This window comes from Mesorhizobium sp. M5C.F.Ca.ET.164.01.1.1, from assembly GCF_004792125.1.
Taxonomy (GTDB): Bacteria; Pseudomonadota; Alphaproteobacteria; order Rhizobiales; family Rhizobiaceae; genus Mesorhizobium; species Mesorhizobium wenxiniae.
Map to the genome: position 1 here is coordinate 400,937 of NZ_SRTG01000001.1, position 57,550 is coordinate 458,486.

At 63.0% G+C, this 57,550-nt stretch carries 52 protein-coding genes (2 of these 52 cut by a window edge); 24 read left to right on the top strand and 28 right to left on the bottom strand.

Going from position 1 to position 57,550, the window contains the following annotated elements:
- From aroA to rpsA, 3 genes are all read left to right on the top strand, one after another.
- On the top strand, positions 1–651 hold the final stretch of the coding sequence (aroA, locus tag EN807_RS01865; protein WP_135933667.1) for a 3-phosphoshikimate 1-carboxyvinyltransferase. 708 nt of this gene lie to the left of the window's left edge; 651 of the gene's 1,359 nt are visible here — the last part of the coding sequence; its start codon lies beyond the left edge, outside the window; its stop codon occupies positions 649–651.
- Between the two features lie 183 nt (positions 652–834).
- The gene (gene cmk, locus EN807_RS01870; protein ID WP_127212160.1) at positions 835–1,485 is read left to right on the top strand and encodes a (d)CMP kinase; all 651 of its coding nucleotides are present in this window, start codon (positions 835–837) and stop codon (positions 1,483–1,485) included.
- A gap of 207 nt (positions 1,486–1,692) precedes the next feature.
- A complete protein-coding gene (rpsA, locus tag EN807_RS01875) occupies positions 1,693–3,390 on the top strand; it encodes a 30S ribosomal protein S1 (protein ID WP_065006057.1) in 1,698 nt (565 codons plus the stop codon).
- Between the two features lie 126 nt (positions 3,391–3,516).
- Here the strand turns inward: rpsA and EN807_RS01880 are convergent, their stop codons facing one another.
- From EN807_RS01880 to EN807_RS01890, 3 genes are all read right to left on the bottom strand, one after another.
- Positions 3,517–4,224: an SDR family NAD(P)-dependent oxidoreductase gene (locus tag EN807_RS01880; RefSeq protein WP_135933668.1), complete on the bottom strand. Its 708-nt coding sequence runs from the start codon at positions 4,222–4,224 to the stop codon at positions 3,517–3,519.
- A gap of 160 nt (positions 4,225–4,384) precedes the next feature.
- Complete coding sequence (locus EN807_RS01885) at positions 4,385–5,965, bottom strand: 5-guanidino-2-oxopentanoate decarboxylase (protein ID WP_135933669.1); 1,581 nt, start codon at positions 5,963–5,965, stop codon at positions 4,385–4,387.
- Positions 5,962–6,810, bottom strand: coding sequence for an arginine deiminase family protein (locus EN807_RS01890; protein WP_135935749.1), 849 nt, complete (start codon positions 6,808–6,810; stop codon positions 5,962–5,964). The genes EN807_RS01885 and EN807_RS01890 overlap by 4 nt, the downstream gene beginning before the upstream one ends.
- A gap of 219 nt (positions 6,811–7,029) precedes the next feature.
- Between EN807_RS01890 and EN807_RS01895 the strand changes: the two genes are divergently transcribed.
- The 7 genes from EN807_RS01895 (at position 7,030) to EN807_RS01925 (ending at position 13,278) form a co-directional block, all read left to right on the top strand.
- Positions 7,030–7,842: an ABC transporter ATP-binding protein gene (locus tag EN807_RS01895; protein ID WP_127315862.1), complete on the top strand. Its 813-nt coding sequence runs from the start codon at positions 7,030–7,032 to the stop codon at positions 7,840–7,842.
- Between the two features lie 55 nt (positions 7,843–7,897).
- Positions 7,898–8,692, top strand: a complete 795-nt coding sequence (locus EN807_RS01900; protein WP_135935750.1) for a transporter substrate-binding domain-containing protein — start codon at positions 7,898–7,900, stop codon at positions 8,690–8,692.
- 143 nt (positions 8,693–8,835) lie between these two features.
- Complete coding sequence (locus EN807_RS01905; RefSeq protein ID WP_348640239.1) at positions 8,836–9,549, top strand: ABC transporter permease; 714 nt, start codon at positions 8,836–8,838, stop codon at positions 9,547–9,549.
- Positions 9,549–10,361, top strand: a complete 813-nt coding sequence (locus EN807_RS01910; protein ID WP_127315836.1) for an ABC transporter permease — start codon at positions 9,549–9,551, stop codon at positions 10,359–10,361. The genes EN807_RS01905 and EN807_RS01910 overlap by 1 nt, the downstream gene beginning before the upstream one ends.
- A 36-nt stretch (positions 10,362–10,397) precedes the next feature.
- A complete protein-coding gene (locus tag EN807_RS01915) occupies positions 10,398–11,399 on the top strand; it encodes an Ldh family oxidoreductase (RefSeq protein WP_127315835.1) in 1,002 nt (333 codons plus the stop codon).
- Between the two features lie 331 nt (positions 11,400–11,730).
- Positions 11,731–12,183, top strand: coding sequence for a DoxX family protein (locus tag EN807_RS01920; protein WP_135933671.1), 453 nt, complete (start codon positions 11,731–11,733; stop codon positions 12,181–12,183).
- A 120-nt stretch (positions 12,184–12,303) separates the two neighbouring features.
- Complete coding sequence (locus EN807_RS01925) at positions 12,304–13,278, top strand: complex I NDUFA9 subunit family protein (protein ID WP_135933672.1); 975 nt, start codon at positions 12,304–12,306, stop codon at positions 13,276–13,278.
- A 15-nt stretch (positions 13,279–13,293) separates the two neighbouring features.
- On the opposite strand, the gene EN807_RS01930 is transcribed toward EN807_RS01925, so the two are convergent.
- On the bottom strand, positions 13,294–14,664 hold the full coding sequence (locus EN807_RS01930) for a cytochrome P450 (RefSeq protein WP_135933673.1): 1,371 nt from the start codon (positions 14,662–14,664) through the stop codon (positions 13,294–13,296).
- 325 nt (positions 14,665–14,989) lie between these two features.
- On the opposite strand from EN807_RS01930, the gene gyrB reads away from it, so the two are divergent.
- Both gyrB and EN807_RS01940 read left to right on the top strand, forming a co-directional pair.
- The gene (gene gyrB, locus EN807_RS01935) at positions 14,990–17,461 is read left to right on the top strand and encodes a DNA topoisomerase (ATP-hydrolyzing) subunit B (protein ID WP_135933674.1); all 2,472 of its coding nucleotides are present in this window, start codon (positions 14,990–14,992) and stop codon (positions 17,459–17,461) included.
- A gap of 249 nt (positions 17,462–17,710) precedes the next feature.
- Positions 17,711–18,628, top strand: a complete 918-nt coding sequence (locus EN807_RS01940) for a hypothetical protein (RefSeq protein ID WP_135933675.1) — start codon at positions 17,711–17,713, stop codon at positions 18,626–18,628.
- A 105-nt stretch (positions 18,629–18,733) separates the two neighbouring features.
- On the opposite strand, the gene EN807_RS01945 is transcribed toward EN807_RS01940, so the two are convergent.
- The 11 genes from EN807_RS01945 to EN807_RS01995 all read right to left on the bottom strand — a co-directional run bounded on the left by EN807_RS01945 (position 18,734) and on the right by EN807_RS01995 (position 32,554).
- On the bottom strand, positions 18,734–20,242 hold the full coding sequence (locus tag EN807_RS01945) for a hypothetical protein (RefSeq protein ID WP_135933676.1): 1,509 nt from the start codon (positions 20,240–20,242) through the stop codon (positions 18,734–18,736).
- A gap of 165 nt (positions 20,243–20,407) precedes the next feature.
- On the bottom strand, positions 20,408–21,805 hold the full coding sequence (locus tag EN807_RS01950; RefSeq protein ID WP_135933677.1) for an NAD(P)(+) transhydrogenase (Re/Si-specific) subunit beta: 1,398 nt from the start codon (positions 21,803–21,805) through the stop codon (positions 20,408–20,410).
- Positions 21,806–21,811: 6 nt separating this feature from the next.
- Entirely contained in the window at positions 21,812–22,237 is a 426-nt protein-coding gene (locus tag EN807_RS01955; RefSeq protein ID WP_135933678.1) for an NAD(P) transhydrogenase subunit alpha, read from the bottom strand.
- Positions 22,237–23,508, bottom strand: a complete 1,272-nt coding sequence (locus EN807_RS01960) for a Re/Si-specific NAD(P)(+) transhydrogenase subunit alpha (RefSeq protein WP_135933679.1) — start codon at positions 23,506–23,508, stop codon at positions 22,237–22,239. The genes EN807_RS01955 and EN807_RS01960 overlap by 1 nt, the downstream gene beginning before the upstream one ends.
- Before the next feature lie 84 nt (positions 23,509–23,592).
- The gene (locus EN807_RS01965) at positions 23,593–23,817 is read right to left on the bottom strand and encodes an aa3-type cytochrome c oxidase subunit IV (RefSeq protein WP_127315826.1); all 225 of its coding nucleotides are present in this window, start codon (positions 23,815–23,817) and stop codon (positions 23,593–23,595) included.
- A 187-nt stretch (positions 23,818–24,004) separates the two neighbouring features.
- Positions 24,005–24,154, bottom strand: a complete 150-nt coding sequence (locus EN807_RS01970; protein WP_065006071.1) for a DUF3096 domain-containing protein — start codon at positions 24,152–24,154, stop codon at positions 24,005–24,007.
- Between the two features lie 192 nt (positions 24,155–24,346).
- Positions 24,347–25,030 (bottom strand): hypothetical protein, encoded by a 684-nt coding sequence (locus EN807_RS01975; protein WP_246684000.1) that lies wholly within the window; start codon positions 25,028–25,030, stop codon positions 24,347–24,349.
- Between the two features lie 243 nt (positions 25,031–25,273).
- Positions 25,274–27,586 (bottom strand): EAL domain-containing protein, encoded by a 2,313-nt coding sequence (locus tag EN807_RS01980; RefSeq protein ID WP_135933681.1) that lies wholly within the window; start codon positions 27,584–27,586, stop codon positions 25,274–25,276.
- 135 nt (positions 27,587–27,721) lie between these two features.
- Positions 27,722–31,201: an indolepyruvate ferredoxin oxidoreductase family protein gene (locus EN807_RS01985; RefSeq protein ID WP_135933682.1), complete on the bottom strand. Its 3,480-nt coding sequence runs from the start codon at positions 31,199–31,201 to the stop codon at positions 27,722–27,724.
- 221 nt (positions 31,202–31,422) lie between these two features.
- Entirely contained in the window at positions 31,423–31,953 is a 531-nt protein-coding gene (locus tag EN807_RS01990; RefSeq protein WP_189522321.1) for a hypothetical protein, read from the bottom strand.
- The gene (locus tag EN807_RS01995) at positions 31,946–32,554 is read right to left on the bottom strand and encodes a CGNR zinc finger domain-containing protein (protein ID WP_135933683.1); all 609 of its coding nucleotides are present in this window, start codon (positions 32,552–32,554) and stop codon (positions 31,946–31,948) included. The genes EN807_RS01990 and EN807_RS01995 overlap by 8 nt, the downstream gene beginning before the upstream one ends.
- A gap of 150 nt (positions 32,555–32,704) precedes the next feature.
- Here EN807_RS01995 and EN807_RS02000 point away from each other — a divergent pair, with 150 nt between their 5' ends.
- From EN807_RS02000 to EN807_RS02015, 4 genes are all read left to right on the top strand, one after another.
- A complete protein-coding gene (locus EN807_RS02000; RefSeq protein WP_135933684.1) occupies positions 32,705–33,610 on the top strand; it encodes a branched-chain amino acid ABC transporter permease in 906 nt (301 codons plus the stop codon).
- Between the two features lie 319 nt (positions 33,611–33,929).
- Positions 33,930–34,514, top strand: coding sequence for a TRAP transporter small permease subunit (locus tag EN807_RS02005; RefSeq protein WP_127315820.1), 585 nt, complete (start codon positions 33,930–33,932; stop codon positions 34,512–34,514).
- On the top strand, positions 34,511–36,298 hold the full coding sequence (locus EN807_RS02010) for a TRAP transporter large permease subunit (RefSeq protein WP_189522322.1): 1,788 nt from the start codon (positions 34,511–34,513) through the stop codon (positions 36,296–36,298). Before EN807_RS02005 ends, EN807_RS02010 begins: the two co-directional genes overlap by 4 nt.
- 19 nt (positions 36,299–36,317) lie before the next feature.
- Positions 36,318–37,340, top strand: coding sequence for a zinc-dependent alcohol dehydrogenase family protein (locus EN807_RS02015; RefSeq protein ID WP_135933685.1), 1,023 nt, complete (start codon positions 36,318–36,320; stop codon positions 37,338–37,340).
- A 62-nt stretch (positions 37,341–37,402) separates the two neighbouring features.
- On the opposite strand, the gene EN807_RS02020 is transcribed toward EN807_RS02015, so the two are convergent.
- The gene (locus EN807_RS02020) at positions 37,403–38,512 is read right to left on the bottom strand and encodes a TRAP transporter substrate-binding protein (protein ID WP_127318478.1); all 1,110 of its coding nucleotides are present in this window, start codon (positions 38,510–38,512) and stop codon (positions 37,403–37,405) included.
- Positions 38,513–38,800: 288 nt separating this feature from the next.
- Here EN807_RS02020 and EN807_RS02025 point away from each other — a divergent pair, with 288 nt between their 5' ends.
- Positions 38,801–39,574, top strand: coding sequence for a gamma-glutamyl-gamma-aminobutyrate hydrolase family protein (locus EN807_RS02025; RefSeq protein ID WP_135933686.1), 774 nt, complete (start codon positions 38,801–38,803; stop codon positions 39,572–39,574).
- Positions 39,575–39,595: 21 nt separating this feature from the next.
- Here the strand turns inward: EN807_RS02025 and EN807_RS02030 are convergent, their stop codons facing one another.
- The 5 genes from EN807_RS02030 to EN807_RS02050 all read right to left on the bottom strand — a co-directional run bounded on the left by EN807_RS02030 (position 39,596) and on the right by EN807_RS02050 (position 43,654).
- Positions 39,596–39,994, bottom strand: coding sequence for a hypothetical protein (locus tag EN807_RS02030; protein WP_127318474.1), 399 nt, complete (start codon positions 39,992–39,994; stop codon positions 39,596–39,598).
- Between the two features lie 82 nt (positions 39,995–40,076).
- Positions 40,077–41,060: a 2-hydroxyacid dehydrogenase gene (locus tag EN807_RS02035; RefSeq protein ID WP_135933687.1), complete on the bottom strand. Its 984-nt coding sequence runs from the start codon at positions 41,058–41,060 to the stop codon at positions 40,077–40,079.
- Positions 41,057–42,079, bottom strand: a complete 1,023-nt coding sequence (locus EN807_RS02040; protein WP_127318480.1) for a LacI family DNA-binding transcriptional regulator — start codon at positions 42,077–42,079, stop codon at positions 41,057–41,059. Before EN807_RS02040 ends, EN807_RS02035 begins: the two co-directional genes overlap by 4 nt.
- 123 nt (positions 42,080–42,202) lie before the next feature.
- The gene (locus EN807_RS02045) at positions 42,203–43,087 is read right to left on the bottom strand and encodes a DMT family transporter (protein WP_189522323.1); all 885 of its coding nucleotides are present in this window, start codon (positions 43,085–43,087) and stop codon (positions 42,203–42,205) included.
- 159 nt (positions 43,088–43,246) lie between these two features.
- Positions 43,247–43,654 (bottom strand): DUF2000 family protein, encoded by a 408-nt coding sequence (locus EN807_RS02050; protein WP_065006085.1) that lies wholly within the window; start codon positions 43,652–43,654, stop codon positions 43,247–43,249.
- A 35-nt stretch (positions 43,655–43,689) separates the two neighbouring features.
- Between EN807_RS02050 and EN807_RS02055 the strand changes: the two genes are divergently transcribed.
- Positions 43,690–44,568: an AraC family transcriptional regulator gene (locus EN807_RS02055; RefSeq protein ID WP_135933689.1), complete on the top strand. Its 879-nt coding sequence runs from the start codon at positions 43,690–43,692 to the stop codon at positions 44,566–44,568.
- Between the two features lie 16 nt (positions 44,569–44,584).
- Here the strand turns inward: EN807_RS02055 and EN807_RS02060 are convergent, their stop codons facing one another.
- Together EN807_RS02060 and EN807_RS02065 are read right to left on the bottom strand one after the other, a co-directional pair.
- Positions 44,585–45,055: a MarR family winged helix-turn-helix transcriptional regulator gene (locus EN807_RS02060; RefSeq protein ID WP_036267548.1), complete on the bottom strand. Its 471-nt coding sequence runs from the start codon at positions 45,053–45,055 to the stop codon at positions 44,585–44,587.
- Between the two features lie 219 nt (positions 45,056–45,274).
- Complete coding sequence (locus tag EN807_RS02065; protein WP_135933690.1) at positions 45,275–46,000, bottom strand: intradiol ring-cleavage dioxygenase; 726 nt, start codon at positions 45,998–46,000, stop codon at positions 45,275–45,277.
- Positions 46,001–46,197: 197 nt separating this feature from the next.
- Here EN807_RS02065 and EN807_RS02070 point away from each other — a divergent pair, with 197 nt between their 5' ends.
- Together EN807_RS02070 and EN807_RS02075 are read left to right on the top strand one after the other, a co-directional pair.
- Positions 46,198–47,259: a GTP-binding protein gene (locus EN807_RS02070; protein WP_135933691.1), complete on the top strand. Its 1,062-nt coding sequence runs from the start codon at positions 46,198–46,200 to the stop codon at positions 47,257–47,259.
- 261 nt (positions 47,260–47,520) lie between these two features.
- A complete protein-coding gene (locus EN807_RS02075) occupies positions 47,521–48,495 on the top strand; it encodes a WD40 repeat domain-containing protein (RefSeq protein WP_135933692.1) in 975 nt (324 codons plus the stop codon).
- Between the two features lie 11 nt (positions 48,496–48,506).
- Here the strand turns inward: EN807_RS02075 and EN807_RS02080 are convergent, their stop codons facing one another.
- Positions 48,507–48,959, bottom strand: coding sequence for a hypothetical protein (locus EN807_RS02080; protein WP_135933693.1), 453 nt, complete (start codon positions 48,957–48,959; stop codon positions 48,507–48,509).
- A gap of 168 nt (positions 48,960–49,127) precedes the next feature.
- Between EN807_RS02080 and EN807_RS02085 the strand changes: the two genes are divergently transcribed.
- From EN807_RS02085 to EN807_RS02095, 3 genes are all read left to right on the top strand, one after another.
- On the top strand, positions 49,128–50,510 hold the full coding sequence (locus EN807_RS02085) for an aspartate aminotransferase family protein (protein WP_135933694.1): 1,383 nt from the start codon (positions 49,128–49,130) through the stop codon (positions 50,508–50,510).
- A 49-nt stretch (positions 50,511–50,559) separates the two neighbouring features.
- The gene (locus tag EN807_RS02090; protein ID WP_135933695.1) at positions 50,560–51,945 is read left to right on the top strand and encodes a glutamine synthetase family protein; all 1,386 of its coding nucleotides are present in this window, start codon (positions 50,560–50,562) and stop codon (positions 51,943–51,945) included.
- 70 nt (positions 51,946–52,015) lie between these two features.
- Complete coding sequence (locus tag EN807_RS02095) at positions 52,016–52,756, top strand: UdgX family uracil-DNA binding protein (RefSeq protein WP_281405187.1); 741 nt, start codon at positions 52,016–52,018, stop codon at positions 52,754–52,756.
- A 2-nt stretch (positions 52,757–52,758) separates the two neighbouring features.
- Here EN807_RS02095 and EN807_RS02100 read toward each other — a convergent pair whose 3' ends face one another.
- The 4 genes from EN807_RS02100 to EN807_RS02115 all read right to left on the bottom strand — a co-directional run bounded on the left by EN807_RS02100 (position 52,759) and on the right by EN807_RS02115 (position 57,128).
- Complete coding sequence (locus EN807_RS02100) at positions 52,759–54,024, bottom strand: glycerate kinase (RefSeq protein WP_135933697.1); 1,266 nt, start codon at positions 54,022–54,024, stop codon at positions 52,759–52,761.
- Positions 54,021–54,524 (bottom strand): heme-degrading domain-containing protein, encoded by a 504-nt coding sequence (locus EN807_RS02105; RefSeq protein WP_029347573.1) that lies wholly within the window; start codon positions 54,522–54,524, stop codon positions 54,021–54,023. The genes EN807_RS02100 and EN807_RS02105 overlap by 4 nt, the downstream gene beginning before the upstream one ends.
- 70 nt (positions 54,525–54,594) lie before the next feature.
- The gene (guaD, locus tag EN807_RS02110; protein ID WP_135933698.1) at positions 54,595–55,908 is read right to left on the bottom strand and encodes a guanine deaminase; all 1,314 of its coding nucleotides are present in this window, start codon (positions 55,906–55,908) and stop codon (positions 54,595–54,597) included.
- Positions 55,909–55,910: 2 nt separating this feature from the next.
- Positions 55,911–57,128 (bottom strand): urate hydroxylase PuuD, encoded by a 1,218-nt coding sequence (locus tag EN807_RS02115; protein ID WP_135933699.1) that lies wholly within the window; start codon positions 57,126–57,128, stop codon positions 55,911–55,913.
- 139 nt (positions 57,129–57,267) lie between these two features.
- Between EN807_RS02115 and EN807_RS02120 the strand changes: the two genes are divergently transcribed.
- Positions 57,268–57,550, top strand: partial view of a LysR family transcriptional regulator gene (locus tag EN807_RS02120; protein WP_135933700.1) — the beginning only. Its footprint extends 638 nt past the window's final position; 283 of the gene's 921 nt are visible here — the first part of the coding sequence; it begins with the start codon at positions 57,268–57,270; its stop codon lies beyond the right edge, outside the window.

Genomic DNA, 57,550 nt, shown 5'->3' on the forward strand with positions numbered 1-57,550 from the left:
GGACAAACCATCGCGGTGCCGGGCGATCCCTCCTCGGCCGGCTTCCCGCTGGTCGCGGCGCTGATCGTGCCGGGCTCCGACATCACGATCGAAAACGTGCTGATGAACCCAACCCGCACCGGTCTTCTTTTGACGTTGCAGGAAATGGGCGCCCGGATCGACATTGTCGACCCGCGCAATGAAGGCGGGGAAGATGTCGCCGATCTGCGGGTGCGCTATTCCGAGCTGAAGGGGGTCGCCGTGCCGCCCGAACGGGCGCCGACGATGATCGACGAATATCCGGTGCTTGCTGTCGCCGCCAGCTTCGCCGAGGGCGAGACGCTGATGCAGGGACTGGAAGAGCTGCGGGTGAAAGAATCCGACCGGCTGTCGGCAGTGGCCGATGGACTGAAGCTCAACGGCGTCGACTGTACCGAGGGCGAGGCCTCGCTTGCCGTGCACGGAAGGCCGGGAGGCAAGGGACTGGGCCAGCATCCCAATGGACAGGGCACCATCGTGCAGACTCATCTCGACCACCGCATCGCCATGAGCTTTCTGGTGATGGGGCTTGCGACGGAAAAGCCTGTGACCATCGATGATCAAACGATGATAGCGACAAGTTTTCCGGAATTCATGGGCCTGATGAAGGGGCTGGGCGCGGAGATTGAGTGACATGGCAGTCGCAAACCTTGGACATCAGAGCGCCGCAGCGATGCTGAATTCTGGTTGGCAGCACTCTTTGGCTGATGCCACGGCATGGATCCCAGGGTCTTCGCTCCGCTACGTGTTCGCTGCGCCCTGGGATGACGAAGGCGCGAGGGCTTGTTGCCGGGCGGACAAAGCGTTGAGCCGTCAATGACACACGTCTTCACCATCGCCATCGACGGACCCGCCGGCGCCGGCAAAGGCACGCTGGCGCGAAGGCTGGCCGACCACTACCGGCTGAACCTGCTCGACACCGGCCTCACCTATCGCGCTGTGGCCCATGCGCTGCTTCGGCTCGGTCTGCCGCTCGACAATGTGTCGGCCGCCGAAACCGCTGCCCGCCAGGTCGACCTGGCCAAGCTCGACCGGTCGGTGCTGTCGGCGCATGCGGTCGGCGAGGCGGCTTCGAAAGTGGCGGTGTTCCCTTCGGTGCGGCGCGTACTGGTCGAAAAGCAGCGCGAATTCGCCAAGGCGCCGCCGGGCGCCGTCCTCGACGGCCGCGACATCGGCACCGTCGTCTGTCCCGACGCCGACATCAAGCTCTATGTGACGGCCAGCGCCGAAGTGCGGGCAGAGCGGCGGCTGGCCGAGATCGAGAGCATCGGCGGCACCGCCAATTTCAACGAAATCCTCGCCGATATCCTGCGGCGCGACGAGCGCGACATGGGTCGCGCCGACTCGCCGCTGAAGCCTGCCGCCGACGCGCACTTGCTCGACACGTCGGAAATGGCTATAGAAGCCGCGTTCCTGGCGGCCAGGGCGATCATCGACGACGTTCTGGCCAAGAGAAACAAAGCCTGAGCTGGGTTTTCCTCCCGCTGCCGATTGTCGGCGGCGAAAAGAAACCTATATCGGGTGCACGAACCAGCCTGCCAGCATTTTTCATGCGCCGGAATTGCCGCTTAGGCGGCCAAGGGCTTTTCTGAAGCCCGGAACGCCGGCAGGCCAACGCAACGCAAACCCACGGCGCCCGTCCCGCTTGAGATGCGGGGCATTCCAGGAGAAACTATGTCAGTTGCAAACCCCACTCGCGATGATTTCGCGAGCCTGCTCGAAGAATCATTTTCCGCCGGCCATTCCGGCGAAGGCCAGGTCGTCAAGGGCACGATCACCGCGATCGAAAAGGACATGGCCATCATCGATGTCGGCCTCAAGGTCGAAGGCCGCGTGCCGCTGAAGGAATTCGGCGTCAAGGGCAAGGACTCGACGCTCAAGGTCGGGGACTCGGTCGAGGTCTATGTCGAGCGCATCGAGAACGCGCTTGGCGAAGCGATGCTTTCCCGTGAAAAGGCCCGCCGCGAAGAGAGCTGGGTCCGTCTCGAAGAGAAGTTCACCAAGGGTGAGCGCGTCGAAGGCGTCATCTTCAACCAGGTCAAGGGCGGCTTCACCGTCGATCTCGACGGCGCCGTGGCCTTCCTGCCGCGCAGCCAGGTCGACATCCGCCCGATCCGCGACGTCTCCCCGCTGATGCACAATCCGCAGCCCTTCGAGATTCTCAAGATGGATCGCCGCCGCGGCAACATCGTGGTGTCGCGCCGTACCGTGCTCGAGGAAAGCCGCGCCGAACAGCGTTCGGAAATCGTGCAGAACCTCGAAGAGGGCCAGGTGGTCGAAGGCGTCGTCAAGAACATCACCGACTATGGTGCGTTCGTCGACCTCGGCGGCATCGACGGCCTGCTGCATGTCACCGACATGGCATGGCGCCGCGTCAACCATCCGACCGAGATCCTCAACATCGGCCAGACGGTCAAGGTGCAGATCATCCGCATCAACCAGGAAACCCACCGCATCTCGCTCGGCATGAAGCAGCTCGAGAGCGATCCGTGGTCCGAGATCGGAACGAAATTCCCGATCGGCAAGAAGATCAAGGGCACCGTCACCAACATCACCGACTACGGCGCATTCGTCGAGCTGGAGCCGGGCATCGAGGGCCTCATCCACGTTTCGGAAATGTCGTGGACGAAGAAGAACGTGCATCCCGGCAAGATCCTGTCGACGACGCAGGAAGTCGATGTGGTGGTGCTCGAGGTCGATCCGGCCAAGCGCCGCATTTCGCTCGGCCTCAAGCAGACGCTCGAGAACCCGTGGCAGGCTTTCGCCAGCAGCCATCCGGTCGGCAGCCAGGTCGAGGGCGAGGTCAAGAACAAGACCGAATTCGGCCTGTTCATCGGCCTCGAAGGCGATGTCGACGGCATGGTCCATCTTTCCGACCTCGACTGGACCCGTCCGGGCGAGCAGGTGATCGAGGAGTACAATCGCGGCGACATGGTCAAGGCGCAGGTGCTCGACGTCGACATCGACAAGGAGCGCATCTCGCTCGGCATCAAGCAGTTGGCCAAGGACACGGCCGGCGAGGCGGCGACTTCAGGCGAACTGCGCAAGAACGCGGTCGTCACCTGCGAGGTCACCGGCGTCAAGGATGGCGGTCTGGAAGTGCGGCTCGTCGAGAGCGGCATCGAGACCTTCATCAAGCGCTCCGACCTCAGCCGCGACCGCGACGAGCAGCGCCCAGAGCGCTTCACGGTCGGCCAGAAGGTCGACGCCCGCGTCATCGCCTTCGACAAGAAGACCCGCAAGCTGCAGGTCTCGATCAAGGCGCTGGAAATCGCCGAAGAGAAGGAAGCGGTCGCCCAGTACGGCTCGACTGACTCCGGCGCTTCGCTGGGCGACATCCTGGGTGCCGCGCTGAAGAAGCAGGGCAGCTAAGTCCACTAACGTCGCGCCTCGCGCGACCTGTTAAAAACCCCGCCGGAGCGACCCGGCGGGGTTTTTGTTTGGCCATGGCCAGAGCATTGGACCAATTTTGGAAATCCGCACACATACAAAGAGAGATCAGACCCTGCCGTAAAGTGGCACCAGCGTGCCGCTCATCGCCAGATTGGCCGGCGAAGCGAGATAGGCAATGGCCTCCGCGGCCGCTTCGAGGCTGACCCATTTACCGAAATCGGCTGCCGGCATGTCAGCCCGGGTGGCCGGCGTGTCGAGCGTCGAGGGCGCGACCGCGTTGACCAGGATTCCCTTGCCCTTGAGTTCTTCCGCCATCGCCACCGTCATTGCCGCGACCGCCGCCTTGCTGGCGGCGTAGGCGACCATGCCGGAACCGCGCCGCAGGTCGAGTCCGGCGCGCGCCGTGACATTGACGAGGCGCCCTGACACGGAAGATTCCAGCATCGAGCGGATCGCCGCGCGGCAGCACAGGAAGGTGGTACGGGCGTTGGTATCCATCATTTCGGCAAAGGACGCGGGCTCGATCTTCTCGACCGGCGCAGCGGTGAAGCCGCCGGCCAGATGGATGGATGCCCACAAATCGGTAACGCTGGCATAGAACGCATCGACCTTGGCGGGATCGGCGAGATCGACATTGTGCGCCAGCCTGACGCGCTCATGTGCCGGGAAGGGAAAATGCGCGGGCGCGGCAGCATGGGCATTGGGCACATGGCAGACCGCACCCTGCTCCAGCAGTTTGCCGACAACCGCGCCACCGAGCGCTCCGGTGCCGCCGGTCACCACAACATGCCTGCCGTCCAGTGTATCCGTCATCTTCGACCGCTCCAGTCACTCATATGCCGCGCCGCCGCCGAAGGTCGCGCCTTTCGCGTGTTCACTCAACCGAAATCTCGATGACACAGTGTCGTTTACGCGCCTCAAGCCGGCGGCCATCCGACGAGGATCGCATCCCAAGCAGACGCTGCCACAGCACTCAATCGACAGGGATCTCGATGACATAGGGCAGTCCGGTCGCCCGCGCGCGCTGGAGTGCGTCCGCCAGATGACCGATGCCGGCGAGCCGCTCGGCGGCAATGCCATAGGCCTCGGCCAGCTTGCAGAAATCAGGCGGCGCCGGCGAGACGCCGACCGGCTCGACGCCGACATCGAGCATCGAGGTTTCGATTTCGCGATAGCCGCGATTGTTCCAGACGACGAAGATCACCGGCGCCGAGGCGTCAAGCGCGGCGCCCAGTTCCGGCAGCGTGAACTGGAAACCACCGTCGCCGGTGAGACAAACGACCGGCGCATCAGGCACGGCAAGGGCCGCACCGATCGCCGCCGGCGGACCATAGCCGAGCGCGCCGAAGCCGGTGGCGGCGTTGAACCAGCTGCCCGGTCGATCGTGATCGTAATAGAGGTTGGCGGCATAGACCGGCTGGGTCGAATCGCCGACGATAATCGAGCCCGGCAACGCATCGCGGATCGCCTCGACGGCTCGTGTTTGCGCCTGGAGGCTCGGGCTGATTTCGGCGAAGGCCGCTTGCCTCGTTGCAGCGGCGCGAGCCGGACCGTCGTCCGATGGCGGCTGGCCCTTGCCGATTTCGGCAAGCAGCGCCTCGAGTGCTACGCCGCAATCGGCCTGGATCGAAATCCGGGCCGGCCGGCGGGCAAGCTGGTCGGCGCCGATGTCGATGCGGATCAGATTGGTCGGCAGGACAAAGCCGCCGTCGCTATACCCATCATAGTCGGTCGGGCCGAGTTCGGTGCCGGCGGCAATGACCAGATCGGCCTCGGCCATCAGCGCACGCACCGCCTTCAGACTCGGGCTCGCCGGCACGCCAAGCGGATGGCGATGCAGCAGGCCGCGGGCATTGGCCGTCTGGACAACCGGCGCTCCCATCCTTTCGGCGAGACGCTTCAGCGGCGCTTCGGCTCTCTTGGCGCCGCCGCCGGCGAGGATCAGCGGGCGGCGGGCAGCCGCGCAAAGCCTTGCCGCCTCTGCTATCGCCGCCGCATCCGGTTCGGGCGGCGCGACATTGGTCAGCAAAGCTGCGATGCCGTCCGCCGGCTTGACCATGATGTCGGTCGGGATCTCGATATGGACCGGACCGGGGCGCGATGACGAAAACAGGGCGAAGGCGCGGGCAAGCACGCCCGGCAGTTCGTCGGCGTCGGTGACACGGTGCGAGAACAGCGCCACCTTCTCCATCATGCCACGCTGGTCGGGCAGTTCGTGCAGATGGCCAAGGCCCTTGCCCAGCGTCGGCGTGGCATTGACGCCTGAGATCACCAGCATAGGCACCGAATCAGCGCGGGCCTGGCCCATGGCGGTGATGGTGTTGGTCAGTCCCGGTCCGGTGATGACGAAGGCGACGCCAGGCTTGCCGCTGGCGCGCGCATAACCGTCGGCCATGAAGCCGGCGCCCTGCTCATGACGCGGGGTGACGTGGCGGATCTTCGAGCGCGCCAGCCCGCGATAGAGTTCGACAGTATGCACACCCGGAATGCCGAAGACCGTGTCGACGTCATGGGCTTCGAGCAAAGTGATGAGCGCTTCGCCGACTGTCGTCATTGTCTGAGCACCGGACGTGTGAGGCAAGTCGGTCCGCCCTCGCAGGCAATGCACAGCGCGTCCGCCTCGAAGGTCGAAACCCTACAGCCGGCGGCCGCCATGGCCGCCGCGGTCTTCGGGAAGCCGGCAACGGCGATCACCTCGCGCGGCGCAGTCGGCAGCACATTGAGGCTGAGACCGTTGGAGGCGAAGAACTCCTCGGCGTCGCCCTCGACCAGGCGAATGCCGCGCGCTCGCAGCATCTGGTAGAAGGCAGCCGGCAAAAGCGGTGCATAGACCAGCGCCAGATCGTCGGCGAGCGGACTGATCACCGACATCAGATGCAGGCAGGCCTCCTCGCCATGCCAGAGCGGCAGGTCGTAACCATAGACCTGGATACCCTTGGGTGTGAGCAGGTTGGCGAGTTGCTGGATGCCGTCCTGGTTGGTGCGCACGCCGCGGCCGACGGCCAGCGTCCGTGAATCCACCCAGACGCAGTCGCCGCCCTCGACTTGGCCGGGATGCTCGATGCGGCCGAGGATAGGCACGCCCATGCGCTTGTAGGCCGCCTCGTGCAGGCCGGGCTCAGCCAGGCGCAGCGCCTTGCCCATGGCAAGAATGATGGCGCCGTGGTCGGTCATCAACGAAGGATCGTGTGTGAAGACGGAATCGGCAAGCCCGTCATCGGTGTCGGTCAGCCATTCGATCTCGGCGCCGGATGCCAGAACCAGCGTCGTCAGCGCCTGATGCTGGGCCGCGGCCTTTTGCGGATCGAAGCCCGGGCCATAATGCCATTCCGATGCTTTGGCGCGGGGCATGGCGCTTGCGGCGGACCGCATCAGCACGCGCTGCAGGGGCCCGGCCATGGACTGCGACCCGTATGCTTTACCCACCAACTGCTCCTGAAACATCCCATTCAGCCAATAGCCATTCAGCGAGCCGCGATCAATGGTCCAAAAAAGCATGGTTGACGGAGGCAAGCGGAACGGTCCATCTTGAGAATGAGAAGTCTGTCCAGTGATGGTAATGGGTAAAAAATTCCAGCAGCGACGGGTCCAGCCGCTTCGTGAGGCACTCCAAAGGTGATAGCGCAAGGCACGGCCCCCGCCCTGAAGTACACGGCGCAGAACGACGCCGCCGAAGCAATCCATGTCGAGAACCTGCATAAAAGATTCGGCGAACTGCATGTGCTGAAGGGCGTTTCGCTGTCGGCGCGCGACGGCGAGGTCATCGCCATCATCGGTGGCAGCGGCTCGGGCAAGTCGACCCTGCTGCGCTGCATCAATTGCCTGGAGAACCCGACCAGCGGAATCGTCCGCGTCAATGGCGAGGAGATCCGGATGAAGGCCGACAGTCACGGCCACACCGTTCCCGCTGACCGCAAGCAGATCGAGCGCATCCGCTCCAGGCTCGGCATGGTCTTCCAGAACTTCAATTTGTGGAGCCACATGACGCTGATCGAGAACGTCATCGAGGTTCCGGTGCATGTTCTGGGCGTCAAGCGCGATGTGGCCATCGCCGAGGCCGAAAAGCTGCTCGCCCGCGTCGGCCTAGCCGAAAAGCGCGACGTCTATCCGGCCTATCTATCGGGCGGCCAGCAGCAACGTGCGGCCATCGCCCGGGCGCTGGCCATCAATCCGCGCGTCATGCTGTTCGATGAACCGACCTCGGCGCTCGACCCGGAACTGATCGGCGAGGTGCTGAAGGTGATCGGCGATCTGGCGCGCGAAGGCCGCACCATGGTGCTGGTGACCCACGAGATGAAGTTTGCCCGCGAGGTCGCGACGCATGTCGTCTACCTCTACAATGGGCTGGTCGAGGAAGAAGGGCCGCCGGAGCAGATCTTCGGCGCGCCCAAATCCGAAAGGCTGAAGCAGTTTCTGCGCAATGTGGGATGACTTGCGAGAAAAGCAGACGGGAACGTCAAAACCAAAAAACGGGAGAAATGAAGAAATGAAACCTCTTCTCAAAACGGCGCTCGCGGCCACGCTGATCGCGTTGTCTGGCGCATTTTCGGCAAGCGCCGAACAGATCAAGGTGGGTTTTTCGCCTGAAGCCTATCCGCCGTTTTACTCGCAGGACGCTTCCGGCAACTGGGGTGGCTGGGAAGTAGACATCGTCAATGCCGTCTGCAGCGAAGCCAAGCTGGATTGCGTATTGACGCCAGTCCCGTGGGACGGCCTTATCCCGGCGCTTAAAACCAAGAAGATCGACGCGATTATGAATTCGATGTCCATTACCGACGAACGCAAGAAGGAAATCGATTTTTCGGAGAAATACTACAATACGCCGACTGCGGTGATCGGCGCCAAGGATCAGAAATTCGATGCGACGCCAGAGGGGCTGAAAGCCAAGATAGTCGGCGTTCAGGCGTCCACGGTGCACGCTGCTTACGCCAAGAAGCACTTCACCGATGCTGCCGAGATCAAAGAATACCAAACGCAGGACGAGGCAAATCAGGATCTCGCCGCCGGCCGGATCGATGCCACTCAGGCCGATTCGATCGCACTCGACGCATTTTTGAAGTCGGATCAAGGCAAAGCGTGCTGCGACCTCAAAGGTTATGTCGCACCGGATCTTCAAGTGCTCGGGCCTGGCGTCGGCGCCGGCGTACGCCAAGGCGACACCGAGCTCAAGGACAAGCTCAATGCCGCAATCAAGGCCATCCGCGCCAATGGCAAGTATGCCGAAATCACCAAGAAGTACTTCGACTTCGACATCTACGGCGAAGAGTCGCAGTCCAACTGACGGCAGCGGCATCAAGCCGGGCATGCCTAGCCGCCATCGTCGCGATGGCAGGTCCGGCTTGATACATCATTGGCGCCTCAACCCGGAAGTCCAGGGGACATAAGCTGAGCGACGTTCTCGCCACCATCTTCGGAGCCAGTTCGCTGGAATTGCTTTCCTTCCAGCCGCCGAACGGCAGGGGTCTCAGCCTTCTGCAGGGGTTGGCAAACTCCGTCGGAATTGCTTTCGGCTCCTTTGGAGTCGGTCTCGTGATCGGCGTCGGCGGCGCTTATGGCAAGCTCTATGGCGGGCCGGTGGTCCGTGACCTGCTGGAAGTCTACACCACCGTGGTCCGCGCCGTGCCCGAACTGGTGCTGATCCTGCTGCTTTATTTCGCTGGTACCGACCTCATCAACCAGTTGCTCACCGCGCTCGGCCATGCCGCAATCGATATCAACGGTGTTGTCGCCGGGATAGGCGTGCTCGGGGTCGTGCAGGGCGCCTACTCTACCGAAGTCTTGCGCGGCGCGATTCTCGGCATTCCGCAGGGCCAGATCGAAGCCGCGCGGGCGTATGGAATGCCCCCCGGCCTGCTTCTCAGGCGTATCACGCTACCTGCGATGCTGCCCTTCGCCATCCCAGGGCTGGCAAATCTGTGGCTGGTCGCCACCAAGGACACCGCGCTTCTCGCGATCGTCGGCGTCAATGAACTGACGCAAACCACACGGACGGCAGCCGGCGCGACGAAGGCTTATTTCACCTTCTTCATGGCGGCGGGCGCGCTCTATCTCGTTCTGACCCTCGTCTCCAACGTCGTCATCGGGCGTGTTGAGCGCTGGGCGCGACGCGGCATGCCTTCGATCGCGGGAACTCACTGATGGCGGCTGCCGAAACCCCGGTCATTAACGCCGCCGCCCGAGCTTCGCTCTGGATGCGGCCACATCGGATAGCGCTGATCCTGATCGCGCTGGTTATCATATTGGCGTCGATTTTCCTCATGCGCTGGGATTGGTTGCCCACCTATCTGCCGCTGGCTTTGCAGGGCATATGGCGGACCATATGGCTGCTGGTGGTGACGTCGGCTCTGGGCATCGCGCTCGCTATCCCCCTCGGCCTCGCGCAGGTGATCGGCCCGCCGATTCTGAGCGTTCCGGCCAAGGTGTTCTGCACGGTTATTCGTGGTACGCCGCTGCTGCTCCAGCTCTGGCTGCTCTACTTCGGACTCGGTTCGCTGTTTCCGCAATTTCCGTGGATACGCGAGTCGTTTCTTTGGCCCATTCTCAGGCAGGCATGGCCCTACGCGGTTCTTTCGCTGACGATTTCCTATGCTGGCTACGAAGGCGAAGTAATGCGTGGCGCCTTCGCAGGCGTACCGAAAGGTCAACTCGAGGCGGCCCGAGCTTTCGGCATGGGCCGTTGGAAAATGTTCAGGCGAGTATGGCTTCCGCAGGCGATCCACCGGGCGCTGCCGACGCTGGCCGGCGAAACCGTTCTCCAGTTGAAGGCAACACCGCTGGTGGCGACCATAACCATGGTCGACATCTATGCCGTAGCCTCGAGGGTGCGCCAGGATCTGTTCGTCACCTACGAACCCTTGCTGCTTCTGGCGTTGGTCTATATGGCCATCACCGGTATCCTGGTCTTCGGCTTCCGCCGGCTCGAGGCGCGGATTCCGAACCGGCTCGGCTGACATCGAGACAGTTTCACGAATTCAGGACTTACGAAAATGCAACTCAGTCTCGACCAGGCGACAGGGCTGTGCCGGATGGCGGCGCTCGGCGCTGGCGCCAATGAAGAAGCGGCGCAGTCGCTTGCAGCCTCCATCGTAGCGGCCGAGGCGGAAGGGCTGTCGACGGTCGGCTTGTCGCATTTCATCGACTATCTCGAAGCGCTGGAGGCCGGCCGCATCGACGGCAAGGCCGAGCCGGTCATCACCAGGCCGGCTTTGGCGGTCTATCTCTCTGACGCGCGCGGCGGTCTGGCGCATACCGGCTTCGACCGCACGATCGATGATCTCGCCAAGGCGGCGCGCCTGTTCGGCGTCGCCATCTTTTCGCAGAAGAACGCCTATACATGCGGCGCGCTCGGTTATTTCACCGGGCGGCTGGCCGCGCTGGGACTGGTGTCCTTCGCCGCGACGAACGGGCCCGCCGTGCTTGCCGGCTCTGGCTCAGTCAAGCCGGTCTACTGCACCAACCCGATGTCCTTCGCCGCGCCCGCCGCCGACGGAGCGCCGCTGGTGATCGACCAGTCGTCGAGCGCCACCGCTTTCGTCAACATTCGCAAGGCGGCCGAGGACGGCAGAAAAATTCCAGAAGGCTGGGCACTGGACGCGAGCGGCAACCCGACCACCGATCCCGCGGCCGCCATGAAAGGCGCGATGCTTGCCTTCGGCGGCCAGCGCGGCGCCAACATCGCGCTGATGGTCGAAGTGCTGGCAGCGGGTCTGTCAGGCGCCAACTGGTCGCTCGATGCGCCATGGTTCAGCGGCGGACCGGACAGCCCGGGAACCGGCCTCTTCGTGCTGGCGGTCGAGCCCAAGCTGCTCGATGCGGATTTCGAGAAACGCATGAAGGATCAGCTCGACCGGTTGCGCCGCCGCTACGGCGTGCATGTGCCCGGCCGCGCCAGGGCCGAAGCGGCAGAGAAGGCGGCCGCACGGGGCATAACGGCTCCGAAAGCCGTGGTGCAGCGCATCTCCGAATTCGCCGCCCGGTATTCTTCCTAAAAAGTGTCTGCGATTTTTCGCCGCCGTTGAACCTTTTTGCGCGGTGCCGCGACCAATGCCTGTCCGGGGTGGGGTTTGCCCGGGCGGTGACATCCGGTCGAATGTCCAGGGCTGGGGCGGGCGTCTGACGCCGTCCTGATACCGTCTCAGCTCAGGCCGCCTCGTCGGACCCTGACTCCGACCTTGGAAGTCACCCGGAAAACCCCGCTTCGGCGGGGTTTTCTGCGTTTCCGCAGAAAGCATAAAACATGCTTTCTGCGGTCACCTTTTGTTCATTTGACATGGCCAAACCCATCGGGCGTTTGAAGGAACGGTAAAAAGAGGAGTCCCAATGTCCGCAACCACTGAAAATTCCGGCAGAAGCCTTGTCATCCCGGCCCTTGGCGGCCTGTATTCGGCCTTGCACGACGCAAGCGAGACGCTGCTGCGCGCCGTGGCCGGCATCTTCCTCACCATTCACGGCTCGCAAAAGATCACCAATCCGTTCGGCGCCGCCGAGATGGTCGAGGGCCTCGGCTTTTATCCCGGCGCCTTCTGGTCGGTGCTTCTGGCCTGCACCGAATTCTTCGGCGGCATTTTCATCGCCATAGGCTTTCTGACCCGACCGGCCGCCTTCGCCGGGCTGTTCGTGCTTCTGGTCACCGTCTGGTTCCATTGGGTCACTATGGGCGAGGGCTTTTCGGGCGCCGAAAAATCGCTGCTGTGGGCGGCGATCCTGTTTTTCTTCGTCATTCGCGGCGGCAACCGCCAATCGGTCGACGCACGCATCGGCAGGGCGTTCTGACGCGGTCGGAAACAGGGCTCCCCGGCGACTTATCGTCGCCCTTTGCCTTTGGTGCGAAACGGACTAAGAAACGGCTTCAGTCAAGCACCAGTAAAACTGGAAACTGCGCCGGAGCCCGCAATGACCGAAATCCTGCAGACCCCAAAGCTCGTCGTCGTGTTCGGCGGCTCCGGCTTTGTCGGCCGCCACGTCGTGCGGGCGCTGGCCAGGCGCGGCTGCCGCATCAGGGTCGCCTGCCGCCGGCCCGATCTCGCCGGCCATCTGCAGCCGCTCGGCAATGTCGGGCAGATCCAGCCGGTGCAGGCCAATGTTCGCGTGCGCTGGTCGGTGGACCGGGCCGTGCAGGGCGCCGACCATGTCGTCAACCTCGTGGCCATCCTGCATGAGAGCGGCCGGCAGAAATTCACGTCCGTCCACGAATTCGGTGCACACGCGGTCGCCGAAGCGGCGCGCGCCGACGGCGCCGGCCTCACCCATATCTCGGCGCTGGGCGCCGATCTGAACGCGCAATCGGACTATGCGCGCACCAAGGCGCTCGGCGAAAGGGCGGTTCTGGAGACGATCGAGGACGCCGTCATTTTCCGGCCGTCGATCAATTTCGGGCCGGAGGATAGTTTCTTCAACCGGTTCGCCAATATGGCGCGCTATTCGCCGGTCCTGCCGCTGATCGGCGGTGGGCAGACCAAATTTCAGCCTGTCTATGTCGGCGATGTCGCCGAAGCGGTGGCGCGCTCGGTCGACGGCAAAGTCCAGGGCGGCCGGATCTATGAGCTTGGCGGGCCGCAGGTACTCACCTTCAAGCAATGCATGCAGGAAATGCTTGCCATGATCGACCGCAAGCGACTTCTGGTGTCGGTGCCGTGGTGGGTGGCGAACATGCAGGCATCGATTCTCGGGCTTTTGCCCAATCCGCTGCTGACCAAGGATCAGGTCCTGCAATTGCGCGAGCACAACATCGTGTCGGAAGCGGCCACCAGGGAAAACAGGACGCTCGCCGGTCTCGATATCCAGCCACAGTCGATCGGCAGCATCCTGCCCAGCTATCTCTGGCGTTACCGGTCCGCGGGCCAGTTCCAGCGCAAGACGGCGGCCTAGCCAATCAGGCGCTCACTAGAGGCGCCGCGTCACCTGCATCGGCAGGCCGCCCTGCGGTTGCGTCGTCAGTTTCTGCACCGGCCACGGCTTAGTCTCGGCGGTGGTGTCGAAGCGGAAACGCGACAGCATAATCGCCAGAGCGATGATCGCCTCCTGCATGGCAAAGCTGGCGCCGATGCAGACGCGAGGACCGGCGCCGAACGGCAAATACTGGAAGCGGTCGATCTTCTCGCGATTTCCCGGATGGAAGCGTTCGGGCATGAAGGCGTCGGGCCGCTCCCACAGCTTGCGATGGCGATGAACAACCCAGGGCATGACGAGCACCGCGGCGCGCCTCGGTATATAGAGGCCGTTCCAGGTTTCGGGCTCGATCGGCTCGCGGTTGATCGACGGCGCCGGCGGATAAAGCCTGAGCGCTTCGTCGAAGGCGGCGCGGGTGAACGGCATGGCGTCGAGCCACTTTGTCGGATCGGGCTCGCGCGCCAGCACCGCGTCGATCTCGCGCTCGATCTTTTCGCGCTCCCAAGGCGCTTCGGCCAAGCAATAGAGCGTCCACCCAAGGGCACGCGCCGTGGTCTCGTGACCGGCACCGATGAAGGTGATGATGTTGTCCTCGACCTCGGCGCGCGTCAGCCCGTCCGGTCCCTCCGCCTTGAGCAAAAGCGTGAGAAAATCCTGCGGCACCTTGTCCGGATCGCGCTTGACCCGCTCTTCGCGCATCTTGACCGTGTCGGTGACGATCTTGCGGAAATAGGCCATGGTCTTGCGGCCGCGGATGCGGGTCAGGCGCGGCAGCCAATCGGGTGCCCGCAACAGATCGAGCGGATCAACGCGGCCCATGGTCTCGAACAGCCGGTCGATCTCCTTGGCGAAGCTGCCCGGCTCACCTGATATCTCACCGGAAAACAGCGTCTCGGCCAGGATGTCAAAGGTAAGCAGCGTCATGTCATGGGCGATGTCCGACGTGCCGCCGCCCTCGTAGCGCGTGACGAACTCCCGTGTGCGCCTCAGCATCGGCTCGGCAAAACCGAAGATGTGGCGCGGCGTAAACACCGGCGCCATCGCCTTGCGCGAGCGCCTCCATACCTCGCCCTCGGCGGTCAGCAGGCCGTCGCGCAGGATCGGCCGCAGGATCATCTGACGCACCGTCGCCATCTTGTAGTTTTTCGCATTGTCGACCAGCACGTGGCGAATGAGGCCGGGGTCGTTGGCGATGACCAGCGGCCCGCCGATGCCGGTCACCGAAATCCAAGGCTGGTTGTAGGTCGGCTCGCCCCACAGTTCGAGCGGATTGCGATAGACGATGCGGATCATCTCCAGCGTCGAAGGTGGCGAGGTACGCGGCTTCGGTGCCGGCGGGACGAAGGGGGCGGGCTGACTGTCCATGGTGTGCTCCGCTGGTCACCTCAATGTAGTGGCTGGCAAGGCAAGCGTCCATGTCGCCGGCCTCTCCGGGATGTGACCGGGGCACTGGAAAGTCCCTGATTGCCGGGATAGGACGGCCTGCTCTTGTTGCCACCGCTCTGTTCCCAAGACCGGTCCACTTTTTGGGTCCGATGCCATGGCCGGCCGAGCATGCTCTTCTTCCATTCGGAAATGCTTGCAAACCTTGGAAAAACCGCCTTTTGCACCTATATCTAGGACATCAAAGACGCGCGATTCGGAGCCGATTTTTTGCGCTGGATGTGCGGCATCAATCAGACAGGTTTTCATGAGCGATCAGATCGACAACGCCAACGGCGCTGAGGCCGAGTACGGCGCCGATTCCATCAAGGTTTTGAAGGGGTTGGATGCCGTCCGCAAGCGGCCTGGCATGTATATCGGCGATACTGACGACGGGTCGGGCCTGCATCACATGGTCTACGAGGTCGTCGACAACGCCATCGATGAAGCGCTGGCTGGCCATGCCGACCTTGTCACGGTAACGCTCAACCCCGATGGTTCGGTGACGGTCATCGACAATGGCCGCGGCATTCCGACCGATATCCACACCGGCGAAGGCATTTCGGCGGCCGAAGTGATCATGACGCAGCTGCATGCCGGCGGCAAGTTCGACCAGAACTCCTATAAGGTGTCCGGCGGTCTGCACGGCGTCGGCGTCTCGGTAGTCAATGCGCTGTCGGGCTGGCTGAAGCTGAAGATCCGCCGCAACGGCCAGATCTACGAGATGAGTTTCACGCACGGCAATGCCGACGCGCCGCTGAGGGTCACCGGCACCTACGAACAGCGCAAGGTTTCCGGCACCTATGAGGGGCGCAGCGGCAGCGAGATCACCTTTTTCCCGTCAGCCGAGACGTTCACCATGGTCGAGTTCGACTTCGGCACGCTGGAGCACCGGCTGCGCGAACTCGCCTTCCTGAATTCCGGCGTGCGCATCGTTCTGACCGATGCCCGCCATGCCGACGTCGTGCGCCATGAGCTGCACTATGATGGCGGGCTGGAGGAGTTCGTCAAATATCTCGATCGCGTCAAGAAACCGTTGATCGACAAGCCGATTGCGATCAAAGCCGAGCGTGACGGCATCACCGTCGAGGTCGCCATGTGGTGGAACGACAGCTACCACGAGAACGTGCTGGCCTTCACCAACAACATTCCGCAGCGCGACGGCGGCACGCATCTTGCCGGCTTTCGCGGCGCGCTGACGCGCCAGATAACCGGCTACGGCGAATCCTCGGGCCTCACCAAGAAGGAGAAGGTGGCGCTGATCGGCGACGATTGCCGCGAAGGGCTGACTGCCGTGCTGTCGGTCAAGGTTCCCGACCCGAAATTCTCCTCGCAGACCAAGGACAAGCTGGTCTCGTCCGAAGTCCGTCCGGTGGTGGAAGGCCTCGTCAACGAGGCGCTCGGCACCTGGCTCGAAGAGCACCCGACCGAGGGCAAGGTGGTCATCGAGAAGGTCATCCAGGCGGCAGCGGCGCGCGAAGCCGCGCGCAAGGCGCGCGACATCACCCGCAAGAGCTCGCTCGGTGTTACCTCGCTGCCTGGCAAGCTGGCCGACTGCCAGGAACGCGATCCGGCGAAGTCCGAAATCTTCATCGTCGAGGGCGACAGCGCCGGCGGCTCGGCCAAGGGCGGCCGTTCGCGTCAGAACCAGGCCATTCTTCCCCTGCGCGGCAAGATCCTCAATGTCGAGCGGGCTCGCTTCGACCGCATGCTAGGCTCCGACATGATCGGTACGCTGATCACCGCGCTCGGCACTTCGATCGGCAAGGACGAGTTCAACGCCGACAAATTGCGCTATCACAAGATCATCCTGATGACCGACGCCGACGTCGACGGCGCCCACATCCGCACCTTGCTGCTGACCTTCTTCTTTCGGCAGATGCCCGAGCTGATCGAGCGGGGCCATCTCTATATCGCCCAGCCGCCGCTCTACAAGGTGACGCGCGGCAAGAGCTCGCAATACCTCAAGGACGAAAGCGCCTTCGAGGAATTTCTGATCGGCTCGGGGCTGGAGGAGGCGTCGCTTGCGCTCAGCACCGGCGAGGTGCGGGCCGGACAGGACCTGCGCAGCGCCATCGACGATGCGCTGGCGGTGCGCCAGCTCATCAACGGGCTGCATACGCGCTACAACAGAGGCGTGGTCGAGCAGGCGGCCATTGCCGGCGCGCTCAACCCGGACGTTTTCGCCGATCTCGGCCGGGCCAACGCCATGGCCGATCGCGTCGCCCGGCGTCTCGACATCATCGCCGAGGACACTGAACGCGGCTGGACAGGCCGCATGTCGACCTCAAACGAAGGGGTCGGCGGCTATGTGTTCGAGCGCACGGTGCGCAGCGTCAAGGAGTTCGCGCATCTCGATCTCGCGCTGATCAATTCGGCCGACGCCCGCCAGCTCGACCGCTATGCGCCTCGCCTGGCAGAAGTCTATGGCGAGCCGCCGGTGCTGCGCCGCAAGGATTTGTCCGAAACCATCTCGGGACCGCTGGCGCTGCTCAACGCCGTATTTGCCACCGGACGAAAGGGCCTGACCATGCAGCGCTACAAGGGCCTCGGCGAAATGAACGCCGAGCAGCTCTGGGAGACCACGCTCGATCCGAATGTGCGCTCGCTTTTGCAGGTCAAGGTCAATGACGCGACGGACGCCGACTCCCTGTTTTCGAGGCTGATGGGCGACGAGGTCGAGCCCAGGCGCGAATTCATCCAGGAAAACGCGCTGTCCGTCGCCAATCTGGATATTTAAACCCCAGGCCGGACGCTCAATTTCAAGCGCTTGAGACATCATTGGTAGACCTAGGCCTGCCAATGATGTCTGCTGCATCGCACAAAGGTTCACTGAGGGCCGGCCGGAACGGAAAGCCTTCCAAGGCATTGTGATTGATCACAATCGCCGCAGGAGGCACTCATGGGACGTGGCATTTTGCTCTGGCTTCTCGGAGTCCCGATTCCGATCATTATTCTCATCATGCTTTTCGCACGGTAGGGGGCTGACATGCAGTCAACCCTAACGGCTGTCGACGTTTCCGCACCGACGGAATCCTCTTCCACCGCTGTCAGCTGGGGGCCGATCGTGGCCGGCGCCCTTGCTGCCTCGGGGCTAACACTGATCCTGATGTTGCTCGGCTCCGGGCTCGGGCTGACCATGGTTTCGCCGTGGTCCGGCTTGAGCACATCGGTCACAACTTTCGCGGCCTCCACCGCCGCGTGGCTGATCATCGTGCAGTGGCTGTCGTCGGCTGCCGGCGGTTATCTTGCCGGGCGCCTGCGCACCAAATGGGTCGGCGTCCACACCGATGAAGTCTTTTTCCGCGATACCGCCCACGGCTTCCTCGCCTGGGCGCTTGCAACGTTGCTCGTCGCCGGCGTGCTCGGCTCGGCGCTTTCCGCAGCTGTCGGAACCGGCGTCCAGGCCGCTTCGACAGTCGCGTCGGGCGCGGCAATGGGCGCTTCGGCAGGTGCCACTGCAAACGCCGGAGGCGCCGCGACCGACAACGCAACGTCGTACTTCGTCGATGCATTGTTCCGCCCGGCCGATGCGGCCAGGCTTGCTGCCGCCAACCCGGAGAGCGATGCGGCGGCGACGGCGCAGGCTTCGCGCATTTTGATCGCGAGCGCAGCAGCAGGAGAAGTGTCTGCCGACGACAAGACCTATCTGTCGCAGCTGGTGGCTGCCCGAGCCGGGCTGTCGGAACCGGACGCCAGGGCTCGTGTCGATGCCGTGCTTGCCAGGGTCGAAGAGGCGAAGGTTCAGGCTCAGCAGGCTGCCGATACCGCCAGGAAAGCCGGTGCCACCTTCGCGCTGCTTGGCGCACTGTCGCTGGTTGTCGGCGCTTTCATCGCAAGCGCCGCGGCAGCCCTTGGCGGCAGGCAGCGCGACGACGAGGAGGCGATCTTTCTGACCAACCGTTGATCGGTGCTTGACGGTTTCTTCTTTGCAGGGACACTGCCCCTGCATAGACATGCTGTTTCGATGGGGTGATTGCCAGCGCCGGTTCACCGGAACGAGCGCCGACTCTTACTTTCCGGCAAAAACCGTGGACACCGCTTGGCTTGGCTCCAGTTTGCGGCCGAGATCGACCGCGTCGCGCAGCACGTCGATGTGTGAGCGCGGCGGCGCGCCGGCGGCTGCCGCGACCTCGACGCCGGTCGCCTTCAGCGACCAGTAGAGCCTGTGGGTGAAGATGCGGCCAAGCGAACTGCGCAGCTCGACCTGAATGTTCTCCACGCCGGGACCGAAATTTTCCGCCATCGGTCCGGAGATCGGGTCGCCGGTCAGCCAGCCATTGCCCCTGTCGAAAATGTTGGTCCAGCGCGTCGCGGCAAACACAGCGCCATGATGCACCGCCCGCTGCGGCTTGCCCGAACGGCTGCGCCCTTCCTGATAGAGGACGGTTCCACCGGCCGCCGTATCGGCGATTGGCGGACACGCCGAGAACAGCCGCTCAGCGACGCCGCGCCTGAATTCGGCGAGATTGTAGGTCACCAGAAATTCGCTGTGGGTCAGCGGGCTGCCGAGCGTGACGAAATCGCTGATCTTCCACGGCAATGGATGATCGTCGTCCCTGGCGCGGAGCTGGCGATAGAGTTCCCATTGATCTCGCCGGAATCCGGAGAGGTCATCCAAGCTGTCGGGCCACGCAGAGCCATCGGCGTTGAGCGTAGCCTTGTCGACGGCGCGGATCGCTTTCAGCCTCGCCTTGTCGCGGACCGCTTCCAGCTTTCGCGGCCTGAAATCGGCCCACAATATCTGCAGCAGATCATAGGCGATGATTGATCCCAGGCTGTGTGAGACCAGCACGATTCGGTCGTAGCCATCGTCCATCATGAGACGCCTCAGCAGCGTCAGGCCGCGGTCGCGGACAAGCGCGCGCTTCTCGACCGTGGCCGCTTCAGCACGGACATAGGCGGCCACATCACCGAAATAAGGAAGACCGAACCGGTCCACCGACCAGACGACGAACGAGGCCAGGATCGTGACGAGCATCCCCGTGGTCCAGGAAATATACCCTTGCAAGGCCGAGGTCGCGAGCACGAGGGCCGCGCCCAAGACTGTTATGACGGCCAGAAGCGTAACGACATAGAGCCCGCGGGCGTCGCGCGGAATGTCGGCGGGCTTGCGCCAGAGCAAATTTGTCACCCAGGCCGCAAGCCGGCCCCGCGTCGTGCCTTGCGTGATGTCGGCCCAGTAAAGCTCGTAGAAATCAGTACGGCGGCCATCGACATCGTAAGGGGTGGTGATCCGGCGAAGCTCGTGCGAGTTCGTGCGGCTGTCAGGCGTGATCCAGCTCTGGTTGATCTTCGAGCCGGCGGGACCGCCCGAATCGGCGACACGGGCGTAAAACGGCACGCGAGCAGGGTCGTGACTCCAAACAGCCTGAACAAATTCCCTCAGCGTGCCCATGGGTCGCTGTTCGCCCATGCCATGCACGATCACCACGGCCTGGCTGAGCTTGCGCGGCGCCTTTCCGGAGGCCGGCGGACTGGTCCTGGCCGACGACGCAACAGGATGAGGGTCGGACACCATTGCCTCCGTTGGTGACAAAGCCCGGAACAGAATTTGCCCATCGTAGCGCTGAAACCGGCATGGGAGCAAAGACGCTGCAGGCCGGATGTTCAAGTCAAGAAAAACCCGGCGCGGAGCCGGGCTTTCTTCCGAGCAATTAGCGGTGCACTGGACCGCGAATCTGGATCAGTGATCCATGGCCTTGACGATTTCCTCGGTCATCTTCTTGGCGTCGCCGAGCAGCATCATGGTACCGTCCTTGTAGAACAGCGTGTTGTCGATGCCGGCATAGCCGGAGCCGAGCGAGCGCTTGACGAACAGGCAGGTGCGAGCCTTGTCGACGTCGAGGATCGGCATGCCGAATATGGGGGAGCTCTTGTCGTCCCGGGCGGACGGGTTGGTGACGTCGTTGGCGCCGATGACATAGGCGACGTCGGCCTGCGCGAATTCGGAGTTGATATCCTCGAGCTCAAACACTTCGTCATAGGGCACATTGGCTTCGGCCAGAAGCACGTTCATGTGGCCGGGCATGCGGCCGGCGACCGGATGAATGGCGTACTTCACGTCGACACCATTGGCCTTGAGCTTGTCGGCCATCTCGCGTAACGCATGCTGCGCCTGGGCGACCGCCATGCCGTAGCCCGGCACGATGATGACCTTCTGGGCGTTCATCATCAGATAGGCGGCGTCGTCAGCGGAACCCTGCTTGACCGTGCGCTCGATGCCGTCGTCGGCAGCGGCGGAAGTCTCGCCGCCGAAGCCGCCGAGGATGACCGAGATGAATGACCGGTTCATGCCTTTGCACATGATGTAGGAGAGGATCGCGCCGGACGAGCCGACCAGCGCGCCGGTGATGATCAGTGCCAGATTGCCGAGCGTGAAGCCGAGGGCTGCAGCTGCCCAGCCCGAATAGGAATTCAGCATCGAGACTACTACCGGCATGTCGGCGCCGCCGATCGGGATGATGAGAAGGACGCCAAGAACGAGTGATGCCGCCACGATCAGCCAGAACACCAGCTTGGACTCGGTGGTGACCAGCAGCACGATCAGCACGATCAGCCCGATGCCGAGGGCGGCGTTGATGAAATGGCGGCCGCCGATCATGATCGGCTTGCCCGACATGCGGCCGTCGAGCTTGAGGAAGGCGATGACCGAGCCGGTGAAGGTGATGGCGCCGATGGCGACGCCGAGGCTCATCTCGATCAGCGCCTGGGCGTGGATGTCGGCGACGGCGCCGATGCCGAAGCTTTCCGGCGCATAGACGGCGGCAGCCGCCACCATGACGGCGGCAAGGCCAACCAGCGAGTGGAAGGCGGCGACCAGCTGCGGCATCGAGGTCATGGCGATGCGCCGTGCGGTGATCGCGCCGACCGAGCCGCCGATCAAAAGGCCGAGCACGATAAGGCCGAAGCCCCCCGCCGAAGGGGTCGCCAGCGCCAGCGTGGTGGCAATGGCGATGCCCATGCCGATCATGCCATACATGTTGCCCTGACGGCTCGTGGTCGGGTGCGACAGGCCGCGCAATGCCAGGATGAACAGGATGCCGGAGACCAGATAGAGGAAGGAGGCGAAGTTGGCGTTCATGGCGCTCTACTTGTCCTTCTTCTTGTACATGGCCAGCATCCGCTGGGTGACGAGGAAACCGCCGAAGATGTTGACCGAGACCAGCATCAGCGCGACGAAACCGAAGCCGGTGGCGATGCCGGACGCCGAGATGCCGACGGCAAGCAGCGCGCCGACGACGATGACCGAGGAAATGGCGTTGGTGACCGCCATCAGCGGGGTATGCAGCGCCGGGGTCACCGACCAGACGACGTAATAGCCGACGAAGATCGCCAGCACGAAAATGGCGAAGCGGAAGACGAACGGATCGATCGCCCCGCCGGACAGCGCGTGCGCGGCGTCGCCCGCCGCATCGGTGCCGCCTGGAGCTGTGGCCAGATCCTGCACAGCGAGACGGACGGCGGCGGTCGCCTGATCGAGCTGGTCAAGGGCATTCTGCAAGGTCTGGTCCATCACGCGATCCCTTTCGGCTTGTTAGCGAGCGACTTGGGTGCGGCAAGTTTCCTGGACGCGGCAGCTTTCTTTGGCGCGGCCGGTTTTTCTGCAGCAGCGGGCTTCGCAGGCTCGGCCGAGGCGATCATCACCGCCGGCTTGCCGATGAAAGCCGGATGCACGACCTTGCCGCCATCGGTCAGCATCGTCGCCTTGACCAGATCGTCGTCGCGGTTGATGGCGAGCGTCTTGGTGGTCTTGTCGACCAGGGTTTCGACGAAGGCGAACAGATTGCGGGCATAGAGCAGCGAGGCGGAGGCCGCGACGCGGCCCGGCACGTTGAGATGACCGACGATTTTCACCCCGTTGGCCGTGGTCACCACCTGCCCGGGCACGGCGCCTTCGACATTGCCGCCACGCTCGACGGCGAGGTCGACGATCACAGAGCCCGGCTTCATCGAGGCGACCATCGCCGCCGAAACGAGCTTCGGCGCCTGACGACCGGGAATCAGCGCCGTGGTTATGACGATGTCCTGCTTGGCGATGTGCTCGGCGGTCAGTGCCGCTTGCTTGGCCTGATATTCCTTAGACATTTCCTTGGCGTAGCCGCCAGCCGTCTCTGCCGCCCTGAATTCCTCGTCCTCGACCGCGAGGAATTTTGCGCCCAGCGAGGCGACCTGTTCCTTGGCTGCGGGGCGCACGTCAGTGGCGGTGACGACGGCGCCAAGCCGCCTCGCAGTTGCAATGGCCTGCAGGCCGGCGACGCCGACGCCCATGATGAAGGCTTTCGCCGCCGGCACCGTGCCGGCCGCCGTCATCATCATCGGCAGCGCCCGGTCATATTCGGCAGCCGCGTCGATCACCGCCTGATAGCCGGCGAGGTTCGCCTGGCTGGACAGGACGTCCATCGATTGGGCGCGCGTGATGCGCGGCATGAACTCCATCGAGAAGGCGGTGGCGCCGGCCCTTGCCAGAGCATCGACGGCAGCATCGTTGCCATGGGGATCCATGATGGCGATGACGGCAGTGCCCGAGCGATAGGCCTTCAGCTCCGCCTCACTAGGCCGGCGCACCTTCAGCACCACATCGGCCTTGGCGACATCGGCGGCCTTACCGATCACAGCGCCGGCCTTACCGAACTCGTCGTCAGGAATGCGCGATGCCGTGCCGGCGCCGCTTTCGACGATCACGTCGAACCCTAGCCCCGCCAGCCGCTTCACCGTATCGGGCGAGGCAGCAACGCGCGGCTCGTTCGCATCGAGCTCACGAGGGATGAAAACCGTCTGTCCCACCGCATGATCCTTTCGGCTGGAACCTGTCTGCGCAGGACGCCGGCCGGACTTCCGGCGATGTCACGGGCAAGGGTTTTGAAGAATTTACCGGAGAATGAAAGCGCCGACGGCGAGGATCAGAACGAACAGGACAAATGCCGAGAAGAAGCCGCCCGCAAAGAAGCCGAAAGCCATTGCCAGAAGCACGGCGGCGCAAAACAGCGACCCGTATTTGGCGAGCATGACAAAGCCGGCATAGGTGCGGTCGTGCTCGGCATAGTCCATCTTCGCGCCTAGTTCGACAGGACCGGTCGGCGAGTGATCAGCCATAGGAATACCCCTTCGAAGACATCTTTCAGGCACATAGCGAAAAGCCAGGCCGAGGGCAATGGCGCTATTGCCGCATCGCTGGAGACACAGCCTCAAAGGAAAGTTGAAGCTGCCCGATGCAGAGAGGATGTTCCTGAGGTGACCGTGGCTGCCGCCTTGCGCTTCCTTGCGGCTGAGGCTTGTCACATCAACCGGCAAGCTGCGGAAACAGGCCGAGCAGGCCGACGACGATCAGATAGAGGGCGACGATGTAGTTGAGGAGTCGCGGCATCACCAGGATCAGCACGCCGGCAATCAGCGAGATCAGCGGAGTGAGTGCGAGCGTGGATATGGTCATCTCGTTTCCTTTCGATAGGATTGCCGCCAACGCTATGCGGGTCGACGTCGTTCATGCGCCACCGGCGCGCTTGCCGGAACGCCGAAGCGGCCGGAAAGCTCCATCGCCTGGCTGCAAAGTTGCCGAATGTCTTGCCTTGTTTAGGCGCATGTTGTTGTCGCAAAACCGCTGCGCGCTTTTGGGCGACATACATCATGCGGCTTCGCGAAAATATTTGGCTGTGGGCAGTATGGTCAGCGGCGCGAGTTCACCAACATTGGGCGTGTCGAACAGCATGCGCTGCTCCATCGGAGTCGAACGGAAGAACGGGAACCGGGAGAGGGACCGCTCGCGGATCGCATCGACGTCGGCACGGTAGAGCACGACCTTGTTGTAGACGCCGGGATAGGCGCGGGCCTCACTGATCTTCTCGGAATAGTAGATCCGCTTGTAGAAGCCGGCGTGGTCCTCGCGAATGGTCGACAGGCAGTAAGGCGCGTTGAAATGGAAACACGCCATGCCGGCGAGCCGCAATGTTAGGTAGGGAATTTGCGGATAGACGCGTGACCAGTCGGGGTCGGAGGCGAACCGGCTGGGACAGATGAAGCTCAATCCCTCGGCCAGCATCGGCATGACGATATCGCCGAAAGCCTTGGTGGAAGGCGACATCGGCGTCGCCAGCGTGACGTGATGGATGCGCAGCGTGCTGACGAGTTCCTGGTCGATGTAGACGCCGAAACGAAAGACATTCGGCGCGTCGTCGAGCTCGTCGTGAATGGTATGGTTCTCGTTGTCGGGCACCATATCGTTGGAGCGATACGACTTGTAGCGCAGGCGGTAAATGTCCTCGAGGTCTTCGCCCTTGTCGCAGCGACGGTATTCCGTCCGCTCGAGCATCGCCGAAACATTCCTGGCAAAGCTGGACATAGTGTCGGACGCATCACTCCCGTCCGCACCCGCCGCCTGGCGAGGCGAAATCAACTCAACAACCATAAAACTCAATCCCCGGAACTGCCGCCGCGATCAACACTACGGCAGGGTCGTAAGTTGTAAAGATGAAAACAAGATAGAGATCGTTTACCGGCTATTAAGGTTAATGAGTGTAAAAATTATACTAAAGTACGAGATTCTTCCATGAAATCAGGGATGCGTCGCCTTCCTGGCCGTCTTGATGTCCTTGGCGAAGGGCCAGACCGGGCTTGACATGGTCTCGATACCGGACGCGCTTAGCGCCGAGCCGAACAGGAATCCCTGAACCAGGTCCGGCTTGACCTGCAAGGCAAGGATCTTGAGCTGCTCGAAAGTCTCGACGCCCTCGACTGTCACCGAAAGCCCCAGTGGCCGTGACAGATTGACGATGCCCTTGAGCAGTTCGAGCGAACGGCTGTTCTGGGTAACGTCCATCAGGAACGAACGGTCGATCTTGATCTTGTCGAGCGGAAGTTTGTGGAGATAGCTCAGGCTCGAATAGCCGGTGCCGAAATCATCGAGCGCGATGCGCACGCCAAGCCGCTTCAATTCCTCGATATACTGACGCGTCAGCGACTTGTCGTCGAGCAGTGCCGTCTCGGTGACCTCGATCTCCAGTCGGCCGGCGGCGAGACCGGAACTGGCAAGCGCATGGCGAACCTTCTCGATAACGTCGCGGCTGCGGAAGTCCTTGGCCGAGAGATTGACCGAGACACTGGTTTGTGCGGGCCATTTGGCGCATTCGGTGCACGCCGCATGCAGGACGAAGGTGCTGATCTCGGAAATGATGCCCATTTCTTCCGCCAGCGGAATGAAGATGCTGGGCGAAATTGGTCCGAGATCGGGGTGGTCCCAACGGCACAGCGCCTCGCAGCTGGCTATACGCATCGTGCTCATCGCCACGATCGGCTGGTAGACCACCCGCAACCCCTTGCTTTCTACCGCGGTGCGCAGATCCGCCTTCATCAGCTGACGGTTGCGGAAAGCGGCCTCCATCGACGCCTCGAACAACCGCCAAGTATTCTTGCCGAGTTCCTTGGCCTTGTGGAGCGCGAGGTCCGCCTTGACGATCATGGCGTCGACATCGGTATCCCTGACCCTCGACAGCACCGCGCCACCGCTGGCCTGAATGCGCAGCCCATGGCCGGCGACGTCGACCTCGCCCTGCAGCTCAATGAAAATCTCGTCGATTTGGCTGGACAGATGGCTCTCGTCCTCGACGCGGTCGAAGAAGATCATGAACTCGTCGCCGCCGAAACGGCTGACGGTGACGCTTGGTCCGGCGACCGCCGCCAGCCGTTCAGCGACGGCGTAGATCAATCCGTCGCCGACCGGGTGGCCAAGCGTGTCGTTGACGCTCTTGAAGTCGTCGAGGTCGAGCACAGCGAGCCCGCAGAGACGCTCGAGGTCACCGGATGCCATGGCCTCTCCGATCAGCTCGTGGAAATATGCGCGGTTGGGCAGGCCGGTGAGGTTGTCATAGCGCGCCATGAAGCGGATCTTGTCTTCCGCCTCAACGCGGGCCGTCACATCCTCGAAGGTGATGACCCCCAGTTCCTGGCTGCCTTCACGCGCCGAGAACTCATAGTGCTGACCGTTCCCGAGCGAGACGAGAACCTTGCGGTCGCGGCCCTCGCGCAGGGCGCGCGTAAGCTGGGCTTCGATGTAGCGGCAGTCCTTCGGCGCCAGCATGCCGCCGGCAACGCCGCGCATCAGCAGACCGTGAATCGATCGCCCGAGCAGTGCGTCGGGCGATTTGAGCGACATCAGATGCGCGGCTTCGGCGTTGGCCACCGCCACCCGGCCGTCGGGGCCGAGCATGACAAGGCCATGAGACATGGTGTTCAGCGCCCGATTGAAGCGCTGGGCAAGGCTGTTCGCCTTCTTCTCCTCCGACACCGCCGCAAAAAGCACATCGCGCACCGTATTGGCGAATTTGCGGATCGCGAACAGGAACGGCGCTGACAGCAGGCCAAGGAGGACATGATAGATATCGCCGCGCAGCAGGAAGCCCAGCGAGATGGGCCAGGTCAATGCAAGGGTCAGGATGGTCACCATGCGCGGCGAGCCGTAGTTGCGGCCGGCAATCGAGGTCGCGGTCGCCAGCGTCAGGCAAACGGAGGCGATCTCGGCGAAATCGTCGCGCGCAAAGTAGATGCCGAGCAGGCAAAAAGCCCCGAGCGTAAGCCCATGCAGGGAGCCGTAGAGTATATAATCGTTTTCGCGCTTGTGCGCTTCCTCCCAGGTCGTCGGTGGTGGCAAATTGTTGTATTTTCGGAAGTTCCTCATGCGGAATATGCCGACGAGGATCATCGCGATTGCAACAAGCAGGTAGCGCGGATCGCCGTTCTTCCACCAGACAAGTCCGATCAGGAAGGTTTGCGCGAGAATGCCGATCGAAAGCGTCACCCCGTCGCGAAACAGAGTTTCCACGAACGGGATATAGACGTCGACCGGAATCTCGTTTTTTCTTTTCAGATTCACGCCTGAATCCCAACCCTGGGGAGCCAAGCTGTGTCACATTCGCCTTAAGAAAGATTTAGAGAGGCCGTTTCGGGCCACACAGTCAGGTCGGTTGACGCCGGGGAAGCTATTCTTCGGGTAAACAAGGCGTATCGATCACTCGGCGGCCTGGAGTTCTGGCCGAACCGGCGTCTTTGCCAGGCGATCGAGCAGCCTTAGGCGCTCGCCAGCGGCCTTTTCGGCACTGGCCTGCCTGACGTGACCATAGCCGCGAATGAGCGCCGGCACCGCGGCAAGCGCGGCCGCGGCCTCGAGCTTGCCCGGCGCCAGCGCGCCGGCGATAAGCTCCAGATCGGCTTCGTACTGCGCAAGAAGCTGCCGCTCCATACGCCTTTCGATACTGTAGCCGAACACGTCGAAGACCGTGCCGCGCAAGCCTTTCATCGCTGCCAGCAGGCGGAACCCCTTTATCATCCAGGGACCGAAACTCGACTTCCTCGGCTTGCCGTCCTTGCCGCGCCTGCCCTTCATCGGCGGCGCGAGATGGAATTCGAGCTTGTCGTAGCTCTGGAACTGTTTGCCCAGCTCGGCGGCGAAGGAGCCGTCGGTGTAGAGCCTCGCCACCTCGTATTCGTCCTTGATCGCCATCAGCTTGAACAGGTTCCTCGCAGCGGCCTCGGTCACATCAGTCGAACCGGGCATCGCCCTGGCTTCGGCCTTGCGCAACGCGGCCAGTCTGTCGACGTAGCGCGTGGCATAGGCAGCGTTCTGATAAGCGGTGAGGAAGGCGACGCGGCGGGCGATGATGTCGTCCAGCGTTTCGGCGGCAGCGGCAGTCTGTGCGGTCTTGCCCGGCTGGGCAACGAGGCCGCGCACGAAATCCGGCTGGTGGGCGGCGCGGCGGCCCCAGCGGAAGGCTGAGACGTTCATCGCCACGGCTTGGCCGTTGAGCTCGATCGCCTTTTCGACTGCCTCGGCCGACAGCGGCAAGCCGCCATGCTGGAAGGCGAAGCCAAGCATGAACATGTTGGCGCCGAGAGAACTGCCGAACAGCGCGGTGGCGGTGCGGGTGGCGTCGAAGAAATGCGCCTTATCGTCGCCGGCGGCAGTGCGGATCGCCTTTTTCAGCCGCTCGACAGGCAGTGAGAAATCTGCCGACCGGGTAAACTCGCCGGGCATGATCTCGGCGGTGTTGGCGAGGAAGATCGTGTGGCCCTCACGCACCGCGGCGAGCACCTTTTGAGCGCCCGACACGACGAGGTCGCAGCCAAGCACAAGGTCGGCCTTGCCGGCCGAAACGCGGATGGCATGGATATCGCCCGGGCTGCGCGCGATGCGGACATGGGTGAACACCGAGCCGCCCTTCTGGGCAAGGCCGGCCATGTCGATCATGGCGCAGCCCTTGCCTTCGAGATGAGCCGCCATGCCGAGCACCGCACCGATGGTGACGACGCCGGTGCCGCCGATGCCGTCGATGATCGCCGCCCAGTCCTGTTGGCCGAGCGGAAATTCAGCGGGCGCGGGCACGCCGTCGAGCGGATCGGTCGTGCCGGCCATACCCTCGGCCTTCCTGATCTTGGCACCATGCACGGTGACGAAGGACGGACAGAAGCCGGTGATGCAGGAGAAATCCTTGTTGCAGCTCGACTGGTCAATCCTGCGCTTGCGGCCGAATTCGGTCTCGACCGGCTGGATCGACACGCAATTCGACTGCACCCCACAGTCGCCGCAGCCTTCGCAGACCAGTTCGTTAATGAAGACGCGCTTGTCGGGATCTGGGAAGGTGCCACGCTTGCGGCGACGGCGTTTCTCGGCGGCGCAGGTCTGGTCGTAAATCAGCACGGAAACACCCCTGACCACGCGCAATTCGCGCTGGATGAGGTCGAGGTCGTCGCGGTGATGGATGGTGGCGCCGGCGGGGAATTCGATCTTGCCGGTATATTTGTCCGGCTCGTCGGTGACGATGGCGATCCGCTCGACGCCCTCGGCCCGCACCTGTCTGGCGATCATATCCACGGTCAGGCCACCCTCGTGCGGCTGGCCGCCGGTCATGGCGACGGCGTCGTTGTAGAGGATCTTGTAGGTGATGTTGGCGTCGGTCGACAGCGCGAAGCGGATCGCCAGCGCACCAGAGTGGTTGTAGGTGCCGTCGCCGAGATTCTGGAAGATGTGGTCGCGCTTCGAGAACGGCGCCTGGCCGATCCATTGCGCGCCCTCGCCGCCCATGGCGGTGAAACCAACGGTGTTGCGGTCCATCCACAGCGCCATGAAATGGCAACCGATGCCGGCGGCGGCGAGCGAGCCGTCGGGCACCTTGGTCGATGAATTATGTGGGCAGCCGGAGCAGAAGAAGGGCGTGCGAGAGGCGATGTCAGTGGTGTCGGCGAGCATCGCCTGGAACTGGCGAAGTTTCGCCACCCGCGCGGCGATCTCGTCCGACGGACCAATCGTTCGCAAGATTCTCTCGCCGAGCGCGATGGCGATGTCGTTTGGATCGAGCGCGCCCTTGGCCGGGAACAGTCCGTTGCCGCGCTCGTCCTTCTTGCCGACGATGACCGGCTGCATGGCGGTGCCGTAAAGGTTCTCGCGCAGCTGCACCTCGATCAGCGAGCGTTTCTCCTCGACGACGACGATGGTGTCGAGGCCGCGAGCGAAGTCGGCGATGTGCTGCAGGTCGAGCGGCCACGGGCAGCCGACCTTGAACAGCCTGATACCGATGCGGTTGGCGGCGGTCTCGTCGACGCCGATGTCTTCCAGCGCCTGGCGGACGTCGAGATAGCTCTTGCCGATGGTGACAATGCCAAGCTTCGGGTTGCTGCCACCGGAATAGACGATCCGGTTCAGCCCGTTGGCGTGGATGAAGGCCGAAGCGGCGGCGCGCTTATATTCATGCAGCCGCTCCTCCTGGCCGAGCATGTCGATCTCGTTGCGAATGTTGAGGCCGCCAGGCGGCATGTCGAAGTCCGGGATGACAACATCAAGCCGTTCGAGCGCTGCATCGACCGAAGCCGTCGATTCGATGTTGTCCTTGACGCATTTGATCGCCGCCCATGTGCCGGCAAAACGCGACATGGCAATGCCGTAGAGCCCATAGTCGATGATCTCCTGGACACCCGCCGGATTGAGGATCGGCACCATGGTGTCGACGAACAGGAATTCGGTGGCGTGCGCGTTGGTCGAGGATTCGGCCATGTGGTCGTCGCCCATCAGGGCAAGCACGCCGCCATATCTAGCCGAGCCGGCGAGGTTGGCATGGCGGAACACGTCGCCGGAGCGATCGACGCCCGGTCCCTTGCCGTACCAGACAGAAAAGACGCCGTCATGCGTGCCCTCACCCAGCAATTCGGCCTGCTGCGAACCCCAGCAGGCGGTGGCCGCGAGTTCCTCGTTGAGGCCGGGCTGGAAGACGATGTCCGACTGGGCGAGCTGTTTCCGGGCCTTCCAAAGCTGCATGTCGAGGCCGCCGAGCGGCGAGCCGCGATAGCCGGAGACGAAGCCGGCGGTGTTCAGGCCAGCCCGGCGGTCGCGCGCGCGCTGCATCAGCAGCATGCGGATGACCGCCTGCGCGCCGGAAAGGAAGATGCGCTCCTTCCCCAGGTCGAACTTGTCGTCGAGCGCGACATCATACAGCGTCATCAGGCATTTCCTGTGCGGCCACGGCTAGAGGTGCGCAGCCAACGTCGGAGTCGAGTGCCTACAGTCTTTCTTCCCTTGCCGGGGAGGTCAAACAAAATCGAAGATGCCAGAGGAGGCGCAACAAATGATCCCTGCGCGGCCGTGTGGCGCCACGAAACGCCTGTCGGGGAGGATGGCCGAGCACGAAAATTCCGGCGGCGGTCAGTGCCACTGGTGACGCATCATGCAGCCTTTGGGCAACTGGGCTTCGGTTCGCCGGGCAGCTTGCCGTCGACATGGCCGGCCAGGTCCTTGTTGAGCTCGTAGACTGGCCCGACCACGAGAGGCCGGTCGGGCAGGATCGACTGGTCGAGCGAGGACGTCAGTGTCGTCTCGAAACTCTGCAGCAATTTGCCGCTGGAATCCTCGATGCGGATCGACACCGCATAGGGCTTGTCCTTGACGACGCAGGTGAGCGGCGGGCTGGTCAGCGTCACATGCGGCAGCTTCGGCCATATTTTCTGGGTGACGATGATCGGATCACCACCGGCCGGGTTCTGGAAGGAGACCACGGCGACCTGTCCCTCACCCACCGGCCGCAGCGGATTGATGGTGATGACATAGGTGGCGATGCCCAGCCGGTAGTTGAACTCGAACAGCTTCCCGGAAATGGCGAACAGCTGGTCCTTGCCGGAGTCACGGCAGGCGCCGAGCGCGGCCACCGCGAACAACGCCGCAACGACAATCATCGCGCGCGAGTATCTTTTACACATTGGTGATCTCCCTCGCCGCGGTCCGGCGGCGATAGTATCGGTTTGCCTTCTGTCGGTTGCCGCACACCGCCATGTCGCACCAGAGGCGGCTGGAATTGCGGCTTTTGTCGACAAACAGCCAGCTGCAGTTCGGACATATCCTCAGCCTGGCGATTGTGTCGCCGTGCAGCAGCGACAGCGCCGAGACCGCAAGCGCCGCCTCGAAGGCAATCGGCGTCGCCGGATTGCCGAACGGTTTTCCGGGCCTCCCGATTTCGGTGCGGCTTTGGGCGAGTCCGTCGGCGCAGGCTGCAAGGAATTCAGGCATGTCTCCGGTGGCGATCGCACCTTTCGAAACCGCGCGACGAAACAGCCGATCGGTCGTCTCCCTGATCGACAGCACCACCGGCGCGATCTTTTCAGGCGCCGGCGCTACGAGCGGCCTGCCGCCGAGCTCGGCGGCGCGAAACCCGCTCGCCGCTTCGGCAAAGCGGGCGATCTCGGCCGGATCTTTGAGCCGGTCGAAGGTTTTCTCCGGATCGTTCCGCAAGACGACGGTGTTCGCCGTGTCGAGCGCAAGGATGCCACCGGTGAAGCGGTGCGGAATCCAGGATACTGCCATATGGCGAATCTAACCGATAAATCGCGTTTGACAAGTTAGATTCCGGGTGCAACGCTCGTCACGGAGGCAATCGCCATTGCCTTGTCTTGAGAATGTCGTTCGTCCCAAACCGCTGCGCCCCGATTGCGGGGCATGCATCGAGGACATTGCATGCTCTATTTCTTCCAGCAGGTTCTGAACGGGCTGCATTCGGGCGCGCTCTACGCATTGCTTGCCTTCGGCTACGTGCTGACCAACGGCATCCTGCACCGCACCAATCTTGCCTATGGGGCGCTGTTTGCCTTTTGCGGGCATACGATGATCCTCACCGCGGCGTTCGGCTATCAGGCGCTGTGGCTGACGCTGTTTGCATCCGTCGCGCTCGGCGTAGCTGCGGCGTTCCTTTATGCGGCGCTGCTCAGCCGTGTCTTGTCGCGAAGCATCTTCGAACCGTTGGCCGACCGCTCGCCCAACGCCATCGTGGTGACGACGCTCGGCATATTGCTGGCGCTGTCGGAAGCCAGCCGTATCGCCGCCGACACCCATGATCTGTGGCTGCCGCCAATGCTGGCCCAGCCCATCATTTTTGCACGGGGGGCCAATTTCAATGCCACGCTGACGCTCATCCAGTTGCTCGACTGCGCTGTCGTCGCGGCAACTATCGGGCTCGCCGCCTGGGCGTTTGCCCGATCAAGCTTCGGCCGGCGCTGGCGCGCCGTGTCCGACGATCCCAGGGCGGCAGCGATGTGCGGCGTCGATGTTCGCGCGGTGCTTCGGCGTGCGGTGCTTTTCGGCGGCCTTTGCGCGGCACTGGCCGGCGTGCTCGCCGCCTTCTACTACGGCAACATCAGCTTCGGCACAGGTTTGGTCTACGGGCTGAAAATCCTGTTTGTGACGGCGGTGGGCGGCTATCTCTCGCCGTTGCGGGCAGCACTTGGCGCTGCCGCTTTCGGCATGGCCGAATCGCTGTGGGCCGGCTATTTTCCGCTCGAATGGCGCGATGGCTGGATATATGTGTTCCTCGTCGCCATGCTGGTGCTGATCGGCGCCGGTCGCGACCAGAGCAAGATCGTCTGACTGCATCAGACCTGAGTAGACTTTGGCTGCATGACGTCTACAGTGCCGCGCGTCTCTCGGACGCGCAAAGGGCGCTGTAGCACTTTGGTTTTGCGCATGATCCCCAGCGAAAATCGATTCCGATTTTCGGGTCATGCGCTGGTCAGGCAGCTGTTTCGCCGCTTCCTCATCTCACAAGCCCCTTCCTCACTTCACAAGATTGTTTTACTCGATCTGCGCTGTGTTGACCCGCCGGGCCACGCACGGCATACCGTTGGGCCACAGCGAGGCGACGGAAAACAAGCAGGATCGGCGCGCCGCTGACATAAGGGAGGAATGCATGGCAGGGCTTCTCGCTCTATCCAGAACCATTGATCGCGTGAACGAATTCATCGGCAGATGGGTGTCGTGGCTGATCCTGCTGGCAATCCTGGTCAGCGCCGCCAATGCGGTCATCCGCAAGACGTTCGACATGTCATCGAACGCCTGGCTGGAACTACAGTGGTATTTGTTCGGCGCCGCCTTCATGCTGGCCGCTGCCTACACGCTGAAGCAGAACGACCATATCCGCATCGACGTCGTCTACGGCATGTTCTCGCGCCGCGTACAGCACTGGATCGACCTTCTCGGTCACCTCTTTTTCCTGATGCCATTCGTGACGCTGATGGTGATCTATTTCGTCCCCTATGTTTCGCTGTCGTTTCGCAGCGGCGAAATGTCGAACAATTCCGGCGGGCTGATCATCTGGCCGGCAAAGGCGATCCTGCTGGTAGGCTTTTTCCTGCTCGCGCTCCAAGGGATCTCCGAAATCATCAAGAAGATCGCCATCATGCGCGGCGACATGGACGATCCCACCCCGTTCATATCGGTACATGAGCAGGCCGAACTCGAAGCGAAAGCGCTCGCCGAAGAGGTGCGCTCGTGATCGAGTTCATCGCCCAGAATATGGCGCCGATCATGTTCGCCTCGCTGATCATCTTCCTGCTGATCGGCTATCCAGTCGCATTTTCGCTCGCCGCCAACGGCCTGCTGTTCTTCTTTATCGGCGTCCTCCTGTCGCCCTATTCGGGCGGCTCGATCAATCTCGCTTGGCCGCTGCTGCACGCACTGCCGGACAATTTCTACGGCAGCCGGGTGATGTCGAACGACACGCTGCTGGCCATCCCGTTCTTCACGTTCATGGGCATCGTGCTCGAACGATCGGGCATGGCCGAGGACCTTCTCGATACGATCGGCCAGCTGTTTGGACCGATCCGCGGCGGGCTCGCCTATGCCGTGATCTTCGTCGGCGCGCTGCTTGCCGCAACCACGGGTGTGGTGGCTGCTTCCGTCATCGCGATGGGCCTGATCTCGCTGCCGATCATGCTGCGCTACGGCTATGACCGCCGTGTGGCGTCCGGCGTGATTGCCGCATCGGGCACGCTCGCCCAGATCATTCCGCCCTCGCTGGTGCTGATCGTTCTGGCCGACCAGCTCGGCCGCTCGGTTGGCGACATGTATGCGGGCGCGCTGATCCCGGGGCTGATTCTGACCAGCCTTTACACGATGTACATCGTGATCATGTCGATTGCCCGGCCGAAGTCGATGCCAGCCCTGCCGCTGGAGGCCCGCACGCTCGGCCACGGTGTCCTGTCGCTGCTGGTCGCGGTGCTGGCGGCAGTCGTGGTTTCCTACGCGGCCTATCGCTATCTTGCGCCGTCGCAGGGCCAAAACGCCGACATTCTCGGCGCCACCATCGGCGTGGTCTTCATCTACGTCGTGGCGATCGCCGACCAGCGCCTGAAGATCAACATGATGTCGCGGCTGGCGCAGCAAGTGATCATCGTGCTGGTTCCGCCGCTGGCGCTGATCTTCCTGGTGTTAGGCACCATCTTTCTCGGCATCGCCACCCCGACCGAGGGCGGCGCCATGGGCGCCGTCGGCGCGCTGATCATGGCGGCGATGAAAGGGCGGCTGTCGCTGGACGTGATCAAGCAGGCGCTGGCGTCGACGACGCGGCTGTCGTCCTTCGTGCTGTTCATCCTGATCGGCGCGCGGGTGTTCTCGCTCACCTTCTACGGCGTCAACGGCCATATCTGGGTCGAACACCTTCTGACATCGCTGCCGGGCGGTGAAGTCGGCTTCCTGATCGGCGTCAACATCCTCGTCTTCTTGCTCGCCTTCTTCCTCGATTTCTTCGAGCTCGCCTTTATCATCGTCCCGCTTTTGGCGCCGGCCGCGGACAAGCTCGGCATCGACCTGATCTGGTTCGGCGTGCTGCTCGGCGTCAACATGCAGACCAGCTTCATGCACCCGCCCTTCGGCTTCGCGCTGTTCTACCTGCGCTCGGTCGCCGCCCGGGTGCCCTATTTGGATCGCCTCACCGGCAAGCAGACCGCACCGGTGACCACCGGCCAGATCTATTGGGGGGCGGTTCCCTTCGTTTGCATCCAGGTCATCATGATCGGGTTGACCATCGCCTTTCCGCAGATGGTGATGCATTACAAGGGCACGCCAGTCGATCCGGGCACGATCGATTACCAGGTACCGGAAATGCCTGGATTCGGCCTGTCGCCCCTCGCGACACCGCCGGCGGATGGCACGGCACCGGCCGCGCCTGCGGCGCCAGGCACGCAGGACCTGTCGCAGCCGCCGAATTTCGGTGAAACGCCGCCTGCCAAGCCAGCAGCGCCAGCACCCGATCTGTCCCAACCGCCGAGTTTCAATTGATGCCGGAGGCGCAACAGAGATGAAAGCGGTGCGGCTGGAGGGCGTAGGCAATATCGCCCTGCGGGAGGTCGGCAAACCGGCCGCCGGGCCGGACGATCTCCTGGTGCGGATCGAGGCATGCGGCGTCTGCGGCACCGACCGGCATCTGTTCCATGGCGAATTTCCCTGCATGCCGCCGGTGACGCTCGGACATGAATTCTCCGGGATCGTCGAGGCGATTGGAACGGCTGTGTCCGGCTTTTCCGTAGGTGATCGCGTCACCGGCGATCCCAACATCGCCTGCGGGAGCTGTCCGCACTGCCGTGCCGGTCGCTTCAATCTCTGCCATAATCTGATTGCCATCGGCATCCGCCGCGACGGCGGCTTCGCCGAATATGTCGTGCTGCCTCAGAAGCAGGCCTTCTCCCTTCCGAAAGACCTGAAGCCGACGCATGGCGCGTTCTGCGAGCCGCTTGGCTGCTGCCTGCATGGCTTGGACCTGGCGCAGATCAGACCCGGCTCCTCGGTCGCCGTGCTTGGCGGCGGCGTGATCGGCCTGCTCACCGTGCAACTGGCGAGGCTTGCCGGCGCGACGACAATCATCCTGTCGACGCGCCAGGCCTCGCGGCGTGCCCTCGCCGAAGAATTGGGCGCAACGGCGACGGTCGACCCAAGCGCTTGCGATATCATCGACACGGTCGTCGGTGCGTCGGGCCTGATGCCAGGCGGTGTCGATGTGGTGTTCGAATGTGCTGGCGTAAGAGAGACAGTCGAGCAATCGATGCGGCTGGCCAAAGCCGGCGGTACGGTTGTCATCGTCGGCGTGATGCCTCAAGGCATGAAGGCCGAGTTCGAACCTTTCGACCTGTTGTTCCGGGAATTGAGGGTCCTGGGTTCGTTTCTCAATCCGTTTATGCATCGCCGGGCCGCCGATCTCATCGCCTCGGGTGCGATCGAGATCGACAAGCTCATCTCACGGCATGTGACGCTTGAGGAGGCGACTGCGGTAATCGCCAATCCGCCTGCGCCAGGCGAAGTCAAGGTGCTCGTTGTGCCGCGCTGATCCGACAAATCGAAGTGTGACGGCGCCACGCGTCCGAAGAGCGCGTGGCGCCGTAACTGTTATCAGAGCTTGCCGGTGCGCTGCTGGACCATCATGAAGGTGTCGTAATTGTACTCGGCCACCTGCGCCCAGAGATAGTGCTCCTTGCGGAACGCCTTGATCGAGTCCCAGATCTTCTTGAACGGCGCGTTCGAGGCTTCCATCTCGGCATAGACCTCGTTTGCCTTTTCGAAGCAGGCTGCCAAGATTTCCGGGCTGAACGGGCGCAATTTGGCGCCCCCGGACACCAGCCGCCTCACGGCCGCCGGATTCAGAAGGTCGTATTTCTGCAGCATGTTGGCGTCGGCGGCCTGCGCGGCGGTGTGCACCAGCGCCTTATAGGCCGGTGAAAGCTCTTCGTATTTCGCCTTGTTGAACATCAGATGGACGGTCGGCCCGCCTTCCCACCAGCCGGGATAATAATAATTGGGCGCGACCTTGTAGAATCCGAGCTTCTCATCGTCATAAGGGCCGACCCACTCGGCCGCGTCTATGGTGCCTTTTTCCAGCGCCGGATAGATGTCGCCGCCGGCGATCTGCTGCGGCACCACGCCGAGCCTTTCCACCACTTTGCCGGCAAAGCCACCGATGCGCATCTTGAGGCCCGAAAGGTCGGCGACGGTGTTGATCTCCTTGCGGAACCAGCCGCCCATCTGCACGCCGGTATTGCCGCCCGGCAAGCCAAAAAGGCCCTGCGTGGCGAGAAACTCGTTGAACAGGTCGATGCCGCCGCCGTGGTAATGCCAGGCATTGATGCCGCGCGCGTTGAGCGAGAACGGAACCGCAGCGCCCAGCGCCCATGTCGGGTCCTTGCCCCAATAATAATATGCCACCGTGTGGCAGGCCTCGACAGTGCCGGCGGTGGTGGCGTCCGCGGCCTGCAGGCCGGGCACGAGTTCACCTGCGGCGAAGACCTGGACCTGAAAGTTGCCGTCGGTTGCCTCCGCAAGCATCTTGGAAAAGACCTCGGCGCCGCCGTAGATCGTGTCGAGAGATTTCGGGAAGGACGACGCCAGGCGCCATGTCACTTTCGGATTGGATTGGGCGATAGCCGGCGCGGCAAGGGCTGCTGTAGCCGCCGCGGCGCCCACACCGGTCGCGCCGGCCTTGCGGATGAATGATCGACGATCCATGAAGTCCTCCCTATTGGATCAATAGACCGATGTTCGGGAAATGCTCTGTGCCCCGGATCGGCTTCGCGGCAGACAATACACGGGCAAGAAGTCGAGTCCAGCCATGGCAGCCGGTTTGCCGGCGGCGTTTCCGCGAAATTCGCGGCGCGAACGCACCTCTTGCAACTTAAGTCTAACGCCGTTTCCGTGGACCATGCGACATGCCGAACTTGTCATGGCAAAGCGCCTTCGGATCGCCTATTTTAAAGGCAGAATATGTCCCTGCACTGAATGGAACCCGGATCAAAAATGCAGCAGCCGCTCGTCGCCATATCGACCGACGTCCGCCAGTTCGATAACTACACCTGGCATGCCGTTCCGCAGCAATATCTGGAGGCGGCGCTTTCGGGCGCCGGCGTATTCCCGGTGCTGGTGCCGTCCTTCGGCGACCGGCTCGATTTCGACGAACTCCTGTCATCGGTCGACGGCGTCATGGTCACCGGTTCGAAGTCCAATGTGCATCCCTCGCTCTATGGCGGCGATGCCAGCGAGGCCAATGGTCCCTACGATCCTGCCCGCGACGCGACGACGCTGCCGTTGATCCGCAAGGCAGTGGAGCGCGGCGTGCCGCTGCTCGCCATCTGCCGCGGCATCCAGGAAATGAATGTGGCGCTCGGCGGCACGCTGGCCACAGAGATTCAGGAGCGCGAGGGATCTCTGGACCATCGCGCTCCGGCGAGCGACAATCAGGACGAACGCTTCGCCATACGCCAGTCCATTTCGATCAAGCCTGGGACCTGCCTCGCCGGCGTCTTCGGGGCGGGCGACATCATGGTCAATTCGGTGCACCGCCAGGCCATCGACCGGCTCGGCCCGAAGCTGCAGATAGAGGCGGTCGCCACTGACGGCACGGTCGAGGCGGTTTCGGTGCGGGACGCCCGTGCTTTCGCCGTCGGCGTCCAGTGGCATCCCGAATACTGGGTCAAGTCGGACAGCGTCTCGGCAAGGATATTCCGCGCCTTCGGCGACGCGGTGCGCCTGCACGCCGCAGCGAAATTCGGCACGCGAGCCGCCGCTGAATAGTTCAGCGGTCGGACGTCAACATCAATCGCGGCCGGCCGCCAGCGACAGCAGCGGCAGGGCTGGAGCGTAGGATTCATAACCGTCGCCGTCGGCGACGCCGAAAGTGACGATCGGGTCGATGCCGTTCGCGCTGAAGGTGACCGTGCCGTCATCCTGCTCACGCCAGAATTTCGCGCGCTCGATGCCGGGCAAGACCCGGCGGCAATTCGCAGTGACCGTCAACAGCGACAGGCCATTCGAAACCTCAGGGCCGCGCTTGAGCGCGCAGGAGGCTTCGTCGCCATTGGCCACCAGCCTGTAGTCGTCGGGCGACGGCGTTGGCTCATCGGCGGCTGTGCGGCCTTCGCCGCTGCCGCCGTGAAACAGGTGAACGCTGCCGAACAGCGCGGCCACCGCCATCAATGCAGCAAGTGCTTTCATCTGCGTTCTCCGCAAGCTGGCGATAGATGAAGAATGATTTCAAAGCGTTAAGCCGTAGTTAACAAATAGGAAAGCGTGCCGCTCAGCTGCGCGCCTTGACCTTTTCCGTTTCCGGCACCGGCGTCAGCGCCCTCCCTTCTGAAAACCAGGAAATCAGATTGTCGACGCACAGATCGGCCATGGCGCGGCGGGTATGTTCCGAAGCCGAGCCGACATGCGGCAAAAGCGAGGTGTTGGGAGCGGCGAGCAGCGCCGGCGGCACGTTCGGCTCATCGGCGAAGACGTCGAGCCCGGCAGCTGCGATGGTGCCATTGGCCAGGGCTGCGGCAAGAGCTGCCTCGTCCACCGTGCTGCCGCGACCGATGTTGACGAAGACGCCATCCGGGCCAAGCACCGACAGGATCTCGGCGTTGACCGCCTTTTCCGTCGAGGCGCCGCCGGGCGCCACCGAGATCAGCGTATCGACCGCCTCGGCAAGGCCTTTCAGCGTGCCGTGGTATTCGTAGGCCAGGCCCTCGACGCGGCGCCGATTGTGATAGGCGATCGGCAGCCCAAAGGCCTCCAGCCGGCGCGCAATGGCAAGGCCGATGCGGCCCATGCCGAAAATACCGACACGACGGCCGCGCAAGGTCAGCCGGCTTAGCGGATAGTTGCCGTTGCGTGCCCAACTGCCGTCGCGCAGCCAGGTCTCGGCGCGCGGCAGATCGCGGATGGTGTTGATCAAAAGCCCGATCGCCGTGTCGGCGACCTCTTCGGTCAGCACGTCAGGCGTGTTGGTGACCATGACACCGCGCTGTGCGGCGTGACGGGCATCGACCGAATCATAGCCGACGCCGAAATTGGCGATGATCTCGAGGTTCGGCAGCGCGTCGATGAGGGCTGCGTTGATCCCGCCAAAGGCGGCAATGCCGCGCACGGTCTTGCGCATCTCGTCGGTGACCAGCGACACTTCAGGCCGTTCGATCCAGACGCAGCTGAACGTCCGGTCGATGCGGCCGACCGCGTGGTCGTTGAACTGGCCCGGCACCAGAATGGCGACTGCTTGCTGCTGTTCGGCTTTTGTCATGCACGCTCCACCGGTTTGCCGGTCGACTGGCGCACATGCAGTTCCGGCTTGATCAGTTCCTGCGACGGCCGCACCATCTGCCCATTGAGCTTGTCGAGCAGCGCGCTGGCTGCGCGGCGGCCGACTTCACGCTGGCCGTTCCACACGGTGGTCAGCGCCGGCGTCGCGATCGCCGCCTCCTCGAGATCGTCATAGCCGGTGACGGAGATGTCAATGCCCGGCACTAGCCCGGCGCGCGCAATACCGTTCATCAGGCCGATGGCGACGAGGTCGTTCCAGCAGCAGGCGGCGGTCGGCTTGTCCTTCAGCGCAAGGAACTGCCCGGCGGCCTCGAAGCCGGCCTGCTTGGTGCGCGGACCGGCGATGCGCCAGGACGGCCTGACCTCCAGCCCGGCCGCCTCCATAGCATTGACATAGCCCTGGTAGCGATCGCGGCCGGTCGAGGTCTGGTCGGTGCCGCCGACCATGGCGATGCGCTTATGGCCGAGCGAGATCAGATGGTTGGTGGCAAGCCCGGTGCCGTAGGCATCGTCGCCGCGAAACACCGGCACGTCGGCGCCTTCGACGGTGCGCGCGATCAGCACCGCGGGCAGGCCGTTTTCCTCGGCCATGAATATGTCTTCGGGCGGCGTGCCGATGGCCGGCGACATGATGACGCCGTCGGCGCCGAGCTGCAAAAGCGTGTCGATGAAGGTGCGCTGCTTTTCGAGCTGGTCGTAATGGTTCGACAGGATGAAGGTCTGCCGGCTGCGATCGAGCTCGCTTTCGATCGAGCGCAGTATCTCGGCGAAGAACGGGTTCATAATGTCGTGAACGACGACGCCGACGATGCCCGAACGCGAGGTGCGCAGGCTGGCGGCACGACGATTATAGATATAGCCGATGGCGCGGGCATGTTCCTTGATGCGGTCGCGGGTGTTTCCGGCAACCAGCGGACTGTCGCGCAGAGCCAGCGAGACCGTGGCCGTGGACACACCGAGCGCATCCGCGATCGTCGAAAGCTTGATCTTCTGTGCCAGCGCCTTGCGCTCCCCCGACGATCTAGAGCTGATCCACGATCTCCAGCGAAAACCGGATGCCACCTTTCGGGATCATGGTCTAAACAGTTTAAACGCGGCCTTATGCCACCCTTCCGGAACAAATCAAAGTTTTTTTGCCAGCGCTTCCACCTCGACGTCGAGCGCGGCTCGGTTGCGCACGCGAAGCCGGTGCTCGCGACGGACGATATAAAGGCCGCTCGCGACGATGACGACCGCGCCGACGAGCGTCCAGCGGTCGGGAAACTGGTTGAAGACAATCCAGCCGGCAATGATCATCCAGATCATCTGTGAATAGGGATAGGGAGCCAATGCCGTGGTGGTGGCAAGACGATAGGCCTGAACCAGGAGCCAGTGGCCGATTGCGCCGAAGACGCCAAGCATCAGCAGGATGAACCAGTGCCAGCCATCCTGCGACAGCGAAAGCGAAAACGGCAGCATCGGCAGGAGAAGTACGGCCGGCGCCAGGGCCGAAAAGAGAATGAGGCTCTCCGAGGTTTCCGTGGCCGACATGCGCCGCGTCATGATGATGTAAAAACAGTTCGACAGCATCGAGCCGAGCGCGAAGAGATGGCCGACGCCAAAGACGCCAACGCCTGGCCGGGTGATGATGAGGACGCCGACGAAGCCGCTCAGGATTGCCAGCCAGCGCCGCCAACCAGCCCATTCACCGAGCAAAGGACCGGCGATTGCTGTGATCACCATCGGCGCGAAGAAATAAATCGAGGTGGTTTCGGCCAGCTGCAAGGTTCGCAGCGCCATAACGTTGCAAATGGTCGATCCGAACAGGAAGGCGCCGCGCAGGATATGCGCCGGCAGATTGTTGGCGCGAAAGCGCGCCGGCTCGCGCCATCCGCGCAGAAAGACACCAACAAGCACGACATGGACGGCGAAGCGAGCCCAGGCGACGATCAGCGCCGATACGCCGGCCATTACAAGATATTTGCTGCTGGTGTCGAGGAAGGTGAAAAAAACATAGACGGAAAGCATGCAGAGGATCGCCGCCGGAGGCGTCGCGCTTTCGTCTTGTCTTGGGAGAGCACTCAATTTCAGGCCGGATGGGAAGCAGGGCAGAGCCCTACCTTTGAGGCAATTGTCACCTGCCGGCAAGCCAAAAGAGGCTGGCACAACAACAGCTGACTACGTGCACTAGGGATGCATACGGGCGCCCCTGGTGATCTTGTCGACAAGCTTCTTTTCGGCACGCACCGCGATGCCGACGACCTTGGCGTCGTCGGGTGCGAATTCGGCAAACACGGCGCGGTTCGCTGCGTCATGGCCGGTCGAAAACATTTCGTCGACGTAGAGCGAGGTCGTCACACCGCGGTCCAGCGCCCGCCGGTGGATCGCACTGAGCGTCGGGCGATCGGCCGAAAGCACGATGACCGGCTGGATCGAGAGCGGATTGTAGATATTGCCGGCGCGGTCGCGATAGGGTTCGCCGATGATGTCGCTATACTGCGCGACGATGCCGCTGGTCAGGAAGGCGGTGACGTTGAGCTTTTGCCAGACGGGAAGATCATCCTGCAGCACGATTGCAAATTTCGTGTCGAACATGAGACATTTGCCATTCGAGGTTTGTGAATGAAGCGATGTCACACATTCTAGATGGCGAGGCCTTCCAAGGTCTTGGACGTTTGTGCGTTGATGCGGCTGAGAACTGCGTCATCTCGGCACCCGATTCCACCGGCATGGAACGTATCGAAGCCCGGTTCCACGGCAGCGCCTTCGATCTCCATCGTCACGATACCTATGCGATCGGCGTGACGCTGCATGGCGTCCAGACCTTCCGTTATCGCGGCACGACGCATCACAGCCTGCCCGGCCAGATTATCGTGCTCCATCCCGACGAATTGCACGACGGCGGTGCCGGCACCGAAGAGGGCCTGCATTACAGGATGCTTTATCTGGAGCCGTCCGTCGTGCTGGACTGCCTCGATACGATAGGCGGATCGCTGCCTTTCGTCAGGGATGCCGTGGTGACGGATCCTGTCTTCCGCACGACGCTGCTTTCGGCGCTGGGGCCGTTGGACCAGAAGCTGGACGATCTCTTTGTCGCCGACTTCATTGCGCAGCTGATGCAAAGCCTGGCACGGCATGCAGGCCTGCCGGCGAAACCGATCCCAAGGACAGCATGGCGCGCAGCCAGCCTGGCGCGCGACTTTCTGGAAGAGAATGTTTTCCGTATCGTCCGCTCCGACGAGCTGGAGACGATCACCGGGCTGGATCGCTACGCCCTATCGCGGCATTTCCGTGCTGCCTTCTCCACCAGCCCGCATCGCTTTCTCTTGATGCGCCGGCTACAACGAGCACGCCGCATGATCGAGGCAAGCGAGCCACTGGCGCAGATCGCGATAGCGGCCGGGTTCAGCGACCAAAGTCATTTCAACAGGCACTTCAAGAAAGCGTTCGGTGTCACGCCGGGCCGCTGGTCGGCATTGGTCCATGGATCGTCAGCAGCCGCTGCCTGATGGCGTCAGCCGCTGATCATTCGTCAGCGTCGATCTCATCATCGACGAGAACCATCTCGCCGTTCGAGAGGTTCGCCTCAACGCGGGCGAGCAGCTTGAACAGCGCCTTCTGGTCCTTTTTATCGAGACCCTTCAGCGCCTGCTTCTCGGTCTTCTTCACCGATTTCTCGATGGCATGAATGATTTCGCGGCCCGTGTCGGTCAGAAAGATATGGGCCTGGCGGGCATCGGCGGAAGAGGCGCGCTTTTCCAGGAAGCCCTGCGCCTGCAGCCGGTTGATGGTCTTGGTGATGGTCGGCGGGCGCACACCGAGGCGACCGGCAAGGTTGCCGGGCGTCTGCCCGTCCTCACGGTCGAGCGCGAGCATGATCTGGTCCTGACCGGCATAGAAGCCGTGCCCTAGAAGCCGCGCCGCCAGCGCAGTACGTGCCAGCCGCGCCGCCGAATGCAGCCGGCTCATTGTCGCAGTCTTGTCCGCCTTGGCCATGGTCATCCCTCTTCGGCCGAACCGGTGCGGACAGCATAGAGGCAGCCGCCCGGTTGGCAATCGACGATCGAAAAAGATCCGGCTTTGCAAAACAGCTTTGCCGGCAAGCAATGCGGTGTCCGCCGTGGCTAATGCCAGATGTTTATTTCAGTTAGATGACAAACGACTTTTCAGTAGAGGTGGACGCTTGCAGCAGGAGCACTCCACACACGACGAGACTCAACCATCCTTCACCGCGACGATCATCAAGGCTTGGTAGGCGTCCGCCACCTCGCGCAGCGCGGCCTGCGACAGCGGCCCAGCGCGCCGCGCGATACCGTCCCTGGCATTCGACGTATCGCGCTTGCCGGACCGGTCGGTGTAAGGCGCGACAGTGGTGAATATCTGCTCGCTCAGCCTATCGGGGAAAAACAGCTGGCCGCTCATCACCAAATTATCGTTGGGGAAGACCTTGAAGTGGATGTGGGTGGTGCGGCCGCGATACCAACCGGGATAGATTGTGGCGAACGAGACGATACCGCTCTCGTCGGTCTTTTGCCAACCGCGCAGAAAACTCTGGCCTGACGTATCGACGTCCTGGCCGTCGCCTTGTCCCGGATAGCCTGAATAGTGCCCTTGCGCGTCGCAATGCCAGATGTCGACACGCGCGCCGGCAAGCGGTCGGCAGGCCGCGTCGACCACCTGCAGCCGCACATTGAGGGCAATGCCCGCTTTGCCTTCGGTGATATCGGCGCGCTGGAGCTTCGGGTCGAAATAGAACGGCCCCTCGGTGGCTTCCGGCGTGATCGCGCAAACGCCGGCACCGCTATCGAACAGGGCAAGCCCGGCATAGGGCGAGGCCTGCTGAGCCAGCGCGATGCCCGGAAGGAAGACACCGCCGCCGGCGCTGACGGCAATGAAGCCGAGCGCCTGACGCCGGCTCAACGGGGACGGTTTGTCGGACATTCGGCCCCTCCTTTGGTTTCTTTCGAGCAAGCTGCCTTGTTCTTATCTAGGCAGTGAGATCCGCCAGCGCCAATGAAAGTTCAGCGATGTTGGGAAAGTCCGGCAATGTTGGCGACGTGTTTGGCCCATCGGTTTGCCGCGTGCAAAAGCACGGCGCACATCCTATATGGAGCCAACAATCCTTTTCGAGGCCCAACATGATCGATGCACAGACGACGCAGATCCCCGTAACCGTTCTCACCGGCTATCTCGGCGCCGGCAAGACGACGCTGCTCAACCGCATCCTTTCGGAAAACCACGGCAAGCGCTACGCCGTCATCGTCAATGAGTTCGGCGAGATCGGCATCGACAACGAGCTGATCGTGGAATCCGACGAGGAAATCTACGAGATGAACAATGGCTGCGTCTGCTGCACGGTGCGCGGCGACCTGATCCGCGTCGTCGAGGGCCTGATGCGCCGGCCGGGCCGTTTCGACGCCATCGTGGTGGAGACGACCGGTCTCGCCGATCCGGTGCCTGTGGCGCAGACCTTCTTCATGGACGACGATGTGCGCTCCAAGACCAGGCTCGACGCCGTGGTGGCGCTGGTCGACGCCAAGCATCTGCCGTTGCGGCTGAAGGATTCCCGCGAAGCCGAGGACCAGATCGCCTTTGCCGATGTCGTCGTGCTCAACAAGACCGATCTCGTCACGCCGGAGGAACTGAGCAAGGTCGAGGCGACGATCCGCGCGATTAACCCGGCGGCCAGGATTCATCGCACCACCCGCGCCGGCCTGGCGCTGTCCGAGGTGCTCGACCGTGGCGCCTTCGATCTTTCCCGCGCGCTGGAGAACGATCCGCACTTCCTCGAGGCGCATGACGACCATGATCATCATGACCATGACGATCACGATCATGATGGGCATCATCACCATGACGGGCATGACCACCATCATCACACGCACCCTTCCGATATCCATGACGTGACGGTGCAATCGGTGTCGCTGCGCGGCGGCGAGATGGACCCGAAGAAATTCTTCCCGTGGATCGAGAAGATCACCCAGATGGAAGGCCCGAACATCCTGCGGCTGAAGGGCATCATCGCGCTCAAGGGCGATGACGAGCGCTACGTCATCCAGGGCGTCCACATGATCATCGAGGGCGACCACCAGCGCGCCTGGAAGGACGGCGAGAAGCACGAGAGCCGGCTGGTGTTCATCGGCCGCGAGCTCGACGCCGAGCGCCTTAAGAAGAGCTTCGACGCCTGCCAGGCCGCTTGATTTCCAGGCCTTATAACGCTAGCGCTGCCGCTTCTTTCCTTCTCCCCTTGCGGGAGAAGGTGGCCGAGCGAAGCTCGGTCGGGTGAGGGGTGTTCCAGCTTGGCAACGACGGCACTCCGTCCAGCACCCCTCAACCGTCTTGGCGCTGCGCGCCAATCCACCTTCTCCCACAAGGGGGAGCAGGAGAGCTGGACCTACCCGCGCTGGCGGCTCCCGGCGGGGGTAGACGACCGGCCGAAATCTCGAATGGAATAGTCTCTCATGCCCACAGTCGCCCCGCTTGATCTCGATGGCCATTGCGTCGCCGCCGTCTTCCTTGGCGACGTACCGCATTTCGCACTGGCCGACGGCACAATCCATCGGCTGGACCATGGCCACAAGACGGCGCAGGCCAATGACGGGCTGCTCGCCGCCTTCCACGATGCGGCCAACGACCGGCTGATCACCGGCGGCGAGGACGGCAAGATTTTTTCGGTTACCGCCGGTGGCAATGCGGCAGAATTGGCAAGCGCCGGGAAAAAATGGATCACCAGCGTCGCCGCCGGACCACAAGACGCCGTCGCCTATGCCTCGGGCAAAATCGCCTTTGTGCGCTTTGCCAACGGCAAGACTAAAGAATTCATGCATCCGCGTTCGGTCGAAGGGCTGGCGTTCTCGCCCAAGGGCATGCGCTTCGGCGTCGCCCGCTACAATGGCGCGACGCTGCATTTCCCGGCCGCGGACGGCAAGCCAGTCGAGCTGGGATGGGCCGGCGCCCATACCGGCATCACCTTCTCGCCGGATGGCGCCTTCCTCGTCACCACCATGCAGGAGAACGCCCTGCATGGCTGGAAGCTGGCCGACGGCAAGCACATGCGCATGAGCGGCTATCCCGGCAAAGTCAAAAGCCTGTCGTGGAGCGCCAAGGGAAAATGGCTGGCCAGTTCCGGCGCACCGGCGGCGATCGTCTGGCCGTTTTCGGGCAAGGAGGGGCCGATGGGCAAGGCGCCGCTGGAACTCGGCACGCGCGGCAACGCCATGGTGACCTCGGTTGCCTGCCATCCAAGCCAGGATGTCGTCGCCGTCGGCTATGACGACGGAATGGTGATGGCGGTGCGTTTCGCTGACGCCAAGGAAGTGCTTCTGCGCCGACCGGGCAAGGGCGCCATCACCTCGATGATGTGGGACAAGGAGGAACGCCGCGTCGCCTTCGGCAGCGCCGCAGGCGACTGCGGCGTCATCGATATTTCCGCATAACCGCGAGTTCTCTACTCGGCCCCGCAGGAGACTTCGCCGGTCAACGGGGCAGGCATGCCATCGCCACCCGTGTCAGCCGTGCCGTCATAGATGGCTAGCGAATAGCGCCCGTCATAGGTGCCTTCTTCACTGGACTTGGTCACGATCGTCAGTTCGACAGAGCTGTAGGTGTTTGCGACCTCGTGCTCGCGATAGACGAGCAGCCGCAATTCCTTGCCGTCGAGCCAGTATTGCGTGAGGTTGGAACCCTCGAACACTGTCTTGCGCAAATCGTCGCCGACGGGTCTGCCGAGAATTTCGAGATCGCCGCGAAAGTTGAACGTTGGACCGCCCATGCCTCTGGTGACGCCGGCTTCGACCTGGAATTTCACCGCTGCATCCTCGGCCGAGCACCAGATGCCGCCGGTGGCGAACGCCGAGCCGGCCGACAACAGCAGCGTTGTTGCACAGAAGATCGTCCGCATCTTTCTTCCCCCAAGCCACAAACCCCTATCCCCCATTGATGCCGGAGGATGCCCGCAGGTCAAGCGCCAGTCCTCTCCACCGTGGCCGCTGAACCAATGCAGGACAGCTGTGCGGCCAATTGCGGTTCCGGACGCCGATTGGCAGAGTGACGTATGAGAGGGGCTTTCATGCATACAATCGACCATTCAAAGACGTCCATCGGCGGCGTTAGCGCCGCCCGCATCGCCGATTTGCGCGAGACCGAAGCAGAAGCCTTCCGAAAGGCGCGGCCGAAATCGGCAGCGAAGGCCGGCAGTGGCCTGCCGGGCTTCTTCGGCGGCGTGCCGATGCACTGGATGAACGACTGGCCGACGCCGTTCCCGATCCTGGTCGACAGCGCCAGAGGCGCCACCATCACAGATATCGACGGCAACCGGCTCGACGATTTCTGCCTCGGCGACACCGGCTCGATGTTCGGCCATTCGCCGCCGCCGGTCGCCCACGCCATACGCCGGCAGGCCGGACGCGGCCTGACCTTCATGCTGCCTTCGGAAGACGCACTCGCCATCGGCCCGCTGCTGCAACAGCGCTTCGGCCTGCCGTTCTGGCAGATCGCGACGACGGCGACCGATGCCAACCGCTTTGCGCTGCGCGTCGCCCGCGCCATCACCGGTCGGGAAAAGATCCTGGTCTTCAACGGCTGCTATCACGGCTCGGTCGACGAGACGATGGTGCGGCTGGTCGACGGCAGAGGGGTCAATCGGCCGGGATTGGCCGGCGAATTCCGGAACCTGAGCCGGGCAACGGATGTCATCGAGTTCAACGATGTGGCGGCGCTTGAGGCCGTGCTCCGGGATAAGAATATAGCCTGCGTCATCACCGAGCCGGTGCTGACCAATTCCTGCATGGTGCTGCCCGAACCCGGCTTCCACGACGCGCTACGCCGCCTCACCCGCGCAACCGGCACCCTGCTGCTGATCGACGAGACGCACACGATCTCGACCGGTCCGGGCGGCTACACCAGGAAACACGGTTTAGAGCCGGACCTGTTCGTGCTCGGCAAGCCAATCGCCGGTGGCGTGGCGGCCAGCGTGTGGGGGATGAGCGAAGACGTCGCCACCCGCTATACCGACTATAACAGCACCAAGGAACCAGGCTATTCCGGCATGGGTACGACGCTGTCGGCCAATCCGCTGCAGTTCGCGGCAATGCGCGCCACGCTCGAAGAGGTGATGACCGAGGAGAACTACGACCATATGGACCATCTGGCGCGGCGGCTCGACGCAGGGCTGACCGCCGTCATCGACCGTTGCCGCCTGCCCTGGCATGTTGCCCGAGTCGGCGCGCGCGTCGAGTTCATCTGCGCACCTGGCCCGCTGAGGAATGGCGGCGAGGCGGAAACGGCGCACGCGCCGGGGCTCGAAGCGGCTATCCATGTCGCACTGGTCAATCGCGGCGTGCTGATTGCGCCGTTCCACAACATGATGCTGATCTCGCCGGCGACCAGCGCCACCCAGGTCAACCGCCTGATCACCGCCTTCGGCGCGGTTGCGGCAAGGCTCGCGGCATGAGACAAGCTTGCACATGAGAGAAGCGCACAAGCAAATTTTGAACGCCATTATGACATCACCTTCGGGCTCGACGCCTGCCGAGGCGCAGACCTTTCTCGACGCCCATCCCGAAATCGAAGCATTCGATATCGTGCTGACCGACGCCAATGGCGTCGGGCGTGGCAAGATCGTGCGCCGGCACGAATTGAAGAGCATCTTCGAGGGCGGCCGGCACATGCCGATCTCGATCCTCGGTCTCGACATCACCGGCGAGGACGTTCACGAGACCGGGCTGATCTGGGCGACCGGCGACGGCGACCTGCGGGCATGGCCGATCCCCGGCACGCTGGTGCCGCTGTTCGGCACACAGCCGCCGCGCGGCCAGGTGCTGATGGCGATGTATCATCTCGACGGTCAGCCCATGCCCTCCGATCCGCGGCTGGCGCTGGCCCGTCAGGTGGAGATACTGGCGGCCAAGGGCCTGCATCCGGCCGGCGCCTTCGAGCTCGAATTCTTCCTGCTCGCCAACGAGCGCGACGCCGACGGCAAGGTGCAGCCGGCACACGCGGTGCTCGACGGCCGACGCTCGGCCAAGACCGAGGTCTATTCCGTCGACCATCTGCACGGCATGGAGCCACTGTTTTCCGACATCTATGCCGCGGCCAAGGTGCAAGGCATCCCGGCCGAGACTGTCATTTCCGAATATGCGCCCGGCCAGTACGAATTGACACTGAACTACCGCAACGATGTGATCCGGGCGGCCGACGACCTCGTCATGCTGAAGCGGCTGGTGCGGGCACAGGCGCGCCGCCACGGCGTCACCGCTTGCTTCATGGCCAAGCCGATCGAGAAATATGCCGGCTCTGGCATGCATTTCCATGTCTCGCTGCGGGACAAGGCCGGCAAGAACGTCTTCACTGAGGTCAGCGGCGAGACTTGGTCCTTGCCGCTGCTGCGCGGCCTTGGCGGCCTCATCCAGACCATGGCTGAATCGATGCTGGTGTTTGCGCCGCACGCCAATTCATGGCGGCGTTTCGTTTCGCAATCCTATGCGCCGGTGGCGCCGACCTGGGGCGTCAACAACCGCTCGGTGGCGCTGCGCGTGCCAGCGGGTGATGCGAAAAACCGGCGCATCGAGCACCGGCCGTCGGGCGTCGACGCCAACCCCTATCTGGTAGCGGCAACTGTGCTGGCCGGCATCACTAAGGGTCTCGACGAAGGCCTCGATCCCGGCCCCGAAACCACCGGCAATGGCTACGAATCGGCAATCACGCGCACGACCATGCCGGTGGACTGGCGCGCCGCGATCGAGGCCGCGCGCGCGTCGACGTTCCTCAAAGGCGCACTGGGCGAAGACCTGCACCGTACATTTGTGGCGATCAAGCAATCCGAATATCTGCGGGTGGCGCGTACGGTCAGCGAGTTGGACTATCACCTTTATCTGCACGAGGTGTAGGGTATCGCGTTCTCGGCCATCCGCCGGTGAAGGCAAGGCAGTGTAATTTCGACGGAACCTTCCGCGGGCTTTGCTCATTGCGTGTCTGATCGCAGCAGCGGACAAGGCCGCATCAGCCATGATCGCCAGGATGCAGACAAATCCCACGCCACACCACGCCGAGGTGCAGGCAAGACGCTGGCCCAAGCCTGAATTGCCTGAGGCGGCGGAAGACGATGGCGCAAGCACCATTCCCGAACTCAGCGAAGTGGCGAAGGCCTGTCGCCGCTGTCCGCTATGGCGCAACGCGACACAGACAGTATTCGGCGAAGGGCCCGACGAGGCCAAGGTGATCTTCGTCGGTGAACAGCCTGGCGACCAGGAGGATCTGGCCGGCAAACCTTTCGTCGGGCCGGCGGGCAAGGTCTTCGATGCCATCCTTGACGATGCCGGCGTCGACCGGCTGAAAGTCTATGTCACCAATGCGGTCAAGCATTTCAAATTCGAGCCGCGCGGCAAGCGGCGCATCCACTCCAAGCCGAATGCCGGCGAGGTGCAGGCCTGCCGCTGGTGGCTCGACAAGGAGCTCGATCTCATAAAGCCCAATCTGGCGGTGGCGCTCGGCGCAACGGCGGCGCAGTCGCTGCTCGGCAAGGTCGTGCCGATCATGAAAATGCGCGGCACGGTCGTGCAGCGCGACGATGGCTTGCGCGTGTTCGTCACGATCCATCCGTCTTTCATCTTGCGTATTCGCGAGCCGGCGGACAAACAGGCCGAGCGCGAGCGGTTCCTGCAGGATATGAAGGCGGTAAAAAAGCTGATGGCGGCCTGAACCTATCTGATCAGGATCGCCCTTAGGTCATTGACATTCGTCCCGGTCGGGCCGGGCATAAAAAGATCGCCGACGGCGTTGAATGCCGTCCAGGCATTGTTGCCGGCGAGCATGGCCTTAGCATCGACGCCCGTCGCCCGCATCCGCGACACCGTCGAGCCATCGGCGAAGGCGCCGGCATTGTCCTCAGAGCCGTCGATGCCGTCGGTGTCAGCGGCCAGCGCGTGGATGCCATCCATGCCGCTGATGCCGATAGCGAAGGCGAGCAGGAACTCGCTGTTACGGCCGCCCTTGCCTCTTGCCCGCAAAGTCACCGTCGTCTCTCCACCAGACAAAACCAACACGGGCTTTCGGAAGGGCCGGTTGCGCGTCGCGACTTCGCGGGCGATCGCAGCGTGGACACCGCCGACCTCACGTGCCTCGCCCTCGATGGAATCGGAGAGGATGACCGCCTCGATGCCATAGCGCCTGGCTTCGGCTGCAGCCGCTTCCAGCGATACGCCGGCCGAGGCGATCAGATGCACTTCGTTGCGCGAAAAACGCGAATCGTCGGCGCGCGGCGCATCTGCGGCCGGCGAATTAATATGCGCCATCACCGCAGCCGGCAGTTTTATGCCATAGGCGGCGATCGATGCCAGCGCCTCTTGGCGGCTGCCCGAATCGGGAACGGTCGGACCGGAAGCGACCAGCGCCGGATTGTCGCCCGGAATGTCGGAGATGACCAGCGACATGACCTTGGCCGGATAGGCGGCCGCGGCCAATCTACCGCCCTTGATAATGGAAACATGCTTGCGGATAGTGTTCATGGCGGCGATCGGCGCGCCGGAGGCGAGCAGCGCCTCGTTGACGGCGATCTCGTCGGCCAGCGTCAGACCTTCCGCGGGCGCCGGCAGCAGCGCCGAGCCCCCGCCGGAAATGAGCGCCACGACCAGATCATCCGCGGTCAGCCCCCGAACTTTTTCGAGCAGCCGGCGCGACGCTTCGAGCCCTGCGACGTCCGGCACCGGATGCGCCGCCTCGATGATCTCGATGCGCTGGCATGCCGCAGCGTAGCCGTAGCGGGTGACGACCAGCCCTTCGATCGGCCCGTCCCACACCTTCTCGAAAGCCGCCGCCATCTGCGCCGAACCCTTGCCGGCACCGACGACGATGGTGCGCCCTTTCGGCCTTGCCGGCAGGTGATCCCTGATGGTCCTCTGGGGATCGGCAGCGGCGACTGCGGCATTGAAGATGGCGGTGAGGAAGGTCTTGGGATCGATCTCGGTCATTTTGCTTCCGGCGGCAGTGCCAGCTCGCACCCGTCGACGCCGAGATGGCTGCACAGCGCATCGACGACGACGCCGTGATCCTCGCGTTCCGGCAGGCCCGAGACCGCAATCACACCGATCACACCGGCGCCCTTGACCGTGACTGGAAAACCGCCGCCGGCCAGCACGTAGTCTGATATGTCGAGCCCCTCGCCCGGCTTGAAGCTGCGGTCAGGACGCTGCTGCTCCAGCACCATGCGGTAGGTGCTTTTCAGGAACCGCCGCACTACGTTGATCTTGCGCCGCGCCCAATCCGGATTGGAGGCGTTCGAGCCCGGCATTGCCGCGTAGAACAGCGGCCGGTCGAAGGTTCTGATATCGACGATGATCGGCAGATTCTCGGCTAGTGCCCGGTCGCGGATCGCCGAGCCGATCTTGAAGGCGACAGCCTCATCAAAGGCCGGGAAGACAAGCTCGGCTTCCTGTTTCTGGATCAGAGCAATATCGTCCGCAACGGCCATGTCGTTCCCCTATCAACTCCACGCTTTGACCGATGGTTGCCGCCGGGTCAAGCCAGGACGTGTGGGATAGCTAAACCGCCATATCCGTTTTTGCCGCCCGTCCGGCGACATAGACCTCGCGCACGGCGCGGTCGTCGCCCTGCGTCTGCAGCAGAAACAGTTCCTCCGCCAGCGTGTCCGCCGTCTCCATCCGCAGCCGCATGGCCGGCGTGGCGCGGGCATCGAGGACGATGATGTCGGCATCGCTGCCTTGGTCGAGCGTGCCGACTTTTTCCACGACCGACAGCGCCTCGGCATTGCCGCGGGTGAGCTGGTAGAACGACTGGAACGGGTTGAGCTTCTCGCCGTTCAGCGCGATCACCTTATAACCCTCGTCCATGGTGCGCAGCATCGAGTAATTGGTGCCGCCGCCGACATCGGTTGCGACCGCGATGCGGAGGGCTTTGTCACGCCTGCGGTAGCGCTGGTAGTCGAACAAGCCCGAGCCGAGGAACAGGTTCGAGGTCGGGCAGAACACGGCCACCGAGCCGGTGTCCGAAAGCGCATCCGCCTCGCGTTCCGACAGATGGATGCAGTGGCCGAATAGGCTTTTGCGCCCGAGCAGCCCGTATTGCTCGTAGACATCGGTATAGTCGTGTGCCTGCGGAAAGAGTTGCAGCGTAAAGGCAATCTCGGCGTGGTTTTCCGACAGATGCGTCTGCATGTGCAGATCGGGATATTCGCGGCAGAGGGCGCCCGCCATCTCCAGTTGCTCGGGTGAGGAGGTGATGGCGAAGCGCGGTGTAATGGCATAGTGCTGGCGCCCCTTGCCGTGCCACTCGGCGATCAGCGCCTTGCTGTGGTCATAGGCCGATTGCGGCGTGTCGAGCACGCCCTCCGGCGCGTTGCGATCCATCATCACTTTGCCGGCGATGTTGAGCATGTTGCGGTCATGCGACTCGGCGAAGAACGCTTCGGCCGATTCCCTGTGAACCGAGCAATAGGCGGCGACTGTCGTCGTGCCGTGGCGCACCATCTCGTCGAGGAACAGCCTGGCGATGCGGCGGCCATGCTGGGCGTTCTGGAATTTGGTTTCCTCGGGAAAGGTGTAAGTGTTCAGCCAGTCGAGCAGCTCGGCGCCGTAGGAAGCGATAACCTGCATCTGCGGAAAATGCGCATGCGCGTCAATGAAGCCAGGCAGCAGCAGGTGCGGGCGGTGGTCGATCTTTTTTACGCCTTCATCAGCCTTGTTCTCGACGTCGGCATAGGCGCCTGCGGCAACGATCCTGCCGTCGCGGAGCAGCAGGCCGCCGTCATCCTCGTAGCGCCAGGCGGAATGGTCGTCGACGGTCTCAGGCCAGCGCAGGAAGGACAGCGTGCGGCCGCGCAAGAGTGTGCTGGTCATGCTTATTTCCCTGCCTGCTCGAACCATGCCACCAGCAGCGCGCGCTCCTTGTCGGTGATATGGGTGACGTTGGCGGGCGGCATTGCGTGGCTGCGGCCGGCCTGCAGGTAGATCTCGCGGGCTTGCTCGGCGATACCGGCGTCCGTGTCGAGCATCACACCTTTCGGCGCGTGATAGATGCCCTCGTAGGATGGCTCCCGCGCATGACACATCGAGCAGCGGCCAAGCACCGTGTCGCGCACTGCGGGAAAGTGCGCCGAGGCGACATAGACCTGTGCCGCCGAGGACGCCTTGACTTCGCCGGTCAGCATTTTCGGCGCCGTTGACAGCCAGATAATGATGACGAACAGGACGGCGGCAGCCAGCCAGGTCCAGGTCGGGTTACCCTTGCGCGCATGCATGGTGTTGAAATAGTGCCGGATCAGCACGCCGATGGTGAAAACCAGCGAGGCGATCACCCAGTTGAACTCGGTGCCGAACGCCAGCGGGTAGTGGTTCGACAGCATCAGGAACAAAACGGGCAGCGTCAGGTAATTGTTGTGCAGCGAGCGCTGCTTGGCAATCTTGCCGTATTTCGGGTCGGGCTTGCGGCCGGCGATCAGGTCGGCGACGACGATCTTCTGGTTCGGGATGATGACCATGAAGACATTGGCCGACATGATCGTTGCGGTGATAGCGCCAAGATGCAGGAAGGCGGCGCGGCCGGTGAACAGGTGGGTAAGACCCCAGGCGATGAACACCAGCACGCCATAGAGCACCAGCATCAGGCCGGTGTCGCTGTTGCCAAGCGGCGAACGGCATAAGAGATCGTAGACCACCCAGCCGACGCCGATCGTCGCCAGTGACAGCAAGATGCCTGTAGGCACCGACATGGCAAGCACATTGGGATCGATCAGGAACAGGTCCGCCCCCGCATAGTAAACCACGCACAGCATGGCAAAGCCCGAAAGCCAGGTGGCGTAGGATTCCCATTTGAACCAGGTCAGATGCTCGGGCATTTCGGCCGGCGCCACCAGATATTTCTGGATGTGATAGAAGCCGCCGCCATGCACCTGCCATTCCTCGCCGAAGGCGCCGACAGGCATGCCCGGACGCTGGCGCAAGCCAAGATCGAGCGCGACGAAATAAAAGGACGAACCGATCCAGGCTATGCTGGTTACGACATGCAGCCAGCGCACGGCGAAACTCAGCCAGTCCCAGAAAATCGCGAAATCCAACATTGAAAAGTCGTCCCTGCCGATCGGCTGACTTTACGGACTGGAGCGCAAACGGAAAGGGCCGAGCTGCACGATGACTTTCAAAAAAAAATGGAAAATACTAGGGTTATCCCTACGCAGCCGTATGAGAGCCCTAAGCCGCATGGCCTACCTCGACAACATCGCCGTTTTCGTCCGCGTCGTCGAGCTTGGCAATCTATCGGCGGCGGGCCGCGACATGCGCATTTCGCCGGCGGTCGCCTCCAACCGCATCAAGGAGCTCGAAAAGCACCTTGGTGTCAGGCTGTTCAACCGCACGACGCGGCAATTAATGCCGACCGAGCACGGCACGGTGTTCTACTCCGGCGCCAAGCAGGTGCTTGAGGCGGTCACCGAGGCGGAGGCCGCGGTCAGCGCTTTGTCCGGCCAGCCGCGCGGCACCATCA

Coding starts and splice junctions, on each gene's coding strand:
- EN807_RS01950 (WP_135933677.1), bottom strand. CDS start 21,805: ATGAACGCCAACTTCGCCTCCTTCCTCTATCTGGTCTCCGGCATCCTG.
- EN807_RS02080 (WP_135933693.1), bottom strand. CDS start 48,959: ATGCGGACGATCTTCTGTGCAACAACGCTGCTGTTGTCGGCCGGCTCG.
- EN807_RS01885 (WP_135933669.1), bottom strand. CDS start 5,965: ATGACGACAGTCGGCGAAGCGCTCATCACTTTGCTCGAAGCCCATGAC.
- EN807_RS01955 (WP_135933678.1), bottom strand. CDS start 22,237: ATGGACCAGACCTTGCAGAATGCCCTTGACCAGCTCGATCAGGCGACC.
- EN807_RS01930 (WP_135933673.1), bottom strand. CDS start 14,664: ATGGACAGTCAGCCCGCCCCCTTCGTCCCGCCGGCACCGAAGCCGCGT.
- EN807_RS01970 (WP_065006071.1), bottom strand. CDS start 24,154: ATGACCATATCCACGCTCGCACTCACTCCGCTGATCTCGCTGATTGCC.
- EN807_RS01890 (WP_135935749.1), bottom strand. CDS start 6,810: ATGGCCGGGCCCCTGCAGCGCGTGCTGATGCGGTCCGCCGCAAGCGCC.
- EN807_RS02090 (WP_135933695.1), top strand. CDS start 50,560: ATGACATCACCTTCGGGCTCGACGCCTGCCGAGGCGCAGACCTTTCTC.
- EN807_RS02050 (WP_065006085.1), bottom strand. CDS start 43,654: ATGTTCGACACGAAATTTGCAATCGTGCTGCAGGATGATCTTCCCGTC.
- EN807_RS01985 (WP_135933682.1), bottom strand. CDS start 31,201: ATGACGCTGTATGATGTCGCGCTCGACGACAAGTTCGACCTGGGGAAG.
- EN807_RS02055 (WP_135933689.1), top strand. CDS start 43,690: ATGTCACACATTCTAGATGGCGAGGCCTTCCAAGGTCTTGGACGTTTG.
- EN807_RS01990 (WP_189522321.1), bottom strand. CDS start 31,953: ATGTGTAAAAGATACTCGCGCGCGATGATTGTCGTTGCGGCGTTGTTC.
- EN807_RS01880 (WP_135933668.1), bottom strand. CDS start 4,224: ATGACGGATACACTGGACGGCAGGCATGTTGTGGTGACCGGCGGCACC.
- EN807_RS01995 (WP_135933683.1), bottom strand. CDS start 32,554: ATGGCAGTATCCTGGATTCCGCACCGCTTCACCGGTGGCATCCTTGCG.
- EN807_RS01945 (WP_135933676.1), bottom strand. CDS start 20,242: ATGGTGTCCGACCCTCATCCTGTTGCGTCGTCGGCCAGGACCAGTCCG.
- cmk (WP_127212160.1), top strand. CDS start 835: ATGACACACGTCTTCACCATCGCCATCGACGGACCCGCCGGCGCCGGC.
- EN807_RS01915 (WP_127315835.1), top strand. CDS start 10,398: ATGCAACTCAGTCTCGACCAGGCGACAGGGCTGTGCCGGATGGCGGCG.
- rpsA (WP_065006057.1), top strand. CDS start 1,693: ATGTCAGTTGCAAACCCCACTCGCGATGATTTCGCGAGCCTGCTCGAA.
- EN807_RS02020 (WP_127318478.1), bottom strand. CDS start 38,512: ATGGATCGTCGATCATTCATCCGCAAGGCCGGCGCGACCGGTGTGGGC.
- EN807_RS02065 (WP_135933690.1), bottom strand. CDS start 46,000: ATGTCCGACAAACCGTCCCCGTTGAGCCGGCGTCAGGCGCTCGGCTTC.
- EN807_RS02115 (WP_135933699.1), bottom strand. CDS start 57,128: ATGTTGGATTTCGCGATTTTCTGGGACTGGCTGAGTTTCGCCGTGCGC.
- EN807_RS01940 (WP_135933675.1), top strand. CDS start 17,711: ATGCAGTCAACCCTAACGGCTGTCGACGTTTCCGCACCGACGGAATCC.
- gyrB (WP_135933674.1), top strand. CDS start 14,990: ATGAGCGATCAGATCGACAACGCCAACGGCGCTGAGGCCGAGTACGGC.
- EN807_RS02015 (WP_135933685.1), top strand. CDS start 36,318: ATGAAAGCGGTGCGGCTGGAGGGCGTAGGCAATATCGCCCTGCGGGAG.
- EN807_RS02000 (WP_135933684.1), top strand. CDS start 32,705: ATGCTCTATTTCTTCCAGCAGGTTCTGAACGGGCTGCATTCGGGCGCG.
- EN807_RS01900 (WP_135935750.1), top strand. CDS start 7,898: ATGAAACCTCTTCTCAAAACGGCGCTCGCGGCCACGCTGATCGCGTTG.
- EN807_RS02035 (WP_135933687.1), bottom strand. CDS start 41,060: ATGACAAAAGCCGAACAGCAGCAAGCAGTCGCCATTCTGGTGCCGGGC.
- EN807_RS02105 (WP_029347573.1), bottom strand. CDS start 54,524: ATGGCCGTTGCGGACGATATTGCTCTGATCCAGAAACAGGAAGCCGAG.
- EN807_RS01920 (WP_135933671.1), top strand. CDS start 11,731: ATGTCCGCAACCACTGAAAATTCCGGCAGAAGCCTTGTCATCCCGGCC.
- EN807_RS02070 (WP_135933691.1), top strand. CDS start 46,198: ATGATCGATGCACAGACGACGCAGATCCCCGTAACCGTTCTCACCGGC.
- EN807_RS02075 (WP_135933692.1), top strand. CDS start 47,521: ATGCCCACAGTCGCCCCGCTTGATCTCGATGGCCATTGCGTCGCCGCC.
- EN807_RS02100 (WP_135933697.1), bottom strand. CDS start 54,024: ATGACCGAGATCGATCCCAAGACCTTCCTCACCGCCATCTTCAATGCC.
- EN807_RS02045 (WP_189522323.1), bottom strand. CDS start 43,087: ATGCTTTCCGTCTATGTTTTTTTCACCTTCCTCGACACCAGCAGCAAA.
- guaD (WP_135933698.1), bottom strand. CDS start 55,908: ATGACCAGCACACTCTTGCGCGGCCGCACGCTGTCCTTCCTGCGCTGG.
- EN807_RS02060 (WP_036267548.1), bottom strand. CDS start 45,055: ATGGCCAAGGCGGACAAGACTGCGACAATGAGCCGGCTGCATTCGGCG.
- EN807_RS01925 (WP_135933672.1), top strand. CDS start 12,304: ATGACCGAAATCCTGCAGACCCCAAAGCTCGTCGTCGTGTTCGGCGGC.
- EN807_RS02085 (WP_135933694.1), top strand. CDS start 49,128: ATGCATACAATCGACCATTCAAAGACGTCCATCGGCGGCGTTAGCGCC.
- EN807_RS02025 (WP_135933686.1), top strand. CDS start 38,801: ATGCAGCAGCCGCTCGTCGCCATATCGACCGACGTCCGCCAGTTCGAT.
- EN807_RS01910 (WP_127315836.1), top strand. CDS start 9,549: ATGGCGGCTGCCGAAACCCCGGTCATTAACGCCGCCGCCCGAGCTTCG.
- EN807_RS02005 (WP_127315820.1), top strand. CDS start 33,930: ATGGCAGGGCTTCTCGCTCTATCCAGAACCATTGATCGCGTGAACGAA.
- EN807_RS01975 (WP_246684000.1), bottom strand. CDS start 25,030: ATGCTCGAGCGGACGGAATACCGTCGCTGCGACAAGGGCGAAGACCTC.
- EN807_RS01965 (WP_127315826.1), bottom strand. CDS start 23,817: ATGGCTGATCACTCGCCGACCGGTCCTGTCGAACTAGGCGCGAAGATG.
- EN807_RS02030 (WP_127318474.1), bottom strand. CDS start 39,994: ATGAAAGCACTTGCTGCATTGATGGCGGTGGCCGCGCTGTTCGGCAGC.